Source organism: Caldifarcimen microaerophilum (assembly GCF_055387105.1).
The window spans coordinates 575947-631122 of the sequence record NZ_AP038914.1; the positions used below are offsets into that span (position 1 = coordinate 575947).

Here is a 55176-nt window from a genome sequence, read left to right on the forward strand (position 1 = left end):
CGGAAGTCCTGAACGGCACCCGGGAGCCCCGGCTTGCCTGGCGAACCACCCTGTGGCTCCGGGAACGGGGGGTGGACGTGTGGTATTACGGCAACGCCCCCGAAGACACCGTCCAGACCACCTTTATCCTTGCCGTCACCTCCGACCCGGACAAGGCCGAGCGCCTCTCCCGCGCCCTCCCCTGCCATCCACCGGTGGAGCACAAAGAAGACCCCGTTCGGGTGGTGGATGTGGTGATCGTTCTTGGAAAGGACGCATCCCGGTGTTTCCCTGGGCTTGAATCCGTTTCTCTTCAGTATTGACATGGCGGTGTTCCGAACCTCGCTGGTGGTGCGCTTCCGGGACCTGGATGCCATGGGGCACGTGAACAACGCCACCTATCTCACCTATCTGGAAGAAGCCCGCGTCCGGTTCTGGGACCATCTGGCCAGCCTCTATCCCGGTGTGACGCCCGACCGGTTCCCCTTTGTGGTGGCCCGCGCGGAGATTGACTACCGCGCCCCTCTCTTCCTGGGCGACCGGGTGTGGATTGATCTGTGGGTGTCCCGGGTAGGCACGAAGAGCTTTGATTTCACCTATGTTCTCCGCAACACCGCCATGGAGGAGGTGGCCCGGGCCCGCACCGTCCAGGTGTATCTGGAAAACGGCCAGAGCGCACCCCTTCCGGACTGGATGCGGGAACTTCTGGAGGTCTATGGTGAACGCACCCCTTCCGACCTGGCTTGATCTGGGAGTCCTTGCGGTCTTTCTCCTCTTCCTCATCCGGGGATTCTATCGGGGCGCCATCCGGGAAATCGTGATGATTCTGGGCATCCCGGTGGGTGTGGCCCTGACCGTGGCCCTGGCTCCGGGGGTTCGCCCTCTCGTGTACAAACTCTTCGGGGCCAGCAAAGGAGCCCATCTCCTGGTCTATCCGGTGATCTTTCTCCTCCTTGTGGGTGCCCTGAGGGTGCTGGCGGAGGTGGCGGCCCGGCTCCTCCAGTGGACGGGCGTGGGGCTGTTTGACCGGCTTCTGGGACTCATGCTCGGTGCGGTCGAGGGCTTGCTGATTGCGGGCGGGGTGGGGGCTGTCCTGCAGGCCACCCCTCCCGGTGCTCGGATCGTGGCCCAGACCCACGTCCTGAAACACCTCGTGCCCCTCCTCCACGTGGCCGTCCAGATCGGAAAACGTCTGGCGTGGGGGCCATGAAGGTCGCCCTTTTCGGCGGGCGGTTTGATCCCGTCCACATCGGTCATCTCATCGTGGCCCAGGACGCGGCCGAGTTTCTCGGGGTGGACCGGCTCTTCTTTCTCCCCTCTCACAACCCTCCCCACAAACCCGCTTTTGCCCCCTTTGAAGATCGATACACCATGGTGCAGCGTTCCGTGGAGGACGATCCCCTCCTGGACGTCCTGGACGCGGAACGCCGGCTCAACCTTCCCAAAAGCTACACCGTGGAGGTTCTCCGCCGCCTCCTTCCCGAACTCCGGGCGGACGAAGTGTTTTTCCTGATGGGTTCGGACGAATTTCGGAACATCCACAGCTGGTATCGCTACGAAGAACTTCTCCAGATGGTGCAGGTGGTGGTGCTGAAGCGCCCCTTCTATGAAGTGGAGGTCGTGCCGGAAGCCCTGAGCCGGGTCCGGTTCATCGGCCGTCGGGAGGTAGAGGTTTCTTCGTCGGAAATCCGCAAACGAATCCGGGAGGGACGGCCCTTCCGGTATCTCGTCCCCGAACCCGCCTACCGGTATCTCCTGGAGCGAAACCTCTATCGGGAACCCTCTCCCGCCTGAAGGGGACCATCTCTGGATTCGCGGAGGATCGTGTGAATCGCCTCACCACCTACAGGGCCATGCTCCTGGGGCTGTATGCCGCCGGAGGCGTGGCGGTCGTCCCGGTGCTCCTGGGTCTGGAGGTGTCCGCCTTTTTCTTCCTCTGGATCTGGCTTGCCCATCTCCTTCTGGAATGGCGCCGGGGCGCCCTGATCCAGGGGACCGCCGCCACGGTGCTGGCCTATGCCCTTTCCCTGGGCATTTTCTTCGTGGGACCCGGGACCATCTTTGACCGGATTTATCTGTTTTTGCTGTGGCTTCTCACCGTCCGGTATCTCACCCCCAAAGCCGTTCGGGACGCCTTCCAGATCCTGATTCTGGCTGTGGCGGTACTGGCTGCAGGCGGTGTGCTGTATCCCGACCCCATCTTTGGCGTGGTGTTCGTGGTGTTTCTCGCGCTTTCCATCCTCACCGCAAGCCTGACCTATGTGTATGCCGAACTGGGGGACGTGCCCCTCCGGATGCGGGAGATCCGGGCTCTGCTTGCCAGCCTGCTCCCGTATGAACTCGCCACACTCTTCCTGTCGGTGTTCTTCTTCGTGTTTCTCCCCCGGAGTGCCCTGCCCCTCTTTGCCCCGGTGCTCCGCACATCGGATCAGGCGGTGGGGATCACGGACACCTTGGACTTCGGGGGGCTTTCCCCCCTTCTTCAGGACCCCACACCCGTGGCCCGGGTGGTCCCGCTCTCCCGAACATCCCGGAGTCTCTATCTTCGCCTCGTGGAATACGCCGAAACGGACGGCCGCCACTGGTTTCCCCGGCGGATGCTTCCCCATTCTCCCCGCCTGGCACCGGGCGGGACATCCGAGCGCTTTGAAGTGGTGGTGGAGCCTCTGCGCATCTCTTATCTCCCGGTGGTGAACGGAACCGCACACCTGGATGGAGGGCCTCCCCCTTCCCGGTGGTATTTTCAGGAAAACGGAACGGTCTGGCTGGAACCTCCCGCCCGGGGACTCCGTCACCGGTTTGAGGTGTTGCGGCGGACCGTGCCCTATGTGGACCCTCCGCGACGGATCCATCTCCGTATCCCTCCCGATGTGCCCTCCCTTCTCTGGGACAGCCTCACGGCGTGGGCTCAGGGCGAAACGGATCCCCGGCGTCTCGCGGATCGCATCCAGAAAAAATTCTGGAGTTTTCAGTATTCGCTGAATCCTCCACGGACCGCCGGACACCCTCTGGAAGCGTTCATGCGGGCACGGACGGGCTATTGTGAATACTTTGCCGCCGCCATGGCCCTAATGCTCCGGAAGGCGGGCATTCCTGCCCGGGTGATCGGGGGGCTGGCCGGCGGGATGTGGAACGGGGAAGGGGGCTACTGGATGTTCCGCCAGCAGGACGCCCACACGTGGGTGGAGGCCTGGATTCCCGGAGAAGGGTGGGTGATGTTGGACCCCACCCCTCCCGTTCGTTTCACCGCCGAAGAGGCGGAACTTTCGGGGTTTGCGGCGTGGTGGGACTACCTCCGGCTTCTGTGGGCCCGGCGGGTGGTGCAGTATTCCCGGGAAGACCAGATGCGGCTTGTGTTTTCCGGTATGGAGGGCGTGCGGACGTGGCTGCGCAAAGGGGGATTTGCCGCGTTTTACCTGTCTCTTTTTCTCGCCCTCCTTTTTCTCCTCCGCAAAAAGGAGGATCGGGATCCCGTGGTCCGGGAGATGGAGGCCCTTCTGGAGATCCTGTCCCGGAAAGGCTACACCCGTTCACCCGGTGAAGGGCTCCGGGACCTGGCGTCCCGGGTGAATCTCTCCCCCTTCACAGAACTGGTGGAAGACTACTACGCCTATCGGTTCGGGAAGAGAAAAACCCCCCGGGCCCTTCTCCTCTCCCGCATCCGCCACACCCGCACCTTTTTGGAGCAGCACGAACAGGCAGGCTGACGAGAGGCCCAGACAGGCCCTACCCTTCCTGCGCCTTTTCTATCGGAATGCTCACCCGGATGGTGTTCGTGCCGTCCGAAACTTCCAGTTCCACGGTGAACGGGAGCGTTTCCGGAAGTTTGCCCCGGACCACGCCTCCCTCCACCCGGAATCCTTCGGGCTTCAGCACCCTGAAGGTGAGGGAATCCCCTTCCGGATCCTCAAAGTGGGGACGAATCTCCACGTCGGTGGCGGTGGCCTCCACGTCCGCTCCTTTGAATTCCGGCGGGGCGTTCAGGACGTCCACCCGCACCACATCCTCCAGAGACTTCCCATCGGGGAGATCCACCCGCACCGTGAAATAGACGCTTTCGCCCGCTTTGAGGGGAGGGTCAAACCGGGCGGTGAGGTCCGGTGTGGTGCTGGAGGCCACCATCTGGCTTCCCCGGAAAAGGGCCCAATAGAGCCGGCCCTCCTGCCGGAGGCGGAGGGTGGCCTGGAGCTCCTTCGTGCCCGTGCGCACCGGAAAAGGCTCCAGAACCACCCCCGCCACCGGGGATTGTGCCAGGAGAAACAGCACCCCGATGACGTTCATTCCTGTGCCTGAAACTTCTCTTGCAATCTGGAGACGTACGTTTGTCCAAGCTGCTGGAGAGCGGGCGGGTTCAACACCACCACCTCCACCACTTCCCCCGTCTCCGGATTCAGTCCGAGGGCGAGAATCTGGTTCCGGGGGAGTTTCAGGTTTTCTCGGGGAAGAATCTGTCCATCCGGCGTGAGAAACACCGCATTCGGAGCAAGGGGAAAAGCATAGACCGGAGGAGGGGTTTCACCCTTCCACTGCGGACGCTCTGTGAAGTTTTCCCCTTTATGAGCCCGCTCTGCGAGTTCCATCAGAGGTGCCTGGAACACCACGATTTCATCACCCCCCAGTTTCTCAAAGAACCCGGCACTCCACGAAAGTCTGCCCCGCGAGGTCAGGGCCTCCCACTGACGGGCCATGGGGGCGAAGGCCTCCTGAAAGGCTTCCATCCGGGCCTCCAGCGTGGCCTCATCCACGCCCTGCGCCACCCCCGCAGTCGCCATCCCCAAACATCCGAGAAGGATCATCCATCCACGCATGGTTTTCCTCCCTATTGTGCCGGCATCGGCCGGAGGTGGCCAATCCGGGATTCAAGCCTTCGGTCACCACGCTCCCGGGTGACGGAAATAACGCCTTCACCCGTCTGAACGATCACGGACTGGGAGTTCTCACCGACGTGGAGAACCGGGGCAGAGGCAAGGCCCGATCCCACACGGATCATGCCCACCGCCTTGTCGCCCGGTCCGACGCCGAGCACCGCCTCGGTGGTGGGACTCCCGAGTTCCGACTGGAGGGCCCAGAGATAGGACGTCCCGCCCGCCTCACAGGGGGTCACCCGGTTCAGGTTGAAGGTGGTGAAATACACCACCCCTGCAAACACCAGGGGCATGGCCAGGACCTTGTGGGCGGGCATGGTCACCCGCCATCCGCCCTGGGCCACCACCCGGGCAAGAAGAGACTCCGGAGAGAAGTTCGGCCCACCCAGACGGATGGTGGCATCCCCCGTCGTGGTGTCCACAATCGTCTGAGCCCCCGTCACGTCGAGAAGACTGGTGAAGTTCACCAGGGGCCCGCCTCCCGTGGACGTCCAGGGATCCAGGATGCCGTAAAAGTACTCCATGGCGTTCGTGTCGGCCTGCTGGATGTTGAAGAACCGGCCCGTGCCCCCAAACACCCAGAGCTGCCCGCCTTTCTGGCGAAGGCTCACGTTCACTGCCGCCACCTGGGGTCTGGGGAGATCCATCACCCGGGTGAACGTCCAGGCGTTGGGATTGGGGTCCTCAAAGGTGTTCACCCGCACGAGATAGGCGCGGTCGCCCTCAATCACAGGGAAATAGATCACGTCCACGTGATAGTTCAGATCCACATCCACCGCCACCGGATCTCCGAGATAGGCGTTCCGATCCCCCACCCCCGGGAGATAATCCGCAACCCGGAACTTATAGACCACCGGAGATGGACCGGTGAGGGAGTTCAGGTCCACCACATAGAAATAGGCGTTTTTGGAGGGCGAGGTCCACCCGTCCAGGCTGTCCGGTCCCGAACCCAGCAGGGCAAACCACTGATCCTGCACCTTGGCCGCCGCCGGATAGGGCGTGCTGAATCCGAGATCCGGATCGGAGAATTCATAGAGAAGGGCGGGACGGGACACACCGGGATTCGTGACGTCCAGAAACATATAGCTGGACCGGCTGTCCGCACCGCACCCCAGGCGCATCCCCTGGATCAGGAGGGTCCCCCACCCCTGAGGATGACTCGGATCGGGGCTGAAAATCCGAACGTCCGTGGCCTTCCCCTTGAGGTCCACAAAGTAATAGTGACAGTAATCTCGGGTGGGATAGTCCTTCAGGCCTCCGATGGCCGCGTTGGGAATGAGGGCCCACAGTTCCTCCCCGAGGGGAGTGCCTCCGTCCAGGAGACGCCCGACCGTGTTCCCGCCACCGGCAAGGGACACATAGCGCCCGGCGTTGAAGGCATGGAGCATCCCGTCGTTTGCCCCCACATAAAAGGTCCCCCGACGATTCTTGTGGGTTTCGTAAAATTCGGCATAGGTGGCGTCCCCATACAGGATGTGATAGTTCTCCGCCGGCGTCCCCACATACGTGGGCGTGCCATACACGATGTCCCCCAGCTTCCAGGTTTCCTCATCGTCCCAGGAAAGATCCAGCTTTCGGTTGCGAAGCCCAGCCTGGTCCAGCCCCCGGATGTATTCCATGTAGTCCCGCACCATGTCTGCAGGGAGGCCCCATCTCGCGGAAAGGATCGCCACCACCGCGGGATCGCCGGGGTTGAACTCAAGAAGAGCAGCCGAGAGGGATGTCGTGTTGATCCAGATGTTGCGGTCATCGGGCTCCCGCTTCTGGAGACGCCAGCCTCCCGACCAGAGCATGAAGGACGTGTCCTGCGTGGTGGTGATCCCCAGAAGGCCATCCGGATTTCCATCGGCGTTGCCGTCGCTGTACATCTCTACCGTGGGATACAGATTTCCGCTTGCGGGCGGCTGCATCCGCAGAATGGGATCCTGATCCAGATCCAGCTGGCGGTTCCGGTTCAGGTCGCCCCGGAGGTTCCCCCAGGGATCGATCCAGAATCCCCGGATGTCCCCGATCCAGGTGGCCGAGCCTCCCCGGATGGGATGGCGGGCGAAATAGAAGGCCATGGCCGTGGTTCCTTCACCCTTGGACCCGGTGGACACCACGCCGACGGCCGTCCCGGACTGGGCCCGGGCGATGATGGACAGGAGGGCGTTGCGGATGGCGTTCTCAATGTCCTTTCCGGACTGGGCGTAATAGGCTTCCCCATCCCCGTTTTTGGCGATGTCGCTGAAGAGCTGGTAGCCCCGCGGATGCCCGAAGGTGAACACCCCATAGGTCTTCACAAGCTGGGTTCCGGGGATATCCGATCGCACGTCCACTCCCCGTCCCCTGCAGTCGTTCATGTAACAGGCGTAATCGTCCGCGATGTCATCACACCCGTCACAATCCGCACAGCATCCCCACCAGTAAGGGTTCGTATCCCCCCGATTCCCGTCCCGGTCATAATCCCGGCGGTCATATCCCGGAAAATGTCCGGAATCCACCAGATAATCGTCGCTGTTGGATTCCCCGTCCCCGATGATGAGCACAAAAGACTGCCGGCAAGACATCTCCACCCCGGTGCGCCAGTCCTTCCATGGATCTTTGGTTCCACCGGCTCCGCCCCCCATGCCAAAACTGTTCCAGTGGGTGTCCCGTTTCCAGGCAAGGTAATGGTAGGCAGCCAGGAGGGCATCGGCCACGCCGGTGCCTCCTTTGGCATAAATCCCGTTAATCGCATCGTACAGACGCTTGATGTCCGGATCAAATTCCACTTCAAAGGGCTCATAGACCACCCTTTGAGGATCCCGGTCAAAAGCAAACACCCCCCACCGGGGACTGCCAGGGTCCCACCGTCCATCCAGATCCTTGTCTGAAAGTTGCCGAAAAATCCCGATGCGGCTTGCAACCGGCTCCGACGAGACATCCACCGTCGCGGAATAGTTCCCCACTTTATTCCAGTCCCCTTTTTCCCAAACGTAAAGAGTGAAGTTCGGTTTTAGTCCGGATCGGTCGAAATCAAACCACTTTCCGTTTCTCGCACGGACCGTCGCACAGTTCCCTCCATACCAGTAACAGTATCGCCAACCTGGTGTGTATCCCCTGGACACGATCCGGTTTTTAAGGATTTGTCCCGTTGGGGTTCCCTCACCGCCCGTGAGCACCTTTTTCAAGACATCCATCCGAGACATCAGCGCCCAGTTCAGGAGGTTTCCCGACATCACAGGGTGATTTTTGTCGGAAATATCAATCACATTTCGATAGGGGTCAGGGCCTACAGGCCGCCACACTCCACTTCGGTACTCATACAGCTTGTTGGAGTTGAAGTTTCCGTAATAATCGTAGCCGGGGTCGTAATCGCCCTGTCCAAGAGGACCGCTCCCGTCGGGATCCAGCTTCCAGTAGGCCCGCCAGCCCATGCTTCCCGATTTGTCAAACACGATGAGCACGTTGGGCGGAACCGCCGTCCCCGAAAGGGGCGGCAGCTGACACCGGGCCTGGGCATGGACCATGCCCGGAAGCCCTGCCACCAGTCCCCACACCATCCACCGCCATCTCATGACAAACCTCCTTGTGTTCATGGAAGACCCAGAAGCCGGATATACAGGGCTTCCAGCCGGCTCCGGGCCGGAAGACCGCTTCCCCGCGCCTGGGAAAGCCCCAGGATATACGTGGCGATCCCTCCCCGCACGGCTCCCGCACCGATGGATTCATATCCCATGGCAAAGAGCAGGGACGAACCGGGAACGGGAATGGAGAAGAGCCGGCGGGAGGAGGCATCCACCTGGTATCCATGGGGAAAGCCCACCGAAACCCGCACGGTGTCTCCCCTCTCGGCCCGCTCCACATTGTCCCTGAAAAACAGCACATCCATTCCGCCCATGGCCGCCTGATAGGCCAGCACCGCCCGCCGGACCGTGCCCTGAACCTCCAGCGCCCGCTGGACGGTGAAATAGGTCACGGCCGTCAGTCCCAGAATAAAGGCGCCCACCACAATGAACGTCACCAGCGCCGAACCCCGTTCGTTCCTCATAACGTCCTCCTACAGGTTTTTGGGCGCCACCTGCACGTCCAGAAGGTCTCCAAAATTCTCCGCCCGCAGGGCAGGGGGAATGCTGACGGTGGTGTTCCCGATGGACACGGAAGGAGGAACCGGGCTTGCCCCTTCTCTTCGGGTAAACCCCCGAAGAACCAGGGCCTGAACCCGGATGGCCCGGAGAAAGCGGAAATCGTCCGGTGGGAAATTGGAAAGATCGTCCCGCCACTCGCCCGGGTCGTCGATCCCGTTGTTGTTGGCATCCACCCAGACCTGGACCTGGAAGGCATACACCCCGTCCATGAAGACCTCCCCGTTGCGGAGGAGCTGGTTGGTGGCCGGATCCAGATGATATTCCGCGGCCAGAATCCCGCTGGAGCCATAGGCCACCAGGCCGGCGATGGGTGTGACGTTCCGGTCCAGAGTGAGTTCCATCGCCTCCCACGTGGTCCCCGACCGGGGATCCGTCCAGGGAACATTCCGGACGGCGGTCACCGCCGCCGTATCAAAATCGGCACTCTCGATGCTTCCTCCCAGCGCTGTGATGAGGAGCACCGTGTCTCCCACGGCAAAATCCCGGAAGGGGTGGTTCCACCGCAGAACCAGCACCCTGTCGGTGGGGACAAAGGAACCTTCCAGCACAATGCTCCACTTCCCCCGCTGGGGCTCCACCCCCAGGTTGACCCCCCGGATCACCAGGCTGTCCGAGCGGGCGTTCACGTTGTCATAGAGTTCCAGGGGGACATACCGACCATAGAGATTGGGGGGGATCCCATATCCGGCCATGGAGAGATCCCACTGGAGAATCCGGGCGGCCACCGCCTCGTCCGTAACCGTCCCCCCCACGGACTGGGCAAAGGCAAGGCTGCGCGCCGAAGCGGTCATGAGGGAAATGGCGCTCACCAGGAAAATCGCGGTGAGAGCCACCACCACGATCATCTCCACCAGGGTGAATCCCCTGTGATTGTTCGCCATCGCTCTCATCAGGGTGCCTCCCTCTGCTTGAGGGTCCACGCCTCCACCGCCAGGCGGGGATCCAGAGACGGGACGGCCCGAACCCGGATCTCATAGGACTGCGTGTCCACCGGCTGGATGGTGATGTTCACAAACACCGTCTCCCCCTGTCGCGTCTGGGTCACCACCGTTTCCTGATGAAACCCCACCAGGCCCGCAAGGGCCTCCGGCGTCAGGGCATGATACCGCTCCAGGATGTTGCTGGCCACCACCGAAAGGCGGTTCCGGGTCACATTCATGCCTGCCTGGCGGACCTGGCTCACCATGAGGGGACCGAGCCCTCCCAGCAAAATGGCAAAGAGGGCGATGGCCACCAGCACCTCCACCAGCGTCATGCCCCGATGGCGTTTATTTCTCATGTTCCGAAAGCCTCCATCCTGTATTGTTGGGGTTTTTCCAGATCCGGACTGCCCCTCCCGGCGTGATTTCCACCCCCGCCGCATGAACCCCCGAAGGATCACAGAACACCATGATGCCCTGGGGCGTGAGGGCACCCGTGAGGTTCACCACCACCGTATCCACCGGTGAAAGCCCGGACGGCGGCGCAGCGCAGCCGGATCCCAGACGGGGCAGTTCATCCCGTCCCCGGAACACCCACCGGTTGCTGTCGGCCACAAAGGCTTCCAGCACCAGTTCGTTTCCGTTCCGGATCACCCGGACATAGGTTCCCTCCGCCATGGCCATGGCCCGGGCACGCTGAAAGAGCCCCTTCACCCGGGAGGCCGCTTCCAGTTCCGGGCGGGATCCCCGGAGAACGCGAGAGGACATCCATGCTGCCCCCAGGATCACCGCCATAATGGCCACCACCACCATGATTTCCACCAGGGTCATTCCCCGGGACCGCAGGCGATCCATGCACACCTCCCTGTGTGTATTAACTATATGCGCCCCCTGCAAGATTGTCAACCATCTCATGGAGAGCAAAAATGTTGCCAGACCCATCCATGGCTGGATCGCCCACCCTTCGGGCGTTTCTCCTCCGGTTGGATTTGCGTCCTGCGAATTCTTTTGCGCTTTGCGAATTTTCGTGCCGTGGAACCCTCCGTAAAGGCACCTGGCATTCAGGGGCAGGGTTTGATGGTTCCCCCTTCGTTGCGTATCTTTTGCCCATGGCCTTTCAGGAAGGTGTGGGGGAGCTTCGCCGTGCCCTTCACCGGGAACTTCCGGTGGAGGGCGTCTGGATTTCCCGGGATGTCCGCCTGCCCGGGGATGTGTACCGCCAGATCCGTGAACAGAAGGTCCCCCTCCACCGGATGGAACCCTCGGTTTTTCAGGAGCGATTTGGGGTCTCGTCCGGCGTGGTGTTCCGTCTCTCCGAACTCCAGCCCATCTCTCCCGAAGTATTCCTGAACCGGCTCATCGCGCAAAAGGGGGTGGGGGTGGTGCTGGATGAGGTGCAGGATGTGGGCAATGCGGGCAACATCGCACGGAGCGTGGCCTTTTTCCACGGGACCGGTGTGGTTCTCCCCGCCCGCCGGAGCGTTCCCCTTTCCATTGAACTCCTCCATGCCTCCAGCGGCGGAGCCGCTCGGATCCTCTGGAGCCGGGTGCCTTCCCTTCCCCGCTTTCTGGAAGAGGCCCGGGAACGGGAAATCTGGATCTATGCCCTGGAAACGGGGGGCAAACCCCTCCACCGCGTCGCCTTCCTCCGCCCCCTCCTTCTCGTGGTGGGTGCGGAGAAACGAGGCGTTCGGAAATCCCTCCTCCGCCTTGCCGATGCCGTGGTCACCATTCCCGGCTCGGGGCTTGCATCCCTCAATGTGGCCAGCGCCACGGCCATCGCCCTGTACGAAATCCGGCGGTCCTCCCGGGAGGCCCGTGGATGACGGCAGGTCCGGATCCCCGACGAGCCTTCACCACCCTGGGCCGTGTGTACGACACCCTGATGAGCGATGTCCCCTATGCCCGGTGGGTGGACTATCTCCTGGAACTGTTCCGGCGCGTCCACCATACCCCCCGCAACATTCTGGACCTGGGATGCGGAACCGGAACCGCCACGAACCTTCTTGCCCGGAAAGGGTATTCCGTTGTGGGACTGGACGCCTCCCGGAGCATGCTGGATGTTGCCCGGGAGAAAACGGACCACCGAATTCCCCTGGTCCAGGCAGACTTCCGGGCCCTTCCCTTCCGGAATGAGGCGTTCACCACCGCCTTCTCCATGTTCGACTCCATCAACAACCTCCTCACCCCCGACGATCTTGAACAAGCCTTCCGGGAAACCTTCCGGATCCTCACCCCCGGCGGCCTGTTCACCTTTGATGTCAACACCCCATGGGTGCTGGAGCACTTCTGGGGGGACGACGAAAAGGTGAAGGAGATTGGCCACGTCGTCTCCATCTGGCGGACCACCTATGACGCCCGACGGAGACGGTCCCGCCTCTGGATCACCGTGTTTGTGCCCACCCGGGTTCCGGGGCTGTATGAGCGCATGGACGAAATCCATGAGGAACAGGGTTATGATCTTGACGAACTGCGGGAGCACCTCCAGAGCGCCGGATTCCGGAAGATCCTGATGTTCCGCCACCTCTCTTTCCGTCCCGCCCGCGCCACGGACAACCGAATTCAGGTGGTGGCCCTCAAAGGAACCTGACGTGCTGCGACTGGAGATCCTCCACGAGATTCGCCTTCCTCCCCGAAAAGCCCGCTACGGACGGCTGGACCTTCCCGAACCTGTCCGGACGTGGCTGAAGCGGGAAAACATCCGACTCTACACCCACCAGACCCGGGCCCTACGGGCCCTGCGCACCCACCCGGCCGTGGCCCTCACCACCCCCACCGCATCGGGGAAAAGCCTGGTATACCAGATCGCCCTGATGGAAGCCTATCTGGAACAGCCTGACGTCACCGTCCTGTATATTTCGCCCCTCAAAGCCCTGCTGGAAGACCAGCACCGCAAGATCCGGCGGGCGTTGAAGGACTTTTCCCCCGATCTCCGAACCGCCATCCTTTCCGGAGACACCCCCACCTCCCTTCGCCGGGAAATTCGGCGCCGTCCCCCCCATCTCCTCCTTGCCACCCCCGAAATGCTCCACACCAGCATTCTCCCCTTCCACCCCCGGTGGGAAGCCCTTCTCCGGAGGCTCCGCCTGGTGGTGCTGGATGAGGCCCACGTCTATCGGGGCGTGTTTGGAAGTCATCTTGCAGCCGTTCTCCGAAGGCTGAACTTTCTGTGGCGCTTTTATGGGGGAACACCCCGGTATCTCCTGCTTTCGGCCACGCTGGAAGGCGGAGAACGCTTTTTCCGGGATCTCACCGGCCTTTCGGACGTGGTGGAGATCCGGGAATCCGGCGCCCCCCGACCGGAAAAAACCTACATGGTGGCCGAAGTGAAAGAAGGGGACGACGTCCAGCCGCCCCAGGACGTGATCCTCTCCTATCTGACCCGTCGCCTCATCGCCCAGGGTCACCGGGTTCTGGCCTTTGCCAAAACCCGGAGAGGTGTGGAAAAAGCCTTTGCCCACATCCGGGACCGGGAAGCGGAGCGCATCGCACCCTACCGCGCCGGGTATCTTCCGGAAGTTCGACGGGAGATCCAGGAGGCCATGGCCAGCGGCGAACTCATGGGGCTCCTGGCCACATCCGCCCTGGAACTGGGCATTGACATCGGTGACCTGACGGCCGTACTGGTGGTGGGCTTTCCGGGGAGCAAAATGGCCTTTTATCAGCGGTGCGGCCGGGCGGGCCGAACCCTTCCGGGGCTGTGCATCTTCGTGCCATCGCTGGATGCGCTGGATCAGTATTACCGGGACCATCCCGAACGTCTCCTGGACTTTCAGGTGGAAGAGGCGGTGCTGTGGCCCCATAACCCCTATGTCCTGACCCAGCACGCCGCCATGGCGGTGTGGGAACTCGCCGAGATCGGCTTTTCCCTGAACGAAAGCCTTCTCCAACGAATCTTTGGGGAGAAGGCTGGAGAGGCCCTGGAGGACCTGGCCCAGAACCGTCCGGAGCTCTTCAACCGCTTTCTGACGCGGCGGGGATCGGTGTTTTTCTCCCGGATGCGCCGTCACGAACTCATCCACCGGGTGGGGCTCCGCCACACGGGCGACACCTGGGAAATCTGGGACGAAACCACGGGCGAGCTTCTGGGGACCATTGCCCCGCCCCATCTGTTTGAAGAGACCTACCCCTTTGCCGTGTATTACCACCTGGGTGAGACCTATGAAGTGGTCCGGTGGGAAGAAGAAACCCACCGGGTGTTCGTCCGGCCCTTCCGCCTTCCCGTGGAAACGGAAGTCCACTATGACACGGACATCGAGATCCGGCGCATCCGGAAGGAGCGGCCCATGGGGTCCTGGCGGCTGTTCCTGGGCGATGTCCGTGTGGTCCGCACCTACATCGGACTCACCCGGTATCGGAAGGGAACCCGGGAGGTGCTGGACACCATCCTGTATGAAGAACCCATCCGCTATGCCTTTGACACCACCGCCCTGTGGCTTGTGGGAGAGGCGTCCACCATCTGGGAAGCCTATGCCCGCCACGACGTGGTGGACATCCTGCGGCGCAACCCCTCCCTTCCGGAGTTTCTGCCCGCCTTCCAGATCGGCGCCGGGCTCCATGGGGCGGAGCATGGGTGCATCGGTCTTTTTCCCACCGAGGTTCTGGCGGACCGCTCGGACATCGGGGGGCTCTCCACGCCCTTCCATCCCCAGACCGAACGGCCCACCGTGTTCATCTATGACGGCGTGGAGGGAGGAGCGGGATTCACGGAGGCGGCTTTCACCCGCTTTGAACGGATCGTGGCCGCCACGCGGGACCGCATTGAACGGTGCCGGTGTGAGCTGGATTCTGGGTGCCCCTCCTGCATCCAGTCACCCAAGTGCGGGAACGCCAACCGCATCCTCTCCAAAGCCGGCGCCCTGGCCATTCTGGAGCTGTGGGAGAGAAAAAACAAGTGAGTCCAGAGATGGTCTAATCGCACCCTCTGGAAACCCGAATCGTCCCCGACTCGTCCATTTGCATCGCCACATCACAGTTCCGGGTGATCCCATGAGGCGGAAGGACGTAGGTTCCCAGCACATGAAACTCTGTCCGCGCCCAGCCCGCACCACCGGGTCCTCCAACCGTCCAAAAGCCATTGGTGCTTTTTTCAATTTCTCCATCATAATCGCAGTAATCCCCTGGATCCGGAATACGGTCCACGGGGAAATCGCTGGGAAGGGTGGCGATCACCTCGGGGGTCAGCCCCCGTGGGAGGGAGCGAAAGAAGAGGATCAGCATCGTGAGTTCCGGGAGATTCACACACCAGAGGGGTTGGGAAAACGAGGTGTCCTGGCGAAGGGGGATGTTCCCGCCCAACCCAAAAAAACTTACCGTGTTTGCATCCATTGAGAGTCCAAATGTCCCGATTTCACCGAAAGGGATGAAAGAGGTGATCTTGACCATATAATTTGCTTCTGCCCAGTACTCCCCTGATGTTGTGGGTGTTGGATATGCAGTGGGAAAGACCTGCGCCCTCACACATGCAAGCAGCCAGTGAATCGAGAGGAGGCCTGACCCCTTCACTCGCCCTTCGGCGCACGTCCCATCTTCCACAAGGAGCCGGGGACGATCCGCAAAATCCAGAGACGTTCCCATCGCCCGGGCTTCTTCTTCCGCCCATGCCAGAACCCGCTCCACGGGAAAGGTATCCAGAGCGCTGTCCGCAGCGGATGCAAGTTCCGGAAAGGGGCTCTGCAGGAAGGCAAGATAGATTTTAAGAAGCCCCACCTCGGGATAGGCCGGGATATCGGATTCGTCATAGGTGAGCCATAGAACGGACTCCTCTCCCACGGGAGCACGCGTGGGCGATCGAAAATCACACCCTGCAAGCAGAATCAAAATCCCGGCAAGTCGTATCGCACGCCCCATTGAATCACCCTCCTCGCTGCGGTATCGTTTTCCATCCAGACTCCGGTGAGCGTTTTTCCGTCCGGATCCCACAGCACCTCCTGGAATTCAGGACAATGCCGGGTCTGGGCCACCAGATTGCCGCCCTCATAAAATTCCACGGCACACGAATCCAGACTCACCGCCCAGCGACTCCATCCCGTGTCGGGTGCAGTAAATGCCTCCACGGAGGGGCCAAAAACGTCTTCTGTTGCCCATTCAGCCAGTTTGTGAAGCGTATCGGAAATCAACCGTTCGCCGTCCCACCGGAGATCCACCGCCCATAGTTCTGTTCTGCGATACCCCCCCTTTACAACCGCTGCTCGCCACCGGTGCTTCCCCGGGAGATCCACCAGATCCACAACACCTCCAAGGTGCAGTGTATCCACGACATATCCCTGCGGATGAAACACCACAAAAATGGAGTCCCCCGCACGGGATGGAACGCCCACAACCAGTGCAGGATCGTCCTGATCATACACGGCCTCAAGGAAACGGTATGCGAGTTCTGGCTGATGAACCAGGGTGTCCACCTCCCCCGTCCAGCGCCAGCGCTCCAGCAGTACCCCGTCCACACTGAAGCGCTGCATCAGCACCCCTTCTTCTGTGAGTCCAAGAGGCCACACCGGCGGGTTGACGATCTGGAGAAGGGTTTCTGCCGGCACAAGCGCATAGCGGGGAAAGATCAGGGTGGTTTCTTTTTGCACATCGTTCACACGGGCCACAAGGCGAAGGGTCTCCCCCAGAGAAGGAAGATTACGCGCAAAAACTTTGGGTTTCTTCGATTCATATCGCTCGTTGAAGGGCGCCGGAAGATAAAACAGTCCCACAAACGTATCCACCACCGTGGTCCCTTGTCGCACCACCCTTCCCCACATCCAGATCTTCCCCGAACACGGGGCCCCCGAAACCTCCAGACCAAAATCCCGCGGCAACCCGCTCCATTGAAGATCCCAGACCTCCTCCCCCGGACTCCGCCACCGCCAACCCGCTCCCCACAGCCCCACCGTCCAGGTCACCCCCGCATCCCCTCCCCGCAAAATCAGCCGGATCTGGAGGGATTCTCCGGGGAGCGGATCCAACGCACCCCAGCACGTCCCCCCACCCCAGAGAAACACCGAATCCGCAAACGGTCCTTCCTGCATGCACCCCGGAACATACGACGTGTCCGCTTCCCTCAAAAACATCCAGAAGGGACTTCCCCACCGCCTTGCCTCCTTCCAGGAAGCGTCCTGATCCGTACGGACCTGGATGTGGATCTCCAGGGGGGACGTGGGGGACTGGATTTCGCTCGAGGGATACAGGAGGAGAGGAAGATCCACCGCCTGCTGGCACCCCTCGCCCCTCCACGGGAGAGAAGGGAGGACCACCGTGTCACCCAATGTCGTGGTTGTCAACGTCCAGATCGTATCGTTTCGCGCCCGGATCGCCTCCCAGAGTGAATCCATCAGGACAAAACCGGGGAGATTCAGGGATTGAAAGGGTTGGCGCTGCCAGGAATCGGCGTTCTGACCGAGAAACGTCCAGCCTTCGGGCATGGATTCCGGGGGATAGATTTCAACGTTCGGCAGAGAAGGTTCAGGGGTTTCTCTCCCGGCCCGGGAACAGGAAAGCACCCCCATCCCCACCACCAGCACCCCAGTGATCCAGACACCTTGACGGATCATCCTTCTGGCCTCCCTTACCGCCGTCGCAGCATAAGTATACCCCCCCCCTGACGGGTTGTCAAGGGAAAGATGAGGCCCAGACACGCGCCGCCCCAGACCTGGACCGACGGAGTGTCTTCGTAAGCATTGTATACCCTAACTTCTCAGCATCTTTTCCGCCTCGGCGTTCACGGCCATAAGGGCCCGTTCGGCCTCTTCCGGCGTGAGGGTGTGGGGATCCAGGGGTTCGCCCAGCACCACCGCCACCCGGCTTCCGGGAAAGGGGAGTTCATACCGGTCCCAGCTCGGAGCCATCCACTTCCACCCATACGCCACCCCCACCGGAACGATGGGAAGGGACAGTTTCCGGGCGAGTTTCACCACCTCGGGTTTCATCCGGAACCGGGGTCCCCGGGGCCCGTCGGGTGTGATCCCCAGACTGTGCCCGTTTTGCACAAGGCGGATCATCTCCTTCACCGCTGCCACGCCGCCCCGGGTGGCCGAGCCGCGCACGGGGATGAGACCGAACCGGCGGATGAGACGGGCGGGGAGTTCCCCATCCTCATGCCGGGACACCAGAACCCCCACCTGGCTGTTCCGGTGGGTGCGGGGAAGAACAAAGTCCTTGCTGTGCCAGAACACATACAGCACGGGGGGCGGTGGATCCTCCCCACTTCTCTGAACCCGGAGGCTATACACCCAGGCCGTGTACAGCCCGAAGGCAAGCCATTCTCCCGGAGGGGACAGCAAAAACGATCGCAGACGCATCCGTTCTCCCACCCATCCCGATTCTGCGCTGGCTGGCGTCAAGTATACGTTCCCCCCGGTGAAAGGGCAACCCGTTCCCCCTATCCCACCGGGAGATGGTCAAGCCGGGAAATCCGAAAGGGATCGTCAGGATAGATCCCCAGTCGGTCCAGCACCCATGCCCGGATCCCCAGTTTCCGAGCAGGTTCGGCATCCAGAAGGAGATAATCCCCCACATACACCACCCGCTCCGGCTCCACACCGCACTGCTCCAGTGCGAGTTCAAAGATCCGGGGATGGGGTTTTTCCACCCCCACCTCTTCCGAGACCAGGATCCATCGGAAAAAGTCCTCCAGCCCCAGAAACCGGAGCTGAGCCCGGAGGCGGCGATCCGCGTTGGAGATCACCCCCATCGGAATCCCCCGGGCTTTGAGCCGGCGGAGAAAGGCATACACCTCACGGGGAACGTCGTGAAAAATCCCGATCCCCTGCGCGTGGGCCTGTTTCACCGCTTCAAAAGCCTGATCCCACCGGGACGGAGGAATGCGAAGCCCGTCAAAGAAGGCGTCGAAAAACACCCGCCAGAGCAGGGCGGTTCCCCGGCGGACCACCTCCTCCTCATACACCCGGCGGGCCCGGGCTTCCGCCTCCCGCAGGGTCTCCATCCGGGCATCGCCTCCAAACGCCCGGGCCACATCCAGAAAAAACCGGTCCGGCGGAAAGGCCAGGGTATGGCCCACATCAAAAAAGATGACCGCCGGGGTTTGAGGCTTCATGATGAAAGAATGATCCAGGTTTTCCGGTGAACCATCCGGTCCAGAAATCAAAAGGGGCGGGGCCACAGGCCCCGCCCCTGGGTTCTCATCCTCCCCACCTCACTTCACCTCGATCCGGATCTCCCGGGTCTTCACCTCCTCCGCCTTCGGCAGATGCACGTGGAGGAGGCCATTCCGATACTCCGCTTTCACCTTCTCCCAGTTCACCGGAGCCGGAAGCTGGATGCTCCGGTGGAACCGACCCCACAGCACCTCGTTATAGAGCACCGTGGTGTCGTCCTTCACCTCATAGGGCATCCGGGTCTCACCCGAAATCACCAGCGCATTGTCCTGCGCTCGCACCTTCAGGGAATTCGAATCCGCATGGGGGAGCACCATGTACACCTCGAAGGAATCGGGCGTCTCCACCACATCCACCGCAGGGGTCCACACCATCTCACCGGACTCCGTCACCGCCGCCGGTTCATAGGCTCCGAAGAACCGGCGGAAGATATCGTCCAGCGCCCGGTCAATCTCCCGGATGAGGGACACCGGAGAGGTGTAGCCCAGGGTTTCCCGTTTCATCAGGGTCCCTTTCATGGCTCCACCTCCTGTTCGGTGCGTCCCTTCCGTTCACCTTCCCTCCAAAGACCAGTAAGATAATCTTCGTGAGCATATGTATTATAATCTCATGACATTGCGTTGTCAAGGGGCAGGGTTTCCCCTCCGGATCAGCGTCCGGACGCCCACCCTCTGTCCGGGGTCCCCACAGGGTGAACGCTCCGGGACGGTTCGAGGGCGGGGCTGTACCGTTAGGACGTTCGCACCATGAGGGTACTGTTCTCCAGACGATACTGGGCCTTCTGGGGCCTCACCCTGGCCAACGGAATCTCCCAGATTGGCGACCGGGTGGGCCACATGGCCCTGGTGGCCCTCCTCGGGGCATCCCATCCCGGATCTTACAGCGTGTTCGGGGGACTGGGGGTGATTCTTGCCCTGCCCATCATTCTGTTCTCCCCCTTCGTGGGCCGGATCACGGACCGGGTTTCCCGGAAGCGCCTCCTTCTTGCCGCGGACCTCATCCGGGTGCTGTTGCTGTTTGGCTTTGCCCTTGCGGCCATGGAAGGTGCCCCCCTGGCGGGGGTGTATGGCCTGGCCTTCCTCTGGGTGGGCCTCACCCTTCTGTTCAACGTCGCTAAAGGCGCGTACCTGCCCGATCTGGTCCCCCGGGCCCTCCTCCTTCCTGCCAACAGCCTGAACGCCATCGTGGTTCGGCTCACCACCCTGGTGGGGGCGGTGGGTGGAGGGTTCCTGGCCGATCACCTCGGGCCTTCCCGGAGTTTTCTTGCCAACAGCTTCACCTATTTCGCCTCTTTCCTCATCCTTCTCGCCCTGCCCGCCGATTCCCCGCTCTCCGCCTCCCGCGGTTCCTCCAATCATGCCCTTTCCGAAAGCCTCCGGTTCCCTCCGAGGGGTCTGGGCGGGCTCCTCCGGCGGGGAGGCCTGGCCTATGCCGGGGCTGCCGGCTTCTTTGCCGCGAGCGGGTTGGCCCTGAGCCTGCTGGTTCCCCTCGTCCAGCAGAATCTGGGAGGGGGAACGGCCGGGGTGGGGGTGGCAGGAGGGTTGCTCGCCCTGGGACTGGGGGTCGGGATCTTCGGCATGGGTTTTCTCCCCGATCGGTTCCTGCCCCTGTCCATTCGGATCAGTCTTCTTCTCCTTGGCGGCGCCTTTCTCGGCATCTCCTTTGTGAGGGATCTTGCGGTGCTGTATGGGGGAAGCCTGGTCGTGGGCGTGGGCATGGCCCCCCTGCTCGTGGGCGTGGACACCCTTCTCCAGAAACGGTTTGGCCGGGAAGAGCGGGGACGGGCCTTCGCCCTCAAGGAAGGTCTGGGGGGTGTGCTGGTGGTCCTTGCCAGTGGCCTTTCGGGAATCCTGGCCGATCACATCGGCTTTGGACCGGTGGTGATCGCAGCGGGGGGGCTCCTCCTTCTCCTTGCCCTCATGCCCGACCGACCGCCGCCCGGATCTCCCGGGGACTCAGGAGGATGACGAAGGCCCCACCCGGGAGCGGAGGGCGTTCCACACTTCCTGAATGCGTGCCCGGGCGGATTCTTCGCTTTCGGCGAACACCTGGATGGCGATCCGGGGACGTTCACCGGGACGGACGTGACTTTTCACATACACGTCCGGGAAGCGCCTTCGCACCGCCTCCAGATGGGGGGCAAGGAGGGCCTCATAGGGGACCGGGCTTTCAAACACCTCCTCCACCGAAACGCGACGGGGAAAGTGATCCCCAAACCGGTTGAAAAACTTCTCCAAAAGATCCTTCATCTCCTCCGGCACCCCCGGAAGAAGCAGCACCCCGCCCCGTTCTTCCCCAATCCATATTCCTGGAGCAGCCCCCACCCCGTTCTCCAGCCACACCGCCCCTTCCGGAACCCGGGACATCTTGGCAATGGCCCGAACATACGCCGGACTCTTAAGCGCTTCCGCTCCCCGAAGACGCCGGAGACGCTGGGTGAGATGGTCTCGAACTCCGGGATCTTCCCGGAGTTTGCGTCCCAGGGCCTCGCTCACGGCCTCCAGGGTGAGGTCGTCGTCCGTGGGCCCCAGGCCTCCGCAGGTGACCACAAGGGCCGCCTTCTTCCGGAGAAACCGGAGACCCGACCGGATTTCCTCCGGATCGTCGTCCACGGTGGCCCGGCGGACCACCTGGACGCCGCGACGGGTGAGTTCACGGGAAAGATAAGAGGCGTTGGTGTCCGTAATCCGGCCGATGAGCACTTCCCGGCCGACCGTGAGAAGGCCTGCCGTCTGGAAGGTCATGCCTGTTCAAAGGCGGACTGGAGAATCCAGAGAACCAGTTCGTCATAGGAAATCCCCGCCGCCTTCGCCTGGGCGGGGAGATCCGAAAGATCCGTCATCCCCGGGATGGTGTTCACCTCCAGCAAATAAAAGGCATCCCCCACCACCAGCCCGTCCACCCGGGAAAACCCACGGCATCCCAGCAGACGATGGGCCCGGACGGAAGCTTCCTGAAGATCCCGATACAGGTCCTCCGGGAGCTCGGCAGGCAGGATAAACTCCGTGGCGCCGTGGGTGTATTTGGCTTCATAATCGTAGAACGGCCGCTCCTTCGGGCGAAGTTCCAGCACGGGTAGGGCAAAGGCCCCCTCTCCTGTGCCCAGAATCCCCGTGGTCACCGTGCGTCCCGGAAGGAAGGGCTGGACCAGCATATCCCCGAATTCTTCCTGCAACCGGGGCAGGCCCTCCAGGAGGGCGTCCAGCGTTTCATAGATCTCCATTCCGATGGAGGACCCTTCCGCACGGGGCTTGGTGATGTAGGGAGCCTGGAGCTGGGCAAGTTCGGATCGCTTCGTTTCGGGATTCACCGATCCCGGGATCAGGACGGTGGGGATCACGGGGAGACCCGCGGCCTGAAAGAGGAGGGTGGAGAGCCACTTGTCCATGCCCAGGGCCGAGGCCAGCACCCCGGATCCCGTGTAGGGAATGCCGAGGGTTTCCAGGGCTCCCTGCACGGTTCCGTCCTCTCCGGGGCTTCCGTGGAGCATGATCACCACCACAGCCGGGTCCAGTTTTTGAAGATCCAGGAGATACTGCCGGGTCATGTCCAGCAAAACCGTCCGAAACCCCTGGCGTTCCAGGGAGGCGTGAACGTTGCGTCCCGAGCGGAGAGACACCTCCCGTTCCCGGGACCATCCCCCGGCGAGCACCACCACCGGGCGATCGCCGATCCGTCTTTTCAGGGCTTCACGATCCGGCCGGTTCACCAGACCACCTCCTGCTCGGTGAGGAGACGGGCTTCCGTGGGAGAGAGCACGCCGTTCTCCGTGAGGATCCCGGAAAAGTCGTCAAAGGGGGTGACGTCAAAGAGGGGAACCCGGGTGGTCACGTTCTGCGGAGCGTTCTCCCACACTCCGTCCGGTGCATCCTGAAAGGCAAAAAGACGGCTTTCTTGAAGGGTCAGAAACTTGAAGGACAGCCCCAGGGCAAACACGTCTTTTTCCATCCGCCGGGCCACGGCACACACCCCCGACGTTCCCGCTTTGTTCACCACCCCCCACGGAACCACCGCATCCGCCCCCACCAGCACCACCCGCACCTCCTGGAGAAGGGGGAACAGGCCCATGTCCGTCGTGTAGATGACGGAAAATCCGAGATCGGCAAGCTGTTCGGCAAGCACCTTTCCCTCCAGATCCGGCCTCCCTTCCGAAATGATCACGGTGGGCCGGGGATTCCGGAGGCGCTGGAGCACCTTCAGCACCATCCCGCTGTAAGAATAGGTGAGCACCCGGGTCGGCCGGAGCTTGAGGAGACGATCCACCGCGTGCTGAACGGCTCGATCCTGGGCTTTGAGAAAGACTTTCCGGAGTTTCTGGATGTCTTCAGGGGTCACCTCGTCTTTCTCGGACCAGACCCGTTCCAGTTTGATGAAGAGGGCCATGGTGGGATGGGCTTCCCGCATGGCCGAAAGACGGGGACGGACGTCTTCGCCTTTCCGGGCAAATTGTTCCAGAAGTTTAAGGGTTTCCACAAAGAGGAGGCTGGAACCACGGGTGAAATCCTGAAGAAGGTTCTCCCAGGCCTGTTCCAGATCAGCCATCTTCCCCCTCCACCGGAACGGACAGCACACCGATGGTGGGGACCTCCACCTCCACCCGATCCCCGGGCGCAAGGGGACCCACCCCACGGGGCGTCCCCAGGAGCACCACGTCGTCAGGGAACAGAACGGCGAACTGGCTGATGAAGGAAAGGATCTCCCAGGGTTTGCGGATCATGGCGGAAAGAGGGGCCTGCTGGCGAACCTCTCCGTTCACCCGGGTGGTCAGGAGGTCATCTTCCGGAAACTCCCGCACGAGATAGGGCCCCAGCGGGCAGAAGGTCACAAATCCTTTCGCCCGGATCCACTGGGGTTCTTTTTTCTGAAGGTCCCGGGCGGTGACGTCCAGGGCCAGGGTGTAGCCCGCGATGGCCAACTGGACCTCCTCGGGTGTGGCCCGGAAAAGGGGTTCGCCCACCACCACGGCCAGCTCCCCTTCATAGTCCACCCGACCCACGCCGGACGGGATCCGGACGGGATCGCCCGGTGCCGCCAGGCTGGAGAGGGGTTTCATGAAGATCACGGGGGTCTCGGGGACCTCCTGAAGGCTGCCGGTCTCCCCGATGTGGTCCCGGAAATTCAGCCCCACACCGAAAATCTGGCGCGGGGTGGCCGGAGGAAGAAGGCGACCCGGAACCGGCGGACGATCCCCGTCAAACCACCGTTCCAGAATCTCGTCCCCCACCAGAATCCGTGCGAATTTCATCGTCCGAACCGGAGGATCACCCAGTCGGCCAGGGCGGGATAGCGGGAGGCCAGGGCCGCGATGAACCACCAGGAAAAGGTCCCGAACACATCCCGTTTGTTCTTTTTCATCCCCCGCACGATGGCGCGGGCCATTGTGTCCGGGGTGAGGAAACGCCCGCCCCGGGCTTCAAGGGAACGGGAGGTTTTCACCACAGCGTGCTTGAAGAAGCCCGTTTTCACAGGCCCCGGATACACCCCCATCACATGAATGCCGAAGGGCTTGAGCTCCAGCCGCAGGGATTCCGTGAACCCCCGGATGCCGAATTTGGACATGTGATAGAGGCTCCAGCGGGGAAGGCCCACATACCCCGCCAGGCTGGAGATGTTGACGATCATCCCCTGGCCCTGCTGTTTCATGATGGGAACCACTTCCCGGGTGAGCCAGAAGGCCCCTTCCAGGTTGGTTTTCATCACCCGGTCATAGTCTTCCGGCTCCACCGACTCGATGGGTCCTTCAAAGCCCACGCCCGCGTTGTTCACCAGGATATCCAGGGAGTTCATCTCTTCCAGCGCGGCCCCCACGAAGTGCTGAATGGAAGCGCGATCCGTCACGTCCAGGGCATAGGCCCGGGCGCGGATCCCGTGGGCGTCCCGAAGTTCCCGGGCGAGGGCCTCGACTCTGTCGGCTGTGCGGGCGCCAAGGACAAGATAAACCCCCTCCCGGGCGAGTTCCCGGGCCAGGGCTTCTCCGATCCCGCGGCTGGCTCCCGTGATGAGGGCAACCCTGCCGGCAAGTTTCATCAGCGTTTCTTCTTCTTGTGGCGCATCTTCTTGCGGCGCTTTTTCAGCTTGTGTTTCTTGATTTTGCGCAACTTACGCTTCCGTCCGCAGGGCATCCATCTCCTCCTTGCTCATGCGGGATGCTTCGGTTGGGTTCAAATTATACACGCCCCAAGGGAATTTTGCAAAATAGCGTTGTGTCCTCCGGACAAGAGTTCGGACAGGGGTGAAAGGGAGGTGGGGATCCTCCGGGGGAAAGCTGTATACTTTCCCCTCGGATACGCTTTCCTGGAGGCCCGTCACTGCGTATCTCTTCCATGGCTCGCAAGATGAAAGGCGTTTCTGAAAGTGCCGCGTATAAGCGTATCCAGCGCTTCCTCGAACACTTTGATCCCCATGAAACCCTCTGGAGGCTTTTCCCTGAAACCGCTCCTTTCGTGATCGCCGACGTCACCGAAATCGAAAGACCCCAGGCCCGCAAGACAGAATACGTCGGAACCCTGAAAGATGGCAAAACCCGCGGCTTCTGGCTCCTCGTTCTCGCCGCCCCTCTGCGAGGGCGCGCCATCCCCTTTGCATACAGCCTTCTCCTCAAAAACCCTCAAAGATACTGGAAACTCACGAAATGCCGTCCACATCCAGACGCTTCTTTCCTGGAAGGTTCTCTGGAGATCGTCCCCTTGGGATGGACCGGGAATTCAGTTATACCACCCTCCTGCGCCATCTCTCACCCCATGACGTTTCCCTCCGGAAACGCCATGGGGACCCCGGAAAGTATACGTTTGTCAACGTGGGCGTGGGGGCGGGTGACCTTGATGGCTGATGACCACACTGGAACCTGAAGAAGCGGAGGGTTTTCCGCAGGCGGATGGAGATTGAGGACGTTTTGGGACATGAAAAGCCTGCTGGGGTTGGGAGATGTGATGAGCAAGAAACAAGTGGTGATGGAAAAGCTGGTAGGATTTTTGCTCCTGATCTACGGCATTGTGTTACTTCTTGGAGGAGAGGTACGCCAGGAACTTTTCCGTCGTATTTTCACCCCACGGATTTCTCACGAAAATCCGATCAAAACCTGGTTATTCAAAGGGATCCCCACGACATTCCTTCGGAACGTCGTGGGGTGAGAAACCCAATCCCTCTTCCCCGGTGTCCGAACTCATGGGTGAACTTCCGTTCAGAGTTCACCGCACAAAACCGAACGCGTCATGTCTTCCGTCGGATCTCGATGAGATCCGATGAAAATTTTCCTCCCACATGCCATGCCACGCCTTTCTCTTCTGCCAGGGTTTTCGTATCCTCCGTTGCCCACCGCTCACCCATCACCACCGGCTTTGCCTCGATCCCCCCACGCCTCATCACTTCCGCACGCTTCTTTGCTCGCACCACATCCCACCGATCCACAACCAGCGAAATCTCCACCACCAGCACCACCCCATCTTTCATCCAGATCAGATCCGCAAGATACGGATCTTCTTCTGCATCCAGCGTCACCACATCCACATCCTTCAGCATTTCATCCAGCATCCGCTGAACTTCAACCGTGGAAGGGCTTCCACCCTTTCCTCTCCCCAGAAGCCGTCGGGCGGACTGGGCGATCTTTCGCTCATACCGCTCCCCATCCAGCCGACCCTTCTCCCCCCAGAAGGCGCGGTGGAGCTCATGAACTTCTTCCGCCAAACTCCGTAACTCCTCCTCCGTGCGCTTCTGCGCCTCTGCAAGATCTTCCACCACCTTCTCCAGACGACCTACTCGTTCCTCTGTACGTTTCTGCGCCTCCGCAAGTTCCTCCACCACCTTCTCCAGACGACCTACTCGTTCCTCTGTACGCTTCTGCGCCTCCGCAAGCTCCTCCACCACCTTCTCCAAACGACCCACTCGTTCCTCTGTACGCTTCTGCGCCTCCGCAAGCTCTTCCACCCGTTGTTCAGTACGTTTCTGGGCCTCGGCAAGCTCGTGAATCGCTTCCCAAACCCGTTTGAAATTTTCATCCGTTCGCTGAACAAATGCTTCAAGCATCTCTTTTGTGGCAAGCTCCCGCTCCATTTCCTCCACCACATCCACAAGTACATCCCGAAGACGCTTGTCCTCAATCTCCATCAAACGTTTCAAAACCGACGCACGCATCATCCACCTCCTTCGTGGTTAGTATACATTCCCCCTTCAGGAAAATCAACGGTCCTCGCATGTCCAAGAAAGCCCACCCAGGTGGAGATCCCGATCATCCCGGGAAACGCGTTGCCGCTTCTGAGCAGGGATAGGTTGGGGGGAATCTGAATTCTGCGGAGAGGTCAAGATTTTACGGTTTTCAGGATGTTTTTCCCGCCGGGGTCCCCATGGAGTTTTTGATGTAGAAAACTCCATGGGGTGAATCTGCCGGGGTCCCCACGAGGTTTTTGGTGTTGAAAACCTCGTGGGGTGGCTCTTTCCATCCCTTATAGGTAGGCTCGAAACCATATCACGAAAGACCGGATGGTGGTGGGCGGTGTATCGGGTTTCCATCCCTTATAGGTAGGCTCGAAACCTATGACTATCGCTGAAAGTCTATCCCGTCGAGGTTAGTTTCCATCCCTTATAGGTAGGCTCGAAACGCAGCTCTGGGAGGAGCTCGAGCAGGAGGGACTGGTAGTTTCCATCCCTTATAGGTAGGCTCGAAACAGAAGCTCAAGAACCCATCCAGTACTGGTTCTACGAGTTTCTGACCCGTCCGGAAAAACGTTTACATTTTTGGGTGTATCATAGGGGGGTCGGGGGAGGAGAAGAAATGTCTGGAAAAAGCAAGAAAAAACGGTACACGGAAGCCTTCAAACTTCAGGTGGTCCGGGAATATGAGGAAGGGGCTTCGCTATCATCCCTCCGGAGGAAGTATGGCATTGGAGGCACCATGACGATCAAGCGGTGGATTGAGCAATACAGCGTGCATCCACCTGTAACTTCGGGAACGGAAAACGACGCCGAAGCCGAGATCCGGAAACTCCGTCGCCGGATCGCCTGGATGGAGAAAACCATCGCCCGTCTGGCCGTGGAAAAGGCCGTTCTGGAAGGTACGCTGGAGATCTATCAGGAGACGTATGGAAAGGACCTCGCGAAAAAAAACGGACGGAGATCATCGAACGGGCGAGAGAAAAAGGAGGACCGGGGGTGACGGTGGAAGCCGTATGCAGAGCCATGGGGATCACCCGCCAGGCGTACTATCAGAAGAAGCGTCGGGAGAAACGAAGGCGAGAAGAGGAAGAGAAGGTTATCTTCATGGTCCAGATGATCCGGAGGAAGCACCCCCGGATGGGCGGGCGAAAACTTCTTGTGAAGTTGAAGCCCTTTCTGGAACGAGAAGGGATCCGGATGGGACGGGACAGGCTGTATGCCCTTCTTCGAGAGACGGATCTGACGGTGCCATCCCCGCGATCCCGGGTTCGGACCACAAGATCCGGAGATCAGACTTTTCCCAATCGTCTGAAGGGTTTCTGGGTCACGGGTCCGGACCAGGTGTGGGTGGCAGATATCACGTTTTTGCCGGTGGGCGGGGATTTCCGGTATCTGTTTGTTGTAATGGACCTGTACAGCCGGAAGATCGTGGGATGGAGGGTGGGTCGGAGCCTGGAGGGGACCTATGCGCTGGAGGCACTGCAGATGGCGGTGGAAGGCGCGTTGTGGAAGCGGGAGGGGATGGTGCATCACAGCGACCATGGGGTGCAGTACACGAACCGGCGGTACGTGGAGTATCTGGAAAGGCAGGAAATTCAGGCGAGCATGGGTCGGAAGGGGAATGCGTATGACAACGCGTACATGGAGCGGGCGATTGGGACGTTGAAGGGGGAGTATGGGCTTGGGGAGGGATTTCCGGACGAGGAGTCATTGCGTCGGGCGGTGGAAGAGGCGATCAGGCTGTACAACACGGATCGTCCTCACGAAGCGTTGGGGTATGCGACACCGGAGGAGGTGTACAGAGGAGAGGTTGTCATTCCAGCTTTTGAAGCCATCAAAGCATCCGGGAGGCCATCATGAACCGACTCCCCCCTTCCGGATGTAAACATATAGCCGGACGGGACACCCACCGCCGGGGGTTTCCATCCCTTATAGGTAGGCTCGAAACCTGCGCCACGCGCTGGCACTGCGGCGCGGGGAGAAGTTTCCATCCCTTATAGGTAGGCTCGAAACACGGGGGACAGGTCCAGAGTTTTTTCCGTGTTTTGTTTCCATCCCTTATAGGTAGGCTCGAAACTTGCCGGGTCCGGGTCCTCATCCCACCCAGCCCAGGGTTTCCATCCCTTATAGGTAGGCTCGAAACGCAGGGACGCAGCAAACACCTTCCCGCCGTACCCGGTTTCCATCCCTTATAGGTAGGCTCGAAACAAAGCGCCGGGGTGAAAGTATGATCGTGGTGTTCAAGTTTCCATCCCTTATAGGTAGGCTCGAAAGTTCCCCCCGCGAAAAAATCAGAGATTTTTCCGCGGGGACCCCGATAAACTCCAGAGATTTTACGGTTTTCAGGATGTTTTTTCATGTCGGGGTCCCCACGAGGTTTTTTGGTGTTGAAAAACCTCGTGGGGTGGCTCTTTCCATCCCTTATAGGTAGGCTCGAAACTTGTGGTCATTGAGTTGTACGCCCTGGCGCACGGCGGTTTCCATCCCTTATAGGTAGGCTCGAAAGTTCCCCCCGCGAAAAAATCAGAGATTTTTCCGCGGGGACCCCGATAAACTCCAGAGATTTTACGGTTTTCAGGATGTTTTTTCATGTCGGGGTCCCCACGAGGTTTTTTGGTGTTGAAAAACCTCGTGGGGTGGCTCTTTCCATCCCTTATAGGTAGGCTCGAAACCATATCACGAAAGACCGGATGGTGGTGGGCGGTGTATCGGGTTTCCATCCCTTATAGGTAGGCTCGAAACTCAGGCGCTGTTGCACACGGTCCCACCCGCGTAGTTGTTTCCATCCCTTATAGGTAGGCTCGAAACCACACCATCGCTGCCTTCTCTCCCATCATCACCCATTGTTTCCATCCCTTATAGGTAGGCTCGAAACCCACTCTCTCCAATTCTTTTCTTTCCTGTTCTTCCTCTTTCCATCCCTTATAGGTAGGCTCGAAACTCCGGACGATCTGGACCGTCGGGTGTGGGTGATCATGTTTCCATCCCTTATAGGTAGGCTCGAAAGTTCCCCCCCCGCGAAAAAATCAGAGATTTTTCCGCGGGGACCCCGATAAACTCCAGAGATTTTACGGTTTTCAGGATGTTTTTTCACGTCGGGGTCCCCACGAGGTTTTTGGTGTTGAACAACCTCGTGGGGTGGCTCTTTCCATCCCTTATAGGTAGGCTCGAAACGTTTTTGTTTGCCTTGACAAACCCTCCGGCGTTCATGTTTCCATCCCTTATAGGTAGGCTCGAAACAGAGGTGGTGGAACCAAGGTATCCAGAAGCTCAAAATGGTGTTTCCATCCCTTATAGGTAGGCTCGAAACTCATGGACCGGCTGCACCCCGTGACGGTCGTTGTGGGTTTCCATCCCTTATAGGTAGGCTCGAAACCACCGCACCGTCCAGACCAATCTTCTGCGCCCGGATGGTTTCCATCCCTTATAGGTAGGCTCGAAACCAGACCTCCATCATCCGTGGGCGGATGCGGGAGGCCCGTTTCCATCCCTTATAGGTAGGCTCGAAACGTGGAACCCGCCGCCGACCACCCGAAGGGGAGTCTCTGTTTCCATCCCTTATAGGTAGGCTCGAAACTCACCTGGTCCAGCGTGACGTCCCTTGAAAGATCCGGTTTCCATCCCTTATAGGTAGGCTCGAAACCCAGCGTGCGAGTCAACACAACATGGGGCGGAAGTTGTTTCCATCCCTTATAGGTAGGCTCGAAACCGTAAGCCCCAAGGCTTCCACAACGGTTTCCGCATCAGTTTCCATCCCTTATAGGTAGGCTCGAAACCTCGTCCACCAGAGCCCGAAAGAAGGCTTCATGTCCGGTTTCCATCCCTTATAGGTAGGCTCGAAACCAGTGCTCAACAGCTCCCGTGCACGGTTCCGCAGTTGTTTCCATCCCTTATAGGTAGGCTCGAAACTTCTGGATGCCCTGGTGATGGAAGGTGAGATTCCTCAGTTTCCATCCCTTATAGGTAGGCTCGAAACGGAGCCGGAGCGTCCCACGCCGGACCGGTCCACTCTGTTTCCATCCCTTATAGGTAGGCTCGAAACCCTACTTCCCACGGGATGGAGGCCATGGAGGCCGGAGTTTCCATCCCTTATAGGTAGGCTCGAAACGTCGGCCTACGGCCTCCCTTGCCTGCTTGCTTCGGGGTTTCCATCCCTTATAGGTAGGCTCGAAACCCCGCACACGGTGCAGGCCGTCCCGGTCCGGATGGAGGTTTCCATCCCTTATAGGTAGGCTCGAAACTCTGCCCCGGAAGGCGGGCGCGATTGTGTATCCTGGTTTCCATCCCTTATAGGTAGGCTCGAAACCCACCGCCTCCTGGGTTGGTGCCGGGACTGCCCTCTCGTTTCCATCCCTTATAGGTAGGCTCGAAACGTTTCGTGGAGGAGGTCGAAGTGGTGGAGGAGGAAAGTTTCCATCCCTTATAGGTAGGCTCGAAACCCGCTCCCGCTCATCCGGTCCGATGTAGGCCTGGGGGTTTCCATCCCTTATAGGTAGGCTCGAAACCCCCTCCCCCAAATAAACCCGACCACCCATCCACAAAGTTTCCATCCCTTATAGGTAGGCTCGAAACCGCCTCGTCTCGTTTTGGAAGTTCCCGCCACAGAAAGGGTTTCCATCCCTTATAGGTAGGCTCGAAACCCCGGGGTTGTGGGAGAAATAATCGGGGATGGGTTCGGGCGTTTCCATCCCTTATAGGTAGGCTCGAAACCACGGACATCACCACCGGCCCGGACGTCCCCGTGGAAGTTTCCATCCCTTATAGGTAGGCTCGAAACCCGCCAGCATCCCCGATCCCGGCGGGATTCCTCACATCCACTCTCAGTTCAAAAGACCCTGCGTTTCTTATCATATAGTTTGAGTCCGGAAAGGTCAAACACCCCTTCCCTTCAGGATTTTCTCACCCTCCCCCACCTGTCGTCGACCCCCCGGACTTTTTGCACCACCGGAGGTCGACGACACACCATGCTCCCTCAGAGCACAAACCCCTCAAGACCCTTCTCCTTCCCAAGTTGCTCCCGCTTCACCATCTCCCGATAACGAAAAACATAAAAGATCACCGAATCCACCTCCGGATCCATCACCCCTCGCAACTCCGCCTTCAACCGCTCAAACTGTGCCGGCGTCAGCTCCCCTTCCAGCACCGAATTCTGCACCCACATCAAATACCGCCGCGCCACCTTCAACACCTTCGCAACCCGCTCCACCTCCACATCATACACCAGAATTACATACATCCCCCCTACCCCTTCAACCGAAACGGCTCATACACCACTCCCTCCACGAAATGCTTCTCCAGTCGAAGAAGCTCCAGCCGAATCACCCGCCTGTACGATACCTTCCGCTTCAACCGCCGGTGCATCAGCGTCCGACGAAGAGCTCTCTCCCACGCCTCCACAAACACCCGTCTTCCTTCTTCGTTCAAATAGATCCCCCCTTCCACCCCACGAAAATGCTTCTCCTGAATCTTCTTCCGCCTCAACAGCGACAGCACTGTCCGCTCCACCAGCACAGGCTTGAACACTTCGGATACATCCAGATGCAACGTGAACCGCCGGAAATTCGTTTCGTGCAAAAAACCAATCCTCGGATCCAGATGCGTCCGGTAAATCTCCGATAACACCGCCGCGTAAAGCAAACCGTTCCCAAAACTCACCAGAGCATTCACCTCATTGGACGGCGGACGCCTTTCCCGCTTCCCCATCGCAAACCCCGTCCCCTCAATCACCCGATCAAACGCCCGCCAGTATGCTTCCCGAACCCGCCCCTCCAGCGCCATCAAATCCGCCGTGCCCTTCACCCTCTCCAGATTCACACGCTCAAGATATTCCCGAACATCTCCCACCTCCACACCTCGCCGCTCATAATACACAAGAACCTGCCGCATATTCCAGATCGCTCCCTTCACAAATGCTTTCGCCAGACGAAGCCGCCACTCCGGATTCAGATAATGCTCCACCTGTCGGACCACCACCAGCCCCGCATTCTGATGCTCACGGGGATAGAACGTCCCCACATACCACCCGTAACGGTTGAAAAAATGCAAAAGAATCCCACGAGCACTCAAAAACTCAAGAAACCGCTTGTTGAGATCCACCTCCCCGAACACAAGAATCTCCCGAACCTGCTCCACCGGAAGAAAAACCGGCCGCCCTCCATGCAGGGGATCAAACCGAATCGTATGGTGCTCCCGCTTCAGACTCCCACTTGAAAAAAGATACAACCTCTCCCGAAGGGATGGGCCACTCATTCATCCACCTCCATATCGTCATCGCTCCAGCAATACTCCACAAAAGAACACCGCCTGCATGCCCCAATCCATACCGCCGGTGGAGGAACCGGCGCCTCAAGAAGATCCACAAGCTCCCGAATTTTCTCTTCCAGCGCCTTTTCAAGCTCCGGCGTGAGAACCACCCGCTCCCGCCTGCGCTCCCGGGGGAACAGAAGAACCCCTTCCCGCTCAAGCCCTTTCACGTGCTTCAAATAGTACAGGTAATACAGCAACTGCCAACGCGCTGCCTCCACCCTGGAAGACGATTTCTTCACCTCCGCCACAATCTCCCCTTCCATCAGATCCACCTTCAACTGCTCATCCACCCAGATCTCCTTCCGTAACCTCCTGTAACTCGTCTCATGCACCCACCGCCCCAGGACCAGATCATCCTGCTCCTGGTCTCCTGAAAGTCCATGTCCCTCCAGCCAGGCCTGCCGCGGACACACCAGAAACGCCTGCACCAGATACGGACGCACCCGGCTCAAAGCATCCACACGTCCCCCTCCACCTCTTCAAAACGCCACCGATAACCCGTCTCCCCATCGTAATAAGCCGAAAGTTCAGCATAAGGAACCCACCGGTACCCCGTATCTTTCCATGCGGGAGGAAGATTCACCCGAACACGGGACTCCAGCACGCGCAGGGTCCGCTCATGAAGCCACCTGCGATGGCGCAAATAGGCTTCGGTTCGCCTTTCAAAATCCTCTCCCTGAAAAACCTCTTCCCACACTTCTTCCAGTCGCTCCTCATCTGCCTCGCTCAGCATCACAAGCACCGGCACCTCACGACGGGGGGCAATCAGCGGAAAATCCCTCAACGATTCCCTGAATCCCGCAGGGTCCAGAAACATCATCCGCCCATACAGCCTCCACAGACGTTCCGAGCCTGACAGAAGATCCCGCCGAAGGCGAAGTTCGGGATAATACTTCTCCCGCAACAGACGCACAAGATCGGCTTCCGCCATCAACGATCCGTCCCACACCTCCCGCGCAACATCCAGCGCCACCCGGCCATACACCGGCCGGCTTCGCTCAAGCGTATGTTCCAGAGAAAAGCGATAAACCCTTCCAGACGAACGCTTCGCCTCCCGATTGCACCGCCCCGCTGCCTGGATCAGCGCGTCCAGCGGTGCATGCTCACGATACACCACATCAAAATCCAGATCCACCCCGGCTTCCACCACCTGCGTCGCAACCACAAGCAAAGGCTCTCCCTCCTGCAGAAGACGCCGGATCTCCTCCACCCGCCTCCGACGATGCAGGGGAAGGATATTCGTCGAAAGATAAAACCGGGGAACATCCAGCGAAGCAAAACGATCCCACAACTCCAAACTGGTCCGGATGGTGTTCACCACCACAAGCTGACGGACGCCTCGATCCGCCATGTCCCGAACCTGCATCTCAAGATCGCCTTCAAGATCCTGAACTTCATACCGGCTCCGGATCCAGAAAGCCTTCGCCGTCGCCTCCTTCACAAGTTCCACCGCCTTCACGGGGATCTCGGGCTGCGTCGCCGTCATGAGTATAGCCGTCACACCCACTTCTTCCTTCAAAAGGTTCAGCATCCACCCGAGCGCATTCCAGTATTCCGCCGGAAACTGCTGAGGCTCGTCCAGGATCAAAACCGAACCGATCACGTTGTGGAACTTTTTGAGCATCCGGTTTTCATAGCCCAGAAGGGTGTGAAAAATCTGAACAAAGGTGGTGACCACAACCTCGCTCTCAAAATCTTCTGCAAGAAGCAGGGCTTCTCTCACAGGACGCTCCTCTTCCTCCTCCCGATAACGCACATCGGCAAGATGGTGATGGGGAAGAAGAAAGCGCTCAGGAGATTTCGGGAATTCGGGATGCCCCGAAAGCACACGTTCAAAACCCCCCACGGTTTGCTCAATCAAGTTGATGAATGGAAGGGCATACAGGATCCGTGGGGGCACACCCCAGTCTTCCTGAAGCCGCATTCGAATCACAAGTCCTCCCCGAAGAGCCGCCAGCGTTTTCCCCGAACCCGTGGGTGCCGTCAGGGTGAATACCCCGGGGAGAGGAGCGCTTTCCAGCACATCGCTCACGTCTTTCTGAATGTTTCCGCGCAGTTCGGAAAGGTCCCCCGCAGGCAACTTCGAGACATATGCATCCACAAGATCCGGCGGCAGGGACTCCACCCGGTCCGGACGCTCCACACCCGCAGCGGCAAACTTGTCTGCACTGATGAGGGCAGAAAAAAGAAGCTGAAGATACAGGGCATAACGGGCTCGGTCCGGACTGAACGCCTGACGCATCGTCCGATCAAACCTGTAATGCGCTTCTTCCATTTCCTCCACCCAGCGCCGAACATCATCCACCGTGTGGTCCAGAAACCCCTCATCCGCGTGTGGATGAACTCTGGAAAGGCTTTCTCTCACCGCCTCCCGACGCTGTTGAAGATCTTCCCACTGCTGTCTCAGCACATGCCAGAATCGCCGATTCTTCAGATCGGGCAAGGCGGATGCCGGATGCACGAGATGTCCATGGTGACGGTGCACGGCAAGATAGGCAAGAAGGGGCGCCAGCGGGTCCTTTACGTGACGCTTTGCAAGGTGCCACGCAAAAAACGCCGACAGGACGCTGTGGCGGGTCAGGGGGGAAGGTTTGCCGTGTCGCAGGTACGACTGAAAAAACCGCGTGTATTTCCCAAAATCGTGGGCATACCCCACAATCCACGCCAGATCTTTCAGAAATGACGCCCTGAGCGCCGGATGATCCAGGTTCTTTCGGGCCCCTTCAGCAACGGCCCTGAGATGTTCCTCAAGCGGGATGCCCGGATGGGACTCGAAACGCATGAAGAAACGCCCCGGCAACCCCTTCGTCTTCAGGGATCCGGAACACGGGATAGGGCACGTACACCTGGACCGGCCGACCCGCTTCTTCAAACATCAGCGTGATGGTGCGACGGGGGACACGCTTCCACCAGCCCCCCGGTTCAGAAGAGACGAAATCCTCTGTGAACTCGTCCAGAAGGAGAGCCCGGCGCCCGGTTGCGTTCCCGAGCGCCAGCCGAAGATCGGGATGATGGGGAAAGGGCGTCACCAGCGTCACCGGTTCCTCCGGGGAAAAAAGCTCCGTCTCGCCAATCCAGACGTCACTGATCCATGCAAGTGCTTCCGTGATCCCGAGATACGCCGGCCAGTGAAACGTCCCTTCCCGGAAAACCCGTACCATCTCCTCCCACAGAGCTGAATCCGGCGTGGAAACGTACACCCGGTAGGCAAGGGTTCGATGAGGGGGGCGGGGAAGGACCCAGTGCAGAGGGATCTGCGTTCCCCGCCCCTCGTTGTAAAGCGCACCGCCTTTCGTGAAGAGATAGTTCACCGTGAACGCACGGATGCGCACCGGAACAAGGATTCGCACCGCAACCCACAGGTTCTCACTTCGGAACGCTTCATAGTATGTGTCGCGATCCCGCCCCAGGAGACCTGCCACGAGCCCCATGAGGGTTGTCCGGGGGGGAAAGGGGTATGTGAGGGCGGAGGTGGTGGCATAAAATTTTCGAAAATGGGCCATGGGACCCCGCAGGGTCAGGGCCGCAAGAGGGATGGTCTCCCTCATCCCGGTTCCCCCTGTTGCTTCACACGATCCCCCAGAGCCTCCCGGAGAACCGTAAGAAGCCTCTTTCCTTCCTGAAAAGACGGGTGAATCTGAACCCGCACCTCCTGGATCCGGTCTTTCACCCGAACCAGTCGATCCACAAGCCCCGTAAAATCCAGTTTCACATCGTCCAGACTCTCCAGTCCCTCCGTCCGCTCAAGACGAAGCCCCTCCCGAAGATCTCCCACAAAGGTATGGGGATCCCGGTATTCCACCCGGAAATACAGCCGGGGCGTCTGTCCGATTTTGCTCCGGGTTGTGGCCAGAAGGGGAAGGGCTTCAAACATGCTCCGATCCAGAAGTTCCAGATCCCTCTCCGTCATGCCCGTCTCTTTCGCCCGAAAGGCACTCACCTGACCCCAGAAAGCAAGAAAGGAATATTTCACCCGCCAGTCTTTTCCAAACGTTCCGTACTCCCCCTTTTCCCCCGTTTCCCGACCGGCAAAGGTGGAGGAGATGGTCGCCGAAGGAAGGATCTCCACACGGTTCAGGGAATATCCCCAGGAGAACTGAACCGGTCCCGTGAAGGTGAGGGAAGCACCGCCCCCGGTTCCCCCCTCAATGGGTACCGTCGCACCAAACATCCGGAGATCCACCAGATGCCGCTTCAGAAAAGCGGGAAACTCCGGGTCTTTTGAAAGTTCCTTGGCTTTTTTCCCACCACCATACGCCTGAGCCAGACTTTCAATCCGTTCTTTTGCGCTGACGGTTCGGGCCATTCCGTCCTTTTCTTCTTTGCGCACCCAGATGTCCTGCGGCGCATCATATCCCAGGGCCTTCCACCGGGCTTCATCAAAACTCAGCCAGTAGTCCCGGAGATAACGCTTGAGACGTACATCGCTCACCAGATTCCGCCCCGTTTCATAATCCATCCGGGGCCGGTTTTCCTCGTCCGGATCCCCGTTGGGATTGCACAGACGAGCATCATACAGGAACAGGATTTCACTGTTGCGGGTGATCATGCTTCCTCCTCCCTGTTTTTCCGTTCTTTTTTCCCGAGACGGGCAAACCCATATCCGGCAAGAACCCAGTATGTGGCTTCATAAGGGGCAAGGGGGTCTTTGCCCTGTTCATACCATGCTTGCCCCAGGGCCAGAAGTCTCGTCCCCTCTTCATAATCATAGCCCTTCAGGTAATGGCGCATCCGATCAAACACCTGATTGACAAGACGGCGAATTTTTCCATCGTCCATTCCCGTGAAGGTGATGGCGTTCAGGATTGGCGGACTTTTTCGCTCTTTGAGGGGAACCCCCTGCTGCTGTGCTTCCCCGATTTTGCCCATCACATAGCCGATGAGAAACAGACCGGCTCGCCGACCGGTAAGCCCGGTCTCCTGAAGAAACGCTTCGAGATGAGAAGGCAATCCAGACATCTCCCATCCTCCTGGTGTGGATTGAACAGACTCGAGAAGACCCAGAAGGGCCAGAAAATGATAAAGCACCAGGGTCTCGACCATATACCGTTCCACAGAGACCCCGCTTCGCATTTTATACGCCTTTTCAAGACCAAAATGGTGAATCCGGGCCCCTTCCACCCAGAACCGGGTGAGGTCCTCCCACAGCAGAGGGTAGCCCTGAAAGAGCGCTTCCAGATAATCCAGAAACACAAGGGGAACCTGAGCGTTTTTCGTGATGGGGAAGAGACGGTAATGGGCATCCAGATGAAAATTCCAGTTGCCTGGAAGGAAGAATCGGGACTCCGCCCATTCCTCCACGGTCTGGCGGGTCTGGTCCAGTTCTTCCAGACGGGAAGGGGGAACGTCATGGATCACCCGATGGACTTTGACCGCCGCATTGGACGGCGTGGCAAAAACAAAATCCACACGAACCGTCTCTCGCAACATATCCCAGGTTTCCTGCCAGCGCACAATTTTCTGAAATCTGTCCTGAAAAACCTTCCACTGCTTCAGGGTCCACAAACTGTCCACCTTCCCCCGAAGCACCTCGGATAGTTCCTGAAGGTCCAGACGATCAGGAACGGGATGGGGGAGAAGATAAACTTTCTTCCCCGCAAGATTTGTGGATAACCGCTCGGCCACCATCCGATCTCCATGGAGAATAAAGGTAAAACAGCGATCACAGATCCCGAGAAGGGAGGTGAAGGCTTCTTCCCGGAGATGGGGAGCAAATCCCGGTTTATCCGTGTTGTAAAACTTGAAAAACTTCAATTCCGAGGTGCGGGAGGAAACCTGCGTTCTCCGGTTACACAAACGACAGTGCCCCTCCTCCCCTCCGTGGGAAGAGGGCCGGAAGGTCTCAGCCACATAGGCTCGATAAGCAGGATCTTCGGCAAGAAGTCCCTCTTCGTCCGCAAGCGTCCAGATCACGCCTTCTTTGGAAGAAACCTTCCCCGCCACCACGCGCTGAAAGACTTGCGCCACCCGCTTTTCAAACTCCGAGATCTTTCCCAAAGAGGATGCAAGCTCGATAAGGCTCGTTTCGTTCATGTCTTCCCCTGCAGGGATCCCGATCTCCTGAAGGGCCTCGCGCAGGCCTTCCCAGAATCTTTGCATTTCTTCCTGCGGGAGAAACCGCAGGAGATTCAGCATTCGAGATGTATTGCCGTTCCCATCCCGGAATTCCAGGAATCCCACCCGTTCGATCAGACGCCTGAGGCGCGTTGCAAAACGCGCCATATCGGGATGTTTTTCACTCCGTTTTTCAACTTCAGCAAGCAGTGTCCAGGGACCCCCAAACAGAAGATACCGGATGCCGTTTCCTTCCACGGTCAGGAGGTCCTTGGGGGCATTGCCCTTCCGATTCCCCACAAAGGCGAGTTTACGGACAAGCGGATGAACATCCAGCCCTTCCCGTGGTTGAATCTCCTGTGGGATCCGCCGAAACCCGTCGGGTTCTGACCGAAAGATGAAAACCGTGTACGGTTTTTTCACAGGGGCATAAGGGAGAGAAACGTCCTGTCCCCCGGCAACCTGACGTCCAAGATCATACAGGATCCGGATCATACCCCGTCCTCCTTGCTTTCGTCTCCGGGCACCACCTCCACCATCCCGAATCCCTGGGCGTTTTTGGCGCCCAGACCGGCATCCAGCATCAGGGGAAAATACGCTTTCGGGAGGTGGATGTCAAACTCTCCATCCCACCCCTTGATCAGGGTGGTCTTGAAATAGGTGATCACCTGCTTCCGGATCCTTCGTGGCCGGATCCACGCACCGTTGAGTGAGGGGGCTTCACCCCACAGGGCGTGGGCTTTGCGGGCGAGGTTGTCCAGCACCATGCGACCAAACTCCTCCTCTTCCGGATGGAAAAAGTGCGTCCTTTTCCGGCCGTTTTCCTCCAGCGTCCGATACACCGTGATGGGGGAAAGGGTGCGGATGCGAACCGACTTCGCATAGGGCGGCGTCATTTCCACCTCCACCCCCACGAGATCACACGTCTGACCCCGGAGTTCCACATGCCGTTTGCGCACGAGATAGGTGGCGAAAGACTCGAGAAAATCCACATCCACCGCACTCACCTTCAGGGTGAGGGTTCCGGTGAAGGCAAGGCTCCGGGTTTCGGGATCATACCGGGGTTTTCGGCCGAGGATCCGGGAAAAGGTGAACATCTTGAACCGCCGTTTGCCATAGCGGTAGCCCTCGTTGTGAAACCAGCGGGCCAGGGCGGCGTCCAGATGGCGATAGATGAACCCCTGAAGGATGGGATGATAATGGACAGGAAGGACCAGGGGTCCTTCCCGGGGCCAAAAGCGAAGGGTGACCCTCATGGGAGGTACTGTACGGGAGAAGGTTCAGACGTTCAAGAGGGGGGCATGAGAGCCCCGATCCTTGACAGGCGCGGGTGGACACCGTATCATTAGCGCATCCCATTTGGAGGCGTTGCGTCGTTGGTTCTCCGTGCGGTTGCCATTGATGGGCCGGCCGGTGCAGGCAAGACCGTGATCACGCGGGAGGTTGCCCGCGCGCTGGGTTTTCGGCCCATCTATACCGGTCTGATGTATCGTGCCCTCACCTGGGCGTTTCTCACCCGGAACATTCCCCTGGACGATTGCGATCGCATGGCCCGGGAGGCCCGGCAGGTGTCTCTCACCGTGGACGTGGAAAACGGGGAGCCCCGGGTGTTCCTGGACGGGGAGGATGTGACACCCTATCTTCGCCTGCCAGAGGTGGATCGCGGGGTGTCCCGGGTGGCCTCCTGCGGAAAAGTCCGGGAGATCCTGGTGGCCCTCCAGCGACGCCTCGCCGAGGAGGGGAAGGTGGTGCTGGAAGGGCGGGACGCCACCACGGTGATCGCCCCGGATGCCTGCCTCAAGGTGTTCCTGACCGCCACCCGGAAAGAGCGGGCCCGCCGGCGCTGGGAGGCGGCCGGCGAGGATGCCCCCGCCTTTCGCGCGGTGCTGGACGATCTGATCCGGCGGGATACGGCCGACGCCCGCCGGGCGGACGGCCCTCTCACCGTCCATCCCGACGCGGTGGTGCTGGACACCACGGACCTTTCTCCTGAAGAGGTGGTGTCGGCCATTGTCCATCTCTATGCGGAGCGGTGCGGTGAAGGCTGAAGCCCCCATGAGCGTCCACTGGAGGCTGGCCCGGATCCTGCTGGGTCCGGTGTTCCGCTTTGTCCTGGGGGTGCGGGTCCGGGGCGCCGAACACGTCCCCCGGACGGGGAGCGTGATTCTTGCCCCCAACCACCGGTCGTCCTGGGACCCTCCCATGGTGGGCTATGGCTCCCCCCGGGAGATCTTTTTCCTGGCCAAGCGGGAACTCTTTGACTCCCCCACCCCCTGGGGTCGCCTGTTCGCCTGGGTGATCCGCACCTGGAACGCCCTGCCTGTGGACCGGGCAGCCGGCGGGGTGGCGGCTCTGCGGCGGTCTCTCCGGCTCCTCCAGTCCGGCCACGTGGTCACCATCTTTCCGGAAGGAACCCGCAACCGCACCCGCTATCCCCTGCTTCCCCTCCAGCGGGGGGTGGTGTTTCTGGCCTACAAGGCCAACGTGCCCGTGGTGCCCGTCTGGCTTGTGAACATGAAGGCCCCTCTGTGGAAGTGGATCCTCCGGATCGCCCGACCGGAGGTCCGGTTCGGACCTCCCCTGCGGGTGGAGCCCGGTGAGGATGTGGACACCTTTGTGGCCCGGCTGGCCCTTTCCATCATCGCCCTGGCGGATCCCGCCGACCGGGCCAAGTTTGAAGAAGCGCGCCAGAAGGGGTATTACCCCTTTTTGAGGAGCCTTGAGAAAGAAAACAAACAACAACCAACCAAACAGGAGGTGTGAGGCAGATGGATGAGAAAAAAGACTGGTCCGATGTGGACTTCGGAGCGCTCCTGGAACAGAGCCTCCGGCAACTGAAGGAGGGGGATCTCGTCGAAGGCACCGTGGTCAAGGTCACCGACAAGGAAGTGTATGTGGACGTCGGGGCCAAGTCCGAGGGAATCGTTCCCCGGAGTGAATTCAAAGAGGAGGTCAAGCCGGGAGACAAGGTGACCGTATATATCGAAAGCGTCGACGGCCGGGGTGGCCGGACCATCATCTCCAAACACAAAGCCGACTTCACCCTTGCCTGGGATAAGATCCACGAGGCCTATACGGAAAACAAGACCGTCACGGCCCGGGTGCTCTCCCAGGTGAAGGGAGGTCTCCTGGTGGAGGTCTTCGGGGTGAACGCTTTCCTCCCCGGTTCCCAGGTGGACATCCGGCGGGTGCGGAACTTTGCCCGCTGGGTGGGGGAGGAGATCCCGGTGAAGATTATCAAGGTGAACAAGGCCCGGAAAAACATCGTGGTGAGCCGGCGAGAGGTGCTGGAGGAGGAGCGGGAGAAAGCCCGGGAACGCCTCAAAGAACTCCGCCCCGGCGAGGTGCTCAAAGGCGTGGTGAAGCATCTCACCGACTTCGGTGCCTTCGTGGACCTGGGGTTCGTGGACGGTCTCATCCATCTGTCCGACCTCTCATGGGAACGTGTGTCCCATCCCTCTCAGGTGGTGAAAGTGGGTCAGGAAGTGGAGGTGAAGGTGCTCAGCGTGGACGTGGATCGGATGCGGGTTTCCCTGTCCCTGAAGCATCTCCAGCCCCATCCCTGGGAGAAGGTGGCGGAGAAATACCCCGTGGGCAGCAAGGTGGTGGGCGTGGTCAAAAAGATTCTGGACCACGGCGCCATCGTGGAGCTGGAGCCGGGGGTGGAGGGATTCGTCCACATCAACGAGCTCAAGTGGGGCCGTCCTCCCCGCCATCCCAGCCAGGTGATTCAGGAGGGCGAGCGCCACGAGTTCGTGGTGCTGTATGTGGACATTGAAAACCAGCGCATCTCCCTGGGACTCAAGCAGGCTCAGGCCGATCCCTGGGCTCTCATCGAGGAGAAGTACCCCGTGGGTACCGTGGTGCGGGGAACGGTGAAAGAGCTCACCAACACCGGTGCGTTCATGGAGTTTGAGGGCGGCGTGGAAGGCTTCCTCCACGTGGGGAACCTCTCCTGGACCCAGCGCTTCTCCAGCCCCGCGGACGCCCTGCGGGTGGGACAGAAACTCCGGGTGATGGTCATCAAGGTGGACTCCCGGGAGCGGATTCTCGAGGTGTCCCTCAAGCACACCCGTCCCAACCCCTGGGATTCCATCCGGGAGCAGCTTCCCGAAGGCACGGTGGTGGAACTGCCCATCATCCAGATCGGAGAGCGGGGCATTGTGGTTCAGGTGGAAGAGGGCCTGGAAGGCTTCGTCCCCCGGTCCCACCTCCTTCACCGGGATGACATGCACAACCACTATCAGGTGGGTCAGACCCTGCGTCTCCAGGTGATGAAGATCGAGCCGGAGCGGAAGCGGATTCTCCTCTCCGAGCGGGAACTCCACCGCCGGATCCGGGAAGAGGAACGCCGGAAAGAGAAGGAGGAAATCCGCGCGGTCCAGAGCCGTCTGGAGCCCGTTCGGCTGAACCTGGGTGAAATTCTGCGCAGCGAGCTTGAGAAAGTCCGTGCTCTTCAGGAAGGGCTGGACGAGGAGGAAGAGGAAACCGAAGAGCCCGCTTCGGAAGGATGAGGCTCCTGGTCCTTTCCGACACCCATATCCCTCACAGGGCCCGGGCCCTCCCCCGGGCCCTGAATCCTTTCTTTGAAGAAGCAGACGGGATCATCCACGCGGGGGACTTCACCACCCTGGACGTGCTTCTGGAACTGGAGGCGTGGGGCAAGCCCGTGCATGCGGTCTGGGGGAACATGGACGAAGAAGCCCTCTATCGGCGACTCCCCGAGCGGATGGTGGTGGAGTTTGAAGGGTGGACGGTGGGGATCACCCACGGCTCCGGTGCCCCGGTGGGGATCGTGGACCGGGTGCGGGATCGGTTCCGGGACACGCCGGTGGACCTCATCATCTTTGGACACAGCCACGAGGCCCTGGCGGAAGCGCGGGACGGGATTCTCTTTCTCAACCCGGGAAGCCCCACCGACACGGTGTATGCCCGGCGTCAGACCTTCGCCCTTCTGGAACTCACGCCGGAACGCATCCGGGCGGAGATCCGGCTCTTACCTTCCCTGGACAAGTGGAAGACGTTTGAGGCCGAGAAGTCCAAAAAACAGGACACTTGAGCACAGCACCACCGTGGCCCCCGAAGGGGCGTTGAAGGCATAGGCCAGAAAAAGCCCCACCACACTGGCCCCCACCCCGAAAAGAACTGAAAGAATCTGAAGTTCCCGGATATTCCGGGCCACCAGGAGGGCGGTGGCGGGCGGGATCACCAGGAGGGCCGAAGAGAGGATCACCCCCACCATCCGGATGGACAGGACCACCGCCGAAGCCATCAGCATGAGTTCCAGGGCGTTCAGGACACTCACCGGGAACCCCTGAACCCGGGCGAATTCCGGGTCAAAGGCGATGAGAAGAAACTCCTTGTCCAGAAGGATCAGAACCAGAATCAGCAGGCCGCCCACCCCCAGCCCCAGACGGAGTTCCCCGGCCGGGATGGCCAGCACGTTCCCGAAAAGATAGGCAAACAGATCCCCGGCATAGCCCGGATAGAACCCGATCACCACGATCCCCAGGGCCATGAAGGTGGTGAACAGGATCCCGATGGCGGTGTCCTCGTGGATGGGGGTTCGCTCCTGGACATAGGCCACCCCCAGTGCGGTGAGCAGGGCAAACACCCAGGCCAGGCCCACCGGCGACCACCCGAGAAGGAGGGCCAGGGCGATGCCGCCGAAACTCGCATGGGCCACCCCCGCCCCGATGAACGCCAGGTTTCGCAGAACCACGTGGGTTCCCACCAGGGCCATGACCGCCCCGATCACCACCGAAGCCACCAGGGCTTTCTGAAAGAACCCGAAGGCAAGGAGATCCATCACCCCGCTCATGAGCCGCTGCCCTTCGGTTCTTCGTGATCTTTCAGGGGGAGAACGATGTGGGGGAGGCGGCCGTGCCCGACGGCCGCGGCGTGCCGGCCATACATGCACTCCAGGGTCTCCTCCGTGAGAACTTCCTGGGGGCGTCCGTGGGCCACCAGGCGCCGGGACAGGCACGCCACCCGATCCGCGAAGGAGGCCACAATTCCCACATCATGGGACACCAGGATCACAGTGAGGGCAAGATCCCGCCGCAGGCGATCCAGCAGGGAAAAAAGGCCTTCTGTCATGGCCGGATCCAGCGAAGCCGAGGGTTCGTCCAGGAGGAGCAGGCGGGGACGGTTCACCAGCGCCCGGGCAATCAGGGTGCGCTGGCGCTGTCCCCCGGAGAGTTCCGACAGCCGCCGGTCGGCCACATGGGCGATCTCCAGCAACTCCAGGGTTTGAAGGGCCATACGCCGGTCCTCGGGGCCGGGACGGCGAAACCAACCGAGGGCACCGTATCGCCCCATGAGCACCACATCCATCACCCGGAGGGGAAAATGCCGGTGAAGGGAAAATTCCTGAGGAACATAGCCCAGGGCCAGCCGCTCTTTCCGGTTCAGAGTCCAGGGAGGCTTCCCCAGCACCCGGACCGTCCCCTCCTCCGGCCGGAGGATTCCCAGAATCACCCGCAGGAGGGTGGTCTTTCCGGCTCCGTTGGGGCCGATGATGGCGGTGAACTCTCCCTCCTCCACACGGAACGAAATCCCCTCCAGCGCGATGTGCTTGCCGAACCGGACGGCGACATCCTGGAGTTCAACGAGGGGTGTCATGGACCACCGCCTGCTCCAGTCGTTCCAGGTTCTTTTCCAGGAGCTCGGTGAAGGATGCCGGTCGGAGCCATCCGCCCAGCGGGTCCAGCGTCACGGTGTCCAGACGGGTTTCTGAGAGGATGGTTTCCAGGAGGGGATGCCGCCCGGCGGGCTCCAGGATGAGGAGGCGGGCCTTCGCCTTCCGGACCGTCCGGATCAGGAACACAAGGGCTTTGGGGGAGGGTTCTGCACCTTCATGGGGGATCACCACTCCGGCTACCGGAACGTCAATTTCCCGAAAGAGATAGGTCCAGGCCGGATGTTCGAGCACCACCGGCCCCAGGTCTTTCGCCATCTCCTTCGCCCGGGCTTCCAGGCCGTCTGTCCGCTGAAGGAAGGCTTGGAGGCGCTGTTTGTAGGTGTCGGCACCCTCCGGGTCCCAGGTGGCAAGGGAATCCGTGAGGATGGCCGCAACCCGCCGGGAGAATGCAAAGGAAAGCCAGATGTGGGGATTGGCGGAATCGGGAAGACCCAGAACATCCTTCAGCACCACCCGGCGGGAGTGGTGAACCCAGTGATCCAGGGGTTTCCCCACCAGAATCACCGCGTCGGCCTGCGCAAGGCGGGCGAAATCCCGGGGGCGGGGATCATAGGTGTGGGGAGAAGCCCCCGGAGGAATCAGGGCAAACGCCTCCACCCGGGAGCCCCCGAGTTCGGCGAGCATCAGCCGGAGGGGCTCGATGGAGGTGCCGAGGATCAGGGAGATCACCAGCCAGGTCATGGGTGAGCCTGGACGAGTTCAATCAGGACATATCCCGTATCCCGGGGATGCAGAAAGGCGATGGTGTGCCCCAGCGCCCCTTTCCGGGGCCCATCGACCACCCGGTAGCCCTCTTGCTCAAGCCTCCGAAGGGCAGCTTCCAGATCCTCCACCCAGAAAGCCAGATGATGAAGGCCCCCCTTCCGTTCGGCAAGGAAGCGATCCACCGCCGTTCCTTCCCGGAGGGGCTGAATGAGCTCCAGGGCCGGATCTTCTCCCAGGAACAGAAAGGCCAGCCCCCGCTCCTCATCCCGATCTTCCGCGGTGATGGGAAGGCTCAGCACCGTCTCCAGCACCCGGGCCAGGGCTCGGGCGTCACGGGTCACGATTCCCACGTGGGCGAGTTTCATGATGGAGAGAGTGTACACAACTGGAAGGGAACCTTCAATCCAAAGGCCCTTCTGGACGATTCGCCGGAAAGTCCATACAATCACTCCGGGAGGGAACACGAACGGGAGGCATCCCATGGACTTCGCAAAACCCCTCGATTATTTGAAATCCCGGGTTTCCCTGTCGGGTGAGGAGGAAGCCTATCTCACGGCCTATGAAACCTGGTGGCTGGAGGAAGGGGAGGCAGTCTCCCAGGCCGTGGACCGGATGCGCACCCCCTGGCTTCGGATGTTCAACGAACGGGGCGAGCGGGTGGACGAAATCCAGTATCCCCCGGAATACTGGGAGATGCTCGATTACGGATACGAAGCGGGTCACATCTGGCGGGTGTTTGAAGAAAACCGCCTCCGTCCCTTTTTCCTGCTGGGCTACATCACGTCCTTCTGGGATCCTGGGCTCTATTGCCCCTACACCGTGAGCGTTTCCACCGCTGTGGCCGTTCAGAAATACGCGCCGTCCGCCATCCGGGAACGGGTGCTCACGGAGATGACCCGCAAAAACCGGCCGGCTCAGGGAGCCACCTGGATGACGGAAATTCGGGGTGGGTCGGATCTGGGCTCCGGCGTGGAGACCGTGGCCCGCCGGGACGGTGACCGCTGGCATCTTTCGGGCCTCAAATATTTTGCGAGCAACGCCGGGGCGGAATACGCCATTGTGGCCGCCCGGCCCGAAGGTGCTCCGCCCACGGTCCGGGGACTTGCCCTTTTTCTGGTACCCCGGTTTCGCCAGGACGGAAGCCTCAACTACACCATTCAGCGCCTGAAGGACAAGATCGGCACCCGGTCCGTTCCCACCGGGGAGGTACTCCTCGAAGATGCGGAAGCCTGGCTTCTGGGCGAGCCGGAGCACGGGATCTATCTCATTCTGGAGGCCCTGAACATCTCGCGGGTGGCCAACAGTGTGGGGAGCGTCGCCCTGGCTCAGAGTGCGCTGGCCCGGGCGGTGGCCTATGCCCGGAGTCGTGAAGCCTTCGGGAAGCCCATCGCCTTTCATCCCCTCCTGGCCCACGAAATCGAAACCTGGAGACGGGAACTGGATGGGGCCTTTGCCCTGGCCTGGCGGGCAGTGGAACTCCTGGATGAGGTGTGGGAGGATCGGCCCCGGTATTCCGAACGCTATCATCTCTTTCGTTTCGTGGCTCACCTGGCCAAATACTGGACGGCAGAGGTGGCGGTGAAACTCTCCCGGTGGGCCATCGAGGTGTTTGGAGGGATCGGGATTCTGGAGGAGATGGGGGTGGAGCGTCTGCTGCGGGAGGCGCTCATCCTTCCCATCTGGGAGGGCACCCCTCACCGCCAGCTTCTGGACGGCCTGGAGGCCATGGAGCGAAAGCAGGCCCACCGCCTTCTCCTGGAGGACCTCCGGGGTCAGGTGGATGCGGACAGCATCCGGGCGTGGGAGCAATCCCTGGAGGAATACCTGTCCCTTCCTCCGGAAGAGAAGGAGGCCCGGGCGCGGGAGGTGCTGGAGCCTTTCGCCCGGTGGGTGGGCCTGAGCCTGGCCCACAGGAGAACGGCATCCTGAATCTCCGCCAGAGCGTCCGTCTGTCTATTGCGATGCAAGAAGGCGGTCGGGATATTTCACCCGAAAAACCATATCATACGGAAAAACCAAACCGGGAGGCATGCGGTGAAACGGTATGATGCGGTTGTGATCGGCGCGGGACCGGGCGGCTATGTGGCGGCCATCCGTCTCGGCCAGCTCGGGAAAAAGGTTCTTGTGGTGGAAAAACAGTATGTGGGCGGGGTGTGCCTGAACGTGGGGTGCATCCCCACCAAAGCCCTCCTCCATGCGGCCCACCTCCACCGGGAAGCTGGCGAGGCGTCCCGGATGGGGCTGGGGATTCAGGCGGGTCCGGTGGACCTTGACAAGCTCAACAGCTGGAAGCAGGGGATCGTGGACCGGCTGGTGCGGGGGATTCAGACCCTCTGGAAAACCCACGGCGTGGAGTGGGTGCAGGGGGTGGGGAAACTCAAAAGTCCCCGCCAGGTGGAGATCACCCATCCCGACGGACGCCAGGAAGTGGTGGAAGCGGGGGCGGTGATCGTGGCCACGGGTTCCCGGCCGGCGGAGCTTCCCGGGTTTGAGGTGGACGGCGAGCGGGTGTGGCATTCCGACCATGCCGTGGCCTTCCCCCGTATTCCGAAGAAACTCCTGGTGCTGGGGGCAGGGGCCATCGGGCTGGAGTTTGCCTTTGTGTATCGGCATTTCGGCGCCGAAGTGGAGGTGTTTGAACTCATGGACCAGATCCTTCCCGGGATGGACAGCGAAAGCGCCCGGGAGCTAGCGAAAGCCCTCAAGCGCCAGAAGATCACCATCCACACATCGGCCCGGGCGGAAAAACTTGAAAAAACCGCCTCGGGTGTTCGCCTCCACGTCCGGATGGGGGGCGAGACCCGGGTGGTGGAAGGCGACGTCCTCCTGGTGGCCGTGGGACGGAAACCCAACACGTCCGGGATCGGACTGGAAGAGATTGGCGTGAAAACGAACGACCGGGGGTTTGTGGAGGTGAACGAGCACATGGAGACGTCGGTGAAGGGCGTGTATGCCATCGGCGACATCGTCCCCGGTCCCATGCTGGCCCACAAGGCGTCCCGGGAAGGCATTGTGGCCGCCGAGCACATCGCGGGGCTCCCCTCCGCCATGGATGTCCGGGCCATCCCGGCCGTGGTGTATACGGAACCTCAGCTCGCTTCCGTGGGACTCTCGGAAGAAGAAGCGAAAGCCCGGGGCATTGCCTATCGGGTGGGGAAATTCCCCTGGGTGGCGAACGGCCGGGCCCTGACCTACGGCGTGCGGGAGGGGTTTGCCAAGATCATCACCGACGAGAACGATGTGGTGATCGGGGTGCACGTGGTGGGACCCGAAGCCTCCAGCCTGATCGGGGAAGGGGTGCTGGCCGTGGAGATGGCCGCCACGGCAGAAGATATCGGTCTCTCCGTGCATCCCCACCCCACCCTGTCCGAAGCCCTGATGGAGGCGGCCGAAAACGTCCACAAACGGGCCATCCACATCGTGAACCGCTGAACCGGAGGGATGCGAACGCCGGTGAGGGCGGTGAGGATTCTGGTCCTGCTTGCCCCGTGTGCAGTGTGGGGCGCGGGGATCGTGGGGGTGATGGGCGCAGGACCTCCCTTGTGCGCACCCGCAGGTTCAAACCTTTTCCTCCAAGCAGGCCTATACCCACCCCAGAGGAGCTTCGACATCTGGCTCGGGAGGAAAAGCAACGTTCCGGTGCCTGTCTGTGTGGCGGGGGGCGTGTTTTCCCTCACAAGGACCCACACCAACGGGAGCGAACCGCTCTACCTTTCGGGGCTTTCCGCAGCCTGGCGCCATCACCACGCCCATCCTTGTTCCCGTTTATGAGCTCCCGCCGCCACCGCTGTAGTACCCCCGCTTCCGGAGGCCCAGCACGCGGTTGAACGGGATCCGAACGGGCAAATCCCTGAAGGGGTCTCTCCGCGTTTGCTGTGTTCCCGGACACCCGGGGAAAGGGATCGCGGGGGTATGACGAACCTGCCCGCCAGGGTCGGGTGAGGGGGGACCGGAGCGTCGAACGCTTACTGTGAGCAGGTGTAGACCTTGGCCGACTTGAAGTGGAGCGTTGTGGGGATGAGCAGGTTGGCCAGAACACCCAGGCCCCAGTCAATGAACGTATACTGGGTCTGGACCACCACCTTGCCCGATTTGGGCATGATGGTGGCGGTGGAGTTGTCCCCCAGCGGCACAAGTCCCCAGAGAAGATACATGGCCCGTTTCTCGGCATACAGGGTGCATCCCGCGGGACCTGTGGTTCCTTTCGCGGCAATGGTAACCTGAGCGCCGGGAGGCGCAGTCACGTTAATGGTGGCACACCCAGAGGCCACGAGACCCACCACCATCACAACAGCCAGGGCCAGCTTCTTCATGGTTCCCCTCCTTGTTCAAGGATTCGCCTCCCCCCCTCACCCATTGCCCAAAGTATACGGGTCGAATACCGCAGCATCAAACGATCCTGTCACGTCCGGGAACCTTTTGCCCTTTTCCCCCGTCTTTCTCCATGAACCCGTGCAAACAGGAGGTTTCCCATGCGGTGGATGATCATGGCCCTTGTCCTCACCCTCCCGGCGGCCGGGAGGAGCCAGCCTCTTCCTGATAGGCCCCAGCCGGCCTTCCGGGATGCCCGTCCCATCCGGAAAGCCCGGTTTCTCCGGTCCGGGAGACAGGCCCGCAGGATCCGGCGTGCACGGCGGCATGCCCGGCAGCGCCTTGCCCCGCCCCATCTCTTCCGGCGCGCAGCCCGCATCGCCCCCCATCGGGCCAAGGAACTCCGGGACCTGGAGGCCCGCCTCACCCCCCGCTGGCTCCGGGCCCGGACCGAACTGCGCATTGCCCGACAGGAACTCGCCCGCACCCTGAGAAACCCCGACGCCTCACCGGCGGAACTGGAACGCGCCCTGCAGAACGTCCGGGAACGGGACCAGGAACTCCACAAAATCCAGGAAGAAACCCTGATGGAACTCCGGAAAACCGTGGAAGGCGACGCCTTCTCCCGGATCGTTGCCCCGCGGCTCGGGCGCTAACGGCCGGGAATGTGGATGGCAGGGAGGTCTTTCACAGATAAGGGAAGCTTCCGCCTGACGGAGTCCGGGAGAAACCGGAGAAGAGGTTCGGGAAGGCGGGCAAGCCGCTCCCGGGCATGCCAGGAAAGGTTGGAGCGCTCCCCGACAAGCCGGACGAGAAATCCGCAGTCCTGTTCGGAACACCCATCCAGACGCGCAAGGAGGGTGTCTTCGGGAAGGTCTTGCTCCCGGAGAGCCAGAAAGGCCGCCTGGGCCACCGGGAACCGATCCGCAAGAAGATTCAAGAGCGATTCCGGTGGGCAGGCACAGGCCCCCCACGCCGTGGCCGCATAGGCCCGGACCACCCCCACCGTATCCCGGAGACGCCTTTCAAGAAAAGAGCAGGCTTCTGAATCCTGAAGGGTGGCCAGGGCCCGCAGAAAGGCCCGGCGGAAAAACCGGCTTTTGCCCGGGTCCCACAGCTTCAGGATGGCGGGAAGAGACGCCGTGTCCTTGATCTCCGCAAGAAGCCGAACAGCCAGTCCCTGCACCGTGTCGGAAGGGTGAGCAAGAGCCTGGCGGAGCAGCACCTTTGCCGTGTCCGGGTTTTTCTTCACCACCGCTTTGATCACCCGCCAGTTCAGGGGATAGGGGTCCCGGAGTTTGTCGGGGATCAGAAACCGGAGGGCCTCGCCACCCCGTTCCGCCAGGGCCTCCCGCACCCGCCGCACCCAGATCCGGCGGGACCCCACACCCCACGTGCGGGCTTCTCTGTATAGGGACGCCACCCCCGCCGTATCCAGAAAGGTCTGAAGCCCCGTCGTGTCCGGAGGGACCTCCGGAAGGGTGTCGGGAAGAAGGGAAGCGTCCATTCCGAATCCCACCTCGCCCCGAACCCACGACGTCCCGTTGGACCAGGCCTGCCCGGGGGCAAGATAGACATCCTGTCCGGAAAGATCGGCGAACAGTCCCAGACTTCCCGTCCCCCGGGCGGTGTCTCCGTCTCCCAGCCCCCGGGGCTCCGTGAGCCGGTACAGGTCGTTGCCGGAACGATCCACCAGGATCCCGATGCTGTTGGCAAGCCCCAGCCCCAGTCCGCCGGAGACCTCATAGAGATCGTCTCCCCCGCCGTCCACCAGAACCCCCACCGAAAGGTCGTGTCCTTCTCCCAGCGCCGGACCAAACCGGGAGGCATACCGGTCCCGTCCCTTCCCGTCCAGAAGCACCCCCACCGCCAGATGGATGCCCGCCCCCTGGGCATACTGCACCGCCTCATACACGTCGCTCCCCTCCTCATCCACCAGCACCCCTAGGCCCTTCCAGTAGGCCGCCCCCTGGCCATACACCGGGCTGGAATACCGGTCGTGACCTTGACGATCCACGAGAAGGGCAATGCCACCGGAAGCGTAAGGGCGGTATCCGAAGGCAAAGCCCTGGGCAAACCCCCGGAGCATATCGGGCTGGAGGGGCTCATGCAACCGGGTGGCGCCGGCCAGGTATCCGTCGTTTCCCCCTTCGTCCAGAAGAAGGGCCAGTCCACCCGTGCGGGCAAAGGCCTCCCCTCCCTCGTCCACATGATACAGGTCGTGGCCGTCGCCCTCCAGCACCAGGCCCAGGCCCCACGCGGAAGCCCCCAGACAAAACTGCCCGCAGCGGTACACGTCGTCCCCGGAAAAGTCCATCACCCCCGCACTGCCTCCAAACCCCGCGCCCAGGGAGAGATCCCCACCCCGGTAGGTGTCGTCCCCCTGAAGATCCACGATCCATGCGCTCCCGAAGAGGGCACCCCCCGGCTCACCCCAGGAAGCCCCCTCATAAAGATCGTTTCCTTCAAAATCCAGAACCACCTGAACGCGTCCCATCCCCGCCGGGACCCCCATGTACCGGTCGTCCCCTCCGGGTTCCAGAATCACGTCATAATCCCAGGGCGGAGCGTATGTATCCCGTCCCCAGGTCCCCACCCAGACCCGGCAGCCGGAAAGGTTCAGTTCGCCGGGAGGGAGGCGACCCGCATGGGGAGCCAGTCGCCGGGCGATGTCGTGAAGGACACGCTGTTCCCGGAGCCCCTGCGCCCAGATCTCCCGGAAGGGCACCCGCCGGAGAAGCCGAAACAGGGTGGTGTCGGGAAGGGTGTCTCCCGACCAGCGGCGGCCGGTGAGGGTTTCGTTGAGTTCTCCCCAGCGGGACCGGAGGAGGGAATCTTCTTCATCCAGAATCAGATCGGGCACCGCCGCCACCAGGGAATCCAGCACGGGGCGGAGTTCTCTATGCAAACGCCTGTAAAAGGCTTTGCTTTCGGCACACACCCGGCCGAGCTCCCGGAGGAGAGCCTCCGGATCGTCCCGCAGGGGGCGGGGAGGTTCTTGCGCAAGGGAGAGAAGGGAGGGCAGGCTGTCCAGGGGATGGTGAAAGGACGGTTCCAGGGAAGAGAGGTTCAGGGGGTTATCCAGCACCGACGCCACCACCGGAAGGGTGAAGGGATCGGGGGGATCCCACAGGCGATCGGCCACGAGCACCGTGGAGTCCATTCCCCACCCCCCGAGGAGCAGGAGGATGGCCTGCGTCACTGTGGAATCCCAGATCATACTCCCGGGACCTCCCTGTCGTCCAGGGCCTCGGTGAAATCCTTGAGGGCCTCCTGAAAACGCCGGCGCTCCTTTTCGGCGTGGAGGCGCCCCACGAACAGAAACTCCCGACCCCGGCAGGTGATGCGGACCCGGTCCCCCTTGCTCGTGAGAAACCGGGCGATGGGATAATACAGAAGAGCATGGCGGGGCAGGAAGGTGACCACCGCGTGAATCGGCCCCAGTTTCCCGGTGAGCTGGGCTTCATAACCCATCACGCCCCCCATCCAGGTGTAGGTTCCCTCCTCAACCCGGAAGAACCGCTCGATCTCATGGGCGGTCCACCAGGCCAGCGCCCGGTTCAGGCGCACCCCCTGAGCATACCCCGCAAGGAGGATGAGGGTTCCCACCAGAAACAGAATCCAGAGAAGCCCTGACGTCACCCCTCCTCTCCGTCGCGCTGGAGGGAGCGATACACCTCCAGCGCCCGTTCCACGATCTCCCGCTCGTTTTTGAAGGACAGCTTGCGCAGGGCTTCGTCCACGGGGAAAAACCGGGCGTCGTCCACCTCCCAGTCGTGCTCGGACGGGTCCCCCCGCTCGTATTCCATCACGAAGAAATCCACGGTTTTCCTGACCTTCTGGCCCTCCCGGACATACCAGTACTGCACACTTCCGGCCGGTGCGAGCACCCGGCCCACCACGCCGCCTTCCTCCGCCACCTCCCGCTGGGCGGTTTCCTCGGGCTTTTCCCAGGATTCCACCTGGCCCTTGGGGAGC

The 55176-nt window shown here is 60.9% G+C and carries 55 protein-coding genes and 3 CRISPR repeat arrays (2 of these 58 cut by a window edge); of the genes, 20 read left to right on the plus strand and 35 right to left on the minus strand.

Annotated features, from left to right (window positions below; genetic code table 11):
- The 5 genes in view from AC6HU3_RS02695 to AC6HU3_RS02715 are tightly spaced (at most 32 nt apart) and all read left to right on the plus strand, a layout consistent with a single transcriptional unit that may run on beyond the window.
- Positions 1-302 carry the 3' portion of a LytR C-terminal domain-containing protein gene (locus AC6HU3_RS02695; protein WP_497474431.1) on the plus strand. The gene continues 127 nt to the left of window position 1, outside the view, so 302 of the gene's 429 nt are visible here — the last part of the coding sequence; its start codon lies beyond the left edge, outside the window; it ends in the stop codon at positions 300-302.
- Positions 277-726, plus strand: coding sequence for an acyl-CoA thioesterase (locus AC6HU3_RS02700; RefSeq protein ID WP_497474433.1), 450 nt, complete (start codon positions 277-279; stop codon positions 724-726). The genes AC6HU3_RS02695 and AC6HU3_RS02700 overlap by 26 nt, the downstream gene beginning before the upstream one ends.
- Positions 698-1189, plus strand: a complete 492-nt coding sequence (locus AC6HU3_RS02705; protein ID WP_497474435.1) for a CvpA family protein — start codon at positions 698-700, stop codon at positions 1187-1189. The genes AC6HU3_RS02700 and AC6HU3_RS02705 overlap by 29 nt, the downstream gene beginning before the upstream one ends.
- A complete protein-coding gene (nadD, locus tag AC6HU3_RS02710; RefSeq protein WP_497474437.1) occupies positions 1186-1773 on the plus strand; it encodes a nicotinate (nicotinamide) nucleotide adenylyltransferase in 588 nt (195 codons plus the stop codon). The genes AC6HU3_RS02705 and nadD overlap by 4 nt, the downstream gene beginning before the upstream one ends.
- Before the next feature lie 32 nt (positions 1774-1805).
- Positions 1806-3686: a transglutaminase TgpA family protein gene (locus AC6HU3_RS02715; RefSeq protein WP_497474439.1), complete on the plus strand. Its 1881-nt coding sequence runs from the start codon at positions 1806-1808 to the stop codon at positions 3684-3686.
- 19 nt (positions 3687-3705) lie between these two features.
- Here the strand turns inward: AC6HU3_RS02715 and AC6HU3_RS02720 are convergent, their stop codons facing one another.
- From AC6HU3_RS02720 to AC6HU3_RS02750, 7 genes are read right to left on the minus strand one after another with little or no spacing between them, the layout of a single operon-like run.
- Positions 3706-4260, minus strand: coding sequence for a hypothetical protein (locus AC6HU3_RS02720; RefSeq protein ID WP_497474441.1), 555 nt, complete (start codon positions 4258-4260; stop codon positions 3706-3708).
- Entirely contained in the window at positions 4257-4787 is a 531-nt protein-coding gene (locus AC6HU3_RS02725; RefSeq protein ID WP_497474443.1) for a hypothetical protein, read from the minus strand. Before AC6HU3_RS02725 ends, AC6HU3_RS02720 begins: the two co-directional genes overlap by 4 nt.
- A gap of 11 nt (positions 4788-4798) precedes the next feature.
- Entirely contained in the window at positions 4799-8383 is a 3585-nt protein-coding gene (locus tag AC6HU3_RS02730) for a pilus assembly protein (RefSeq protein WP_497474445.1), read from the minus strand.
- A gap of 17 nt (positions 8384-8400) precedes the next feature.
- Entirely contained in the window at positions 8401-8856 is a 456-nt protein-coding gene (locus tag AC6HU3_RS02735) for a hypothetical protein (protein WP_497474446.1), read from the minus strand.
- Between the two features lie 9 nt (positions 8857-8865).
- The gene (locus AC6HU3_RS02740; RefSeq protein ID WP_497474448.1) at positions 8866-9843 is read right to left on the minus strand and encodes a PilW family protein; all 978 of its coding nucleotides are present in this window, start codon (positions 9841-9843) and stop codon (positions 8866-8868) included.
- Entirely contained in the window at positions 9843-10232 is a 390-nt protein-coding gene (locus AC6HU3_RS02745; protein WP_497474450.1) for a type II secretion system protein, read from the minus strand. Before AC6HU3_RS02745 ends, AC6HU3_RS02740 begins: the two co-directional genes overlap by 1 nt.
- Entirely contained in the window at positions 10222-10728 is a 507-nt protein-coding gene (locus AC6HU3_RS02750; RefSeq protein ID WP_497474452.1) for a GspH/FimT family pseudopilin, read from the minus strand. The genes AC6HU3_RS02745 and AC6HU3_RS02750 overlap by 11 nt, the downstream gene beginning before the upstream one ends.
- A 254-nt stretch (positions 10729-10982) precedes the next feature.
- Here AC6HU3_RS02750 and AC6HU3_RS02755 point away from each other — a divergent pair, with 254 nt between their 5' ends.
- From AC6HU3_RS02755 to AC6HU3_RS02765, 3 genes are read left to right on the plus strand one after another with little or no spacing between them, the layout of a single operon-like run.
- Positions 10983-11699, plus strand: coding sequence for a TrmH family RNA methyltransferase (locus tag AC6HU3_RS02755; RefSeq protein WP_497474454.1), 717 nt, complete (start codon positions 10983-10985; stop codon positions 11697-11699).
- Positions 11696-12463, plus strand: coding sequence for a class I SAM-dependent DNA methyltransferase (locus AC6HU3_RS02760; protein WP_497474456.1), 768 nt, complete (start codon positions 11696-11698; stop codon positions 12461-12463). Before AC6HU3_RS02755 ends, AC6HU3_RS02760 begins: the two co-directional genes overlap by 4 nt.
- A gap of 1 nt (position 12464) precedes the next feature.
- Complete coding sequence (locus tag AC6HU3_RS02765) at positions 12465-14771, plus strand: DEAD/DEAH box helicase (RefSeq protein WP_497474458.1); 2307 nt, start codon at positions 12465-12467, stop codon at positions 14769-14771.
- 13 nt (positions 14772-14784) lie between these two features.
- Here AC6HU3_RS02765 and AC6HU3_RS02770 read toward each other — a convergent pair whose 3' ends face one another.
- The 5 genes from AC6HU3_RS02770 to AC6HU3_RS02790 form a co-directional block, all read right to left on the minus strand.
- Positions 14785-15723 carry a hypothetical protein gene (locus AC6HU3_RS02770; protein WP_497474460.1) on the minus strand — a complete coding sequence of 313 codons (939 nt, stop codon included), beginning with the start codon at positions 15721-15723 and terminating at the stop codon, positions 14785-14787.
- Positions 15690-17408, minus strand: coding sequence for a hypothetical protein (locus AC6HU3_RS02775; protein ID WP_497474461.1), 1719 nt, complete (start codon positions 17406-17408; stop codon positions 15690-15692). The genes AC6HU3_RS02770 and AC6HU3_RS02775 overlap by 34 nt, the downstream gene beginning before the upstream one ends.
- 135 nt (positions 17409-17543) lie before the next feature.
- A complete protein-coding gene (locus AC6HU3_RS02780; RefSeq protein ID WP_497474463.1) occupies positions 17544-18155 on the minus strand; it encodes a lysophospholipid acyltransferase family protein in 612 nt (203 codons plus the stop codon).
- 80 nt (positions 18156-18235) lie between these two features.
- Complete coding sequence (locus AC6HU3_RS02785; protein ID WP_497474464.1) at positions 18236-18910, minus strand: HAD family hydrolase; 675 nt, start codon at positions 18908-18910, stop codon at positions 18236-18238.
- Positions 18911-19009: 99 nt separating this feature from the next.
- A complete protein-coding gene (locus tag AC6HU3_RS02790; protein WP_497474466.1) occupies positions 19010-19489 on the minus strand; it encodes an Hsp20/alpha crystallin family protein in 480 nt (159 codons plus the stop codon).
- 228 nt (positions 19490-19717) lie between these two features.
- Between AC6HU3_RS02790 and AC6HU3_RS02795 the strand changes: the two genes are divergently transcribed.
- On the plus strand, positions 19718-20938 hold the full coding sequence (locus tag AC6HU3_RS02795) for an MFS transporter (protein ID WP_497474468.1): 1221 nt from the start codon (positions 19718-19720) through the stop codon (positions 20936-20938).
- On the opposite strand, the gene AC6HU3_RS02800 is transcribed toward AC6HU3_RS02795, so the two are convergent.
- From AC6HU3_RS02800 to AC6HU3_RS02825, 6 genes are all read right to left on the minus strand, one after another.
- Positions 20927-21715 carry a competence/damage-inducible protein A gene (locus AC6HU3_RS02800; protein WP_497474469.1) on the minus strand — a complete coding sequence of 263 codons (789 nt, stop codon included), beginning with the start codon at positions 21713-21715 and terminating at the stop codon, positions 20927-20929. The two genes, AC6HU3_RS02795 and AC6HU3_RS02800, sit on opposite strands and share 12 nt — an antisense overlap.
- A complete protein-coding gene (locus AC6HU3_RS02805; protein WP_497474471.1) occupies positions 21712-22680 on the minus strand; it encodes a D-alanine--D-alanine ligase in 969 nt (322 codons plus the stop codon). The genes AC6HU3_RS02800 and AC6HU3_RS02805 overlap by 4 nt, the downstream gene beginning before the upstream one ends.
- Positions 22677-23513 carry an eIF2B alpha/beta/delta subunit family protein gene (locus AC6HU3_RS02810; protein WP_497474473.1) on the minus strand — a complete coding sequence of 279 codons (837 nt, stop codon included), beginning with the start codon at positions 23511-23513 and terminating at the stop codon, positions 22677-22679. The genes AC6HU3_RS02805 and AC6HU3_RS02810 overlap by 4 nt, the downstream gene beginning before the upstream one ends.
- A complete protein-coding gene (locus AC6HU3_RS02815) occupies positions 23506-24216 on the minus strand; it encodes a fumarylacetoacetate hydrolase family protein (RefSeq protein WP_497474475.1) in 711 nt (236 codons plus the stop codon). The genes AC6HU3_RS02810 and AC6HU3_RS02815 overlap by 8 nt, the downstream gene beginning before the upstream one ends.
- Entirely contained in the window at positions 24213-24998 is a 786-nt protein-coding gene (locus AC6HU3_RS02820; RefSeq protein ID WP_497474477.1) for an SDR family NAD(P)-dependent oxidoreductase, read from the minus strand. Before AC6HU3_RS02820 ends, AC6HU3_RS02815 begins: the two co-directional genes overlap by 4 nt.
- 278 nt (positions 24999-25276) lie before the next feature.
- Complete coding sequence (locus tag AC6HU3_RS02825; protein ID WP_497474479.1) at positions 25277-25615, minus strand: hypothetical protein; 339 nt, start codon at positions 25613-25615, stop codon at positions 25277-25279.
- A 47-nt stretch (positions 25616-25662) separates the two neighbouring features.
- Here AC6HU3_RS02825 and AC6HU3_RS02830 point away from each other — a divergent pair, with 47 nt between their 5' ends.
- Entirely contained in the window at positions 25663-25800 is a 138-nt protein-coding gene (locus tag AC6HU3_RS02830; RefSeq protein ID WP_497474481.1) for a hypothetical protein, read from the plus strand.
- Positions 25801-25870: 70 nt separating this feature from the next.
- Positions 25871-26101 (plus strand): hypothetical protein, encoded by a 231-nt coding sequence (locus AC6HU3_RS02835; protein WP_497474483.1) that lies wholly within the window; start codon positions 25871-25873, stop codon positions 26099-26101.
- Positions 26102-26180: 79 nt separating this feature from the next.
- Here AC6HU3_RS02835 and AC6HU3_RS02840 read toward each other — a convergent pair whose 3' ends face one another.
- Positions 26181-27104: a hypothetical protein gene (locus tag AC6HU3_RS02840; protein WP_497474485.1), complete on the minus strand. Its 924-nt coding sequence runs from the start codon at positions 27102-27104 to the stop codon at positions 26181-26183.
- Between the two features lie 634 nt (positions 27105-27738).
- On the opposite strand from AC6HU3_RS02840, the gene AC6HU3_RS02845 reads away from it, so the two are divergent.
- Together AC6HU3_RS02845 and AC6HU3_RS02850 are read left to right on the plus strand one after the other, a co-directional pair.
- Positions 27739-28119: a transposase gene (locus AC6HU3_RS02845; protein WP_497473649.1), complete on the plus strand. Its 381-nt coding sequence runs from the start codon at positions 27739-27741 to the stop codon at positions 28117-28119.
- Positions 28116-28979, plus strand: a complete 864-nt coding sequence (locus AC6HU3_RS02850; protein ID WP_497474487.1) for an IS3 family transposase — start codon at positions 28116-28118, stop codon at positions 28977-28979. Before AC6HU3_RS02845 ends, AC6HU3_RS02850 begins: the two co-directional genes overlap by 4 nt.
- A gap of 58 nt (positions 28980-29037) precedes the next feature.
- Positions 29038-29394: direct repeats of the CRISPR family, unit length 30 nt; unit sequence GTTTCCATCCCTTATAGGTAGGCTCGAAAC.
- Between the two features lie 367 nt (positions 29395-29761).
- Positions 29762-30127: a CRISPR direct-repeat array (repeat unit 30 nt; unit sequence GTTTCCATCCCTTATAGGTAGGCTCGAAAC).
- A gap of 136 nt (positions 30128-30263) precedes the next feature.
- Positions 30264-31896: direct repeats of the CRISPR family, unit length 30 nt; unit sequence GTTTCCATCCCTTATAGGTAGGCTCGAAAC.
- A gap of 195 nt (positions 31897-32091) precedes the next feature.
- Here the strand turns inward: AC6HU3_RS02850 and cas2 are convergent.
- The 8 genes from cas2 to cas6 are packed head-to-tail and all read right to left on the minus strand — an operon-like array spanning position 32092 to position 40735.
- A complete protein-coding gene (gene cas2 / locus AC6HU3_RS02855; RefSeq protein WP_497474489.1) occupies positions 32092-32355 on the minus strand; it encodes a CRISPR-associated endonuclease Cas2 in 264 nt (87 codons plus the stop codon).
- A gap of 5 nt (positions 32356-32360) precedes the next feature.
- Positions 32361-33368 (minus strand): type I-B CRISPR-associated endonuclease Cas1b, encoded by a 1008-nt coding sequence (cas1b, locus tag AC6HU3_RS02860; protein WP_497474491.1) that lies wholly within the window; start codon positions 33366-33368, stop codon positions 32361-32363.
- Positions 33365-33886: a CRISPR-associated protein Cas4 gene (gene cas4, locus AC6HU3_RS02865; RefSeq protein ID WP_497474492.1), complete on the minus strand. Its 522-nt coding sequence runs from the start codon at positions 33884-33886 to the stop codon at positions 33365-33367. The genes cas1b and cas4 overlap by 4 nt, the downstream gene beginning before the upstream one ends.
- A complete protein-coding gene (cas3, locus tag AC6HU3_RS02870; RefSeq protein WP_497474493.1) occupies positions 33874-36207 on the minus strand; it encodes a CRISPR-associated helicase Cas3' in 2334 nt (777 codons plus the stop codon). The genes cas4 and cas3 overlap by 13 nt, the downstream gene beginning before the upstream one ends.
- Positions 36173-36973 carry a CRISPR-associated protein Cas5 gene (gene cas5, locus AC6HU3_RS02875; protein WP_497474495.1) on the minus strand — a complete coding sequence of 267 codons (801 nt, stop codon included), beginning with the start codon at positions 36971-36973 and terminating at the stop codon, positions 36173-36175. The genes cas3 and cas5 overlap by 35 nt, the downstream gene beginning before the upstream one ends.
- A complete protein-coding gene (gene cas7b / locus AC6HU3_RS02880; RefSeq protein WP_497474496.1) occupies positions 36970-37974 on the minus strand; it encodes a type I-B CRISPR-associated protein Cas7/Csh2 in 1005 nt (334 codons plus the stop codon). The genes cas5 and cas7b overlap by 4 nt, the downstream gene beginning before the upstream one ends.
- Positions 37971-39974: a hypothetical protein gene (locus AC6HU3_RS02885; protein WP_497474498.1), complete on the minus strand. Its 2004-nt coding sequence runs from the start codon at positions 39972-39974 to the stop codon at positions 37971-37973. The genes cas7b and AC6HU3_RS02885 overlap by 4 nt, the downstream gene beginning before the upstream one ends.
- The gene (cas6, locus tag AC6HU3_RS02890; RefSeq protein WP_497474500.1) at positions 39971-40735 is read right to left on the minus strand and encodes a CRISPR-associated endoribonuclease Cas6; all 765 of its coding nucleotides are present in this window, start codon (positions 40733-40735) and stop codon (positions 39971-39973) included. The genes AC6HU3_RS02885 and cas6 overlap by 4 nt, the downstream gene beginning before the upstream one ends.
- Positions 40736-40855: 120 nt before the next feature.
- Here cas6 and cmk point away from each other — a divergent pair, with 120 nt between their 5' ends.
- From cmk to AC6HU3_RS02910, 4 genes are read left to right on the plus strand one after another with little or no spacing between them, the layout of a single operon-like run.
- On the plus strand, positions 40856-41527 hold the full coding sequence (cmk, locus tag AC6HU3_RS02895) for a (d)CMP kinase (protein WP_497474502.1): 672 nt from the start codon (positions 40856-40858) through the stop codon (positions 41525-41527).
- Entirely contained in the window at positions 41517-42242 is a 726-nt protein-coding gene (locus AC6HU3_RS02900) for a lysophospholipid acyltransferase family protein (RefSeq protein ID WP_497474503.1), read from the plus strand. Before cmk ends, AC6HU3_RS02900 begins: the two co-directional genes overlap by 11 nt.
- A 5-nt stretch (positions 42243-42247) precedes the next feature.
- Positions 42248-43993: a 30S ribosomal protein S1 gene (locus tag AC6HU3_RS02905; protein ID WP_497474505.1), complete on the plus strand. Its 1746-nt coding sequence runs from the start codon at positions 42248-42250 to the stop codon at positions 43991-43993.
- The gene (locus AC6HU3_RS02910; RefSeq protein ID WP_497474507.1) at positions 43990-44538 is read left to right on the plus strand and encodes a metallophosphoesterase family protein; all 549 of its coding nucleotides are present in this window, start codon (positions 43990-43992) and stop codon (positions 44536-44538) included. The genes AC6HU3_RS02905 and AC6HU3_RS02910 overlap by 4 nt, the downstream gene beginning before the upstream one ends.
- Here AC6HU3_RS02910 and AC6HU3_RS02915 read toward each other — a convergent pair.
- Genes AC6HU3_RS02915 through AC6HU3_RS02930 form a run of 4 tightly spaced genes read right to left on the minus strand, consistent with a single transcriptional unit; the run spans position 44476 to position 47252 of the window.
- Complete coding sequence (locus AC6HU3_RS02915) at positions 44476-45300, minus strand: metal ABC transporter permease (RefSeq protein WP_497474509.1); 825 nt, start codon at positions 45298-45300, stop codon at positions 44476-44478. The two genes, AC6HU3_RS02910 and AC6HU3_RS02915, sit on opposite strands and share 63 nt — an antisense overlap.
- Entirely contained in the window at positions 45297-46103 is an 807-nt protein-coding gene (locus tag AC6HU3_RS02920; protein ID WP_497474511.1) for a metal ABC transporter ATP-binding protein, read from the minus strand. The genes AC6HU3_RS02915 and AC6HU3_RS02920 overlap by 4 nt, the downstream gene beginning before the upstream one ends.
- Complete coding sequence (locus AC6HU3_RS02925) at positions 46087-46863, minus strand: metal ABC transporter substrate-binding protein (protein WP_497474513.1); 777 nt, start codon at positions 46861-46863, stop codon at positions 46087-46089. The genes AC6HU3_RS02920 and AC6HU3_RS02925 overlap by 17 nt, the downstream gene beginning before the upstream one ends.
- Positions 46860-47252 carry a VOC family protein gene (locus AC6HU3_RS02930; RefSeq protein WP_497474515.1) on the minus strand — a complete coding sequence of 131 codons (393 nt, stop codon included), beginning with the start codon at positions 47250-47252 and terminating at the stop codon, positions 46860-46862. Before AC6HU3_RS02930 ends, AC6HU3_RS02925 begins: the two co-directional genes overlap by 4 nt.
- A 115-nt stretch (positions 47253-47367) precedes the next feature.
- Between AC6HU3_RS02930 and AC6HU3_RS02935 the strand changes: the two genes are divergently transcribed.
- Both AC6HU3_RS02935 and lpdA read left to right on the plus strand, forming a co-directional pair.
- The gene (locus AC6HU3_RS02935) at positions 47368-48816 is read left to right on the plus strand and encodes an acyl-CoA dehydrogenase family protein (RefSeq protein WP_497474517.1); all 1449 of its coding nucleotides are present in this window, start codon (positions 47368-47370) and stop codon (positions 48814-48816) included.
- A gap of 105 nt (positions 48817-48921) precedes the next feature.
- Positions 48922-50319 (plus strand): dihydrolipoyl dehydrogenase, encoded by a 1398-nt coding sequence (gene lpdA / locus AC6HU3_RS02940; RefSeq protein WP_497474518.1) that lies wholly within the window; start codon positions 48922-48924, stop codon positions 50317-50319.
- Positions 50320-50852: 533 nt separating this feature from the next.
- Here lpdA and AC6HU3_RS02945 read toward each other — a convergent pair.
- Positions 50853-51200 (minus strand): hypothetical protein, encoded by a 348-nt coding sequence (locus tag AC6HU3_RS02945; protein ID WP_497474519.1) that lies wholly within the window; start codon positions 51198-51200, stop codon positions 50853-50855.
- Positions 51201-51359: 159 nt separating this feature from the next.
- Between AC6HU3_RS02945 and AC6HU3_RS02950 the strand changes: the two genes are divergently transcribed.
- Positions 51360-51854 (plus strand): hypothetical protein, encoded by a 495-nt coding sequence (locus AC6HU3_RS02950; RefSeq protein ID WP_497474521.1) that lies wholly within the window; start codon positions 51360-51362, stop codon positions 51852-51854.
- Here AC6HU3_RS02950 and AC6HU3_RS02955 read toward each other — a convergent pair.
- The 3 genes in view from AC6HU3_RS02955 to AC6HU3_RS02965 are tightly spaced (each overlapping or abutting the next) and all read right to left on the minus strand, a layout consistent with a single transcriptional unit that may run on beyond the window.
- Positions 51851-54418, minus strand: a complete 2568-nt coding sequence (locus tag AC6HU3_RS02955) for a HEAT repeat domain-containing protein (protein ID WP_497474522.1) — start codon at positions 54416-54418, stop codon at positions 51851-51853. The two genes, AC6HU3_RS02950 and AC6HU3_RS02955, sit on opposite strands and share 4 nt — an antisense overlap.
- On the minus strand, positions 54415-54840 hold the full coding sequence (locus tag AC6HU3_RS02960; protein ID WP_497474524.1) for a hypothetical protein: 426 nt from the start codon (positions 54838-54840) through the stop codon (positions 54415-54417). Before AC6HU3_RS02960 ends, AC6HU3_RS02955 begins: the two co-directional genes overlap by 4 nt.
- A protein-coding gene (locus AC6HU3_RS02965) for an NUDIX hydrolase (protein ID WP_497474526.1) crosses the window boundary here: on the minus strand, positions 54837-55176 show its 3' portion. It continues 98 nt past the right edge of the window; 340 of the gene's 438 nt are visible here — the last part of the coding sequence; the start codon falls outside the window, past its right edge; its stop codon occupies positions 54837-54839. The genes AC6HU3_RS02960 and AC6HU3_RS02965 overlap by 4 nt, the downstream gene beginning before the upstream one ends.

What these genes read in the sequence shown, in the direction of transcription:
- AC6HU3_RS02910 (WP_497474507.1), top strand. Translation starts at nt 43,990, where the DNA reads ATGAGGCTCCTGGTCCTTTCCGACACCCATATCCCTCACAGGGCCCGG.
- AC6HU3_RS02905 (WP_497474505.1), top strand. Translation starts at nt 42,248, where the DNA reads ATGGATGAGAAAAAAGACTGGTCCGATGTGGACTTCGGAGCGCTCCTG.
- AC6HU3_RS02835 (WP_497474483.1), top strand. Translation starts at nt 25,871, where the DNA reads ATGAAAAGCCTGCTGGGGTTGGGAGATGTGATGAGCAAGAAACAAGTG.
- AC6HU3_RS02955 (WP_497474522.1), bottom strand. Translation starts at nt 54,418, where the DNA reads ATGATCTGGGATTCCACAGTGACGCAGGCCATCCTCCTGCTCCTCGGG.
- cas1b (WP_497474491.1), bottom strand. Translation starts at nt 33,368, where the DNA reads ATGAGTGGCCCATCCCTTCGGGAGAGGTTGTATCTTTTTTCAAGTGGG.
- cas6 (WP_497474500.1), bottom strand. Translation starts at nt 40,735, where the DNA reads ATGAGGGTCACCCTTCGCTTTTGGCCCCGGGAAGGACCCCTGGTCCTT.
- cas3 (WP_497474493.1), bottom strand. Translation starts at nt 36,207, where the DNA reads ATGCGTTTCGAGTCCCATCCGGGCATCCCGCTTGAGGAACATCTCAGG.
- AC6HU3_RS02740 (WP_497474448.1), bottom strand. Translation starts at nt 9,843, where the DNA reads ATGAGAGCGATGGCGAACAATCACAGGGGATTCACCCTGGTGGAGATG.
- AC6HU3_RS02800 (WP_497474469.1), bottom strand. Translation starts at nt 21,715, where the DNA reads ATGACCTTCCAGACGGCAGGCCTTCTCACGGTCGGCCGGGAAGTGCTC.
- AC6HU3_RS02935 (WP_497474517.1), top strand. Translation starts at nt 47,368, where the DNA reads ATGGACTTCGCAAAACCCCTCGATTATTTGAAATCCCGGGTTTCCCTG.
- AC6HU3_RS02775 (WP_497474461.1), bottom strand. Translation starts at nt 17,408, where the DNA reads ATGATCCGTCAAGGTGTCTGGATCACTGGGGTGCTGGTGGTGGGGATG.
- AC6HU3_RS02730 (WP_497474445.1), bottom strand. Translation starts at nt 8,383, where the DNA reads ATGAGATGGCGGTGGATGGTGTGGGGACTGGTGGCAGGGCTTCCGGGC.
- AC6HU3_RS02945 (WP_497474519.1), bottom strand. Translation starts at nt 51,200, where the DNA reads ATGAAGAAGCTGGCCCTGGCTGTTGTGATGGTGGTGGGTCTCGTGGCC.
- AC6HU3_RS02720 (WP_497474441.1), bottom strand. Translation starts at nt 4,260, where the DNA reads ATGAACGTCATCGGGGTGCTGTTTCTCCTGGCACAATCCCCGGTGGCG.
- AC6HU3_RS02725 (WP_497474443.1), bottom strand. Translation starts at nt 4,787, where the DNA reads ATGCGTGGATGGATGATCCTTCTCGGATGTTTGGGGATGGCGACTGCG.
- cas5 (WP_497474495.1), bottom strand. Translation starts at nt 36,973, where the DNA reads ATGAGGGAGACCATCCCTCTTGCGGCCCTGACCCTGCGGGGTCCCATG.
- AC6HU3_RS02745 (WP_497474450.1), bottom strand. Translation starts at nt 10,232, where the DNA reads ATGAGAAATAAACGCCATCGGGGCATGACGCTGGTGGAGGTGCTGGTG.
- AC6HU3_RS02925 (WP_497474513.1), bottom strand. Translation starts at nt 46,863, where the DNA reads ATGACCTGGCTGGTGATCTCCCTGATCCTCGGCACCTCCATCGAGCCC.
- AC6HU3_RS02845 (WP_497473649.1), top strand. Translation starts at nt 27,739, where the DNA reads ATGTCTGGAAAAAGCAAGAAAAAACGGTACACGGAAGCCTTCAAACTT.
- AC6HU3_RS02735 (WP_497474446.1), bottom strand. Translation starts at nt 8,856, where the DNA reads ATGAGGAACGAACGGGGTTCGGCGCTGGTGACGTTCATTGTGGTGGGC.
- AC6HU3_RS02920 (WP_497474511.1), bottom strand. Translation starts at nt 46,103, where the DNA reads ATGACACCCCTCGTTGAACTCCAGGATGTCGCCGTCCGGTTCGGCAAG.
- cas7b (WP_497474496.1), bottom strand. Translation starts at nt 37,974, where the DNA reads ATGATCACCCGCAACAGTGAAATCCTGTTCCTGTATGATGCTCGTCTG.
- AC6HU3_RS02750 (WP_497474452.1), bottom strand. Translation starts at nt 10,728, where the DNA reads ATGGATCGCCTGCGGTCCCGGGGAATGACCCTGGTGGAAATCATGGTG.
- cas2 (WP_497474489.1), bottom strand. Translation starts at nt 32,355, where the DNA reads ATGTATGTAATTCTGGTGTATGATGTGGAGGTGGAGCGGGTTGCGAAG.
- AC6HU3_RS02815 (WP_497474475.1), bottom strand. Translation starts at nt 24,216, where the DNA reads ATGAAATTCGCACGGATTCTGGTGGGGGACGAGATTCTGGAACGGTGG.
- AC6HU3_RS02780 (WP_497474463.1), bottom strand. Translation starts at nt 18,155, where the DNA reads ATGCGTCTGCGATCGTTTTTGCTGTCCCCTCCGGGAGAATGGCTTGCC.
- AC6HU3_RS02840 (WP_497474485.1), bottom strand. Translation starts at nt 27,104, where the DNA reads ATGATGCGTGCGTCGGTTTTGAAACGTTTGATGGAGATTGAGGACAAG.
- AC6HU3_RS02915 (WP_497474509.1), bottom strand. Translation starts at nt 45,300, where the DNA reads ATGAGCGGGGTGATGGATCTCCTTGCCTTCGGGTTCTTTCAGAAAGCC.
- AC6HU3_RS02785 (WP_497474464.1), bottom strand. Translation starts at nt 18,910, where the DNA reads ATGAAGCCTCAAACCCCGGCGGTCATCTTTTTTGATGTGGGCCATACC.
- AC6HU3_RS02885 (WP_497474498.1), bottom strand. Translation starts at nt 39,974, where the DNA reads ATGATCCGGATCCTGTATGATCTTGGACGTCAGGTTGCCGGGGGACAG.
- AC6HU3_RS02950 (WP_497474521.1), top strand. Translation starts at nt 51,360, where the DNA reads ATGCGGTGGATGATCATGGCCCTTGTCCTCACCCTCCCGGCGGCCGGG.
- AC6HU3_RS02820 (WP_497474477.1), bottom strand. Translation starts at nt 24,998, where the DNA reads ATGAAACTTGCCGGCAGGGTTGCCCTCATCACGGGAGCCAGCCGCGGG.
- AC6HU3_RS02795 (WP_497474468.1), top strand. Translation starts at nt 19,718, where the DNA reads ATGAGGGTACTGTTCTCCAGACGATACTGGGCCTTCTGGGGCCTCACC.
- AC6HU3_RS02760 (WP_497474456.1), top strand. Translation starts at nt 11,696, where the DNA reads ATGACGGCAGGTCCGGATCCCCGACGAGCCTTCACCACCCTGGGCCGT.
- AC6HU3_RS02825 (WP_497474479.1), bottom strand. Translation starts at nt 25,615, where the DNA reads ATGTGGACGGCATTTCGTGAGTTTCCAGTATCTTTGAGGGTTTTTGAG.
- AC6HU3_RS02770 (WP_497474460.1), bottom strand. Translation starts at nt 15,723, where the DNA reads ATGGGGCGTGCGATACGACTTGCCGGGATTTTGATTCTGCTTGCAGGG.
- AC6HU3_RS02830 (WP_497474481.1), top strand. Translation starts at nt 25,663, where the DNA reads ATGGACCGGGAATTCAGTTATACCACCCTCCTGCGCCATCTCTCACCC.
- AC6HU3_RS02810 (WP_497474473.1), bottom strand. Translation starts at nt 23,513, where the DNA reads ATGGCTGATCTGGAACAGGCCTGGGAGAACCTTCTTCAGGATTTCACC.
- AC6HU3_RS02930 (WP_497474515.1), bottom strand. Translation starts at nt 47,252, where the DNA reads ATGAAACTCGCCCACGTGGGAATCGTGACCCGTGACGCCCGAGCCCTG.
- AC6HU3_RS02790 (WP_497474466.1), bottom strand. Translation starts at nt 19,489, where the DNA reads ATGAAAGGGACCCTGATGAAACGGGAAACCCTGGGCTACACCTCTCCG.
- nadD (WP_497474437.1), top strand. Translation starts at nt 1,186, where the DNA reads ATGAAGGTCGCCCTTTTCGGCGGGCGGTTTGATCCCGTCCACATCGGT.
- AC6HU3_RS02755 (WP_497474454.1), top strand. Translation starts at nt 10,983, where the DNA reads ATGGCCTTTCAGGAAGGTGTGGGGGAGCTTCGCCGTGCCCTTCACCGG.